This is a genomic window from Novosphingobium sp. BL-S-19 (assembly GCF_055521675.1).
In genome coordinates this window covers 2,048,621-2,105,298 of record NZ_CM145498.1, presented here as the reverse complement: position 1 = coordinate 2,105,298, position 56,678 = coordinate 2,048,621, and the positions used below count along the sequence as shown (strand labels likewise).

The window sequence follows — 56,678 nt, the reverse complement described above, 5'->3', positions numbered from 1 at the left end:
GCCTCTGGTAATTTCGCTGAAATCCGTCGCGTAACAGACTGATTTTCCGTCACAATCGAAGCGGAACGCCGTCGATTCTGCCGGACCATGCGGCATTTGCACGTGATCGACGCGAAATCCTTCGCAAAGACGCAAGGTGTCCAGATTGTCGAGGCTGACGAGCGTCGGATAACCGAACTGTCCGGCAAAGACGTATCCGAAGCGCTGACGCAGGCGGCGCACGGTCTCCGAATTGGCAAACCCCGGGATCGGCCCGGCGCGGCCGTAGCGCAGCGGCCGCATGTCATCGATACCGTGGCAATGGTCCGCATGGTCATGCGTCCAGAACACCGCGTCGATGCGATGGATATCATTGGCAAGAAGCTGGGCGCGGAGATCGGTCGGCGTATCGACAAGAATGCGACTGCCGGCATCGCTTTCCAACAGGATCGAAACGCGTGTGCGGCGGTTCTTTGGCTCGTCGGGATCGCAAAGTCCCCAATCCGCGCCGAATTCACCGCCGAGGCGCGGTACGCCGGTCGACGTGCCGCTGCCGAGGATCACGACCTTCACGCGGCAACCTCTCGATCGGCTTTCCTGAACAGTGCGAAGAAGTTGCGCGACGTAACTTCCCCCAGTTGCTCCACGCTCACACCGCGCAAGTTCGCGACGAAACGCGCGGTATCGGCCGTATAGGCCGGCTCACAGCGCCTGCCGCGATGCGGTACCGGCGCAAGGAACGGAGAATCGGTCTCAACCAGCAGACGATCTTCAGGAATGGTCTTAACTACTTCCTGCAAGTCCAGGGCATTCTTGAACGTGACGATGCCGGAAATCGAGATCGTCAGGCCTAGGCCCAGCACCTTGCGGCCGAAATCGGCGCTGGCGGTGAAGCAGTGGATCAGTGCGGGGAAGCCCCCCTTCCCTGTCTCCTCCTCAAGGATGCGGAACGTATCGTCCTCCGCATCGCGGGTATGGATGATCAACGGCAATCCGGTTTCGCGCGAGACCTGGATGTGCGTCCGGAAGAGCGCCTGTTGCACGTCGCGGTCGGACTTGTCGTAATAGTAGTCGAGCCCGGTCTCGCCGATGCCGATGACCTTGGGATGCCGGGTCGCTTCCAGCAACGCCGCTTCGCCAAGATCGGCATGCTGATCCGCTTCGTGCGGATGAATGCCGACCGAAGCCCAGACGTCCGGAATACGCGCAGCCGTGCCGACCACGCGATCCCATTCGCTCTGCCGCGTCGAGATATTGAGGAAACCCTTGATCCCGGCAGCACGAGCGCGATCGAGCACACCCTGCTGGTCCTCAACAAGGCCTTCGTATTCGAGGTGGCAGTGCGAATCTATAAACATCAAGCAGTTGCTTCCGTATCCTCGGGCAGTTCGAGGCGGGGGAACACGCCCTCCGGCTTGTCGACCTTGAAGCCACTGGCCGTCAGGGCCGCGAACCAGTTCGCATCCCCCAGAACGCTGTAATCGCGCGCATCGGCAGCGACGCCCATCTGGTCGAGCAATTTGTCGATCGCCGTCGGCACAACCGGGCGCACGGCAATGGCAAGATCGCGCACGACGCGGAACAGCGTCATCAGTACGGCTTCCATTCGGGCGGGATCGGTCTTGCGCAGCGTCCACGGCGCCTGTTCGTCAACGTACTGGTTGCAGGCGAACACCGCACGCATCCACGCTTCCAAGCCATCGCTGAATGCCAGATCGGTGAAACCCTTGCGCAGCCCGGCAATCCCCTCGGCAACAGCAGCAAAGAGCGACTTGTCCGCTTCGGATTCCTCGTAACCGGCCTTCAGAACGCCATCCATGTTTTTGAAAATCATGGAAAGACTACGCTGCGCAAGATTGCCGAAGCTGTTCGCCAGTTCGGCGTTGGCCCGCGTGACGATCGCTTCCGGCGACCACGATCCATCCTGTCCAAAAGCGACTTCGCGCAGGAGGAAGTAACGCACGGTATCGACGCCGAAAGTCCCTGCCAGCGCGATCGGATCGGTGACATTGCCGAGCGACTTCGATTCCTTTTGCCCGCGATTGAGCAGGAACCCGTGGCCATAGACCTGCTTGGGCAGCGGCAGGCCCGCGCTCATCAGGAAAGCCGGCCAATAGACGGTGTGGAAGCGGACGATGTCCTTGCCGATCAGATGCAGGTCGGCCGGCCAGTACTTCGCATAATCGCCAGTTTCGTCCGGGAAGCCGAGACCGGTGATATAGTTGGTCAAGGCGTCGACCCAGACGTACATCACATGGCTATCGCTGCCGGGTACCTTGATGCCCCAGTCGAAGCTGGTGCGCGAAACGGAGAGATCGCGCAGGCCGCCTTCGACGAAGCGCTGGATCTCGTTACGGCGCGTTTCCGGGCGAATGAAATCGCCGGAATTGTAGAGGTCGAGCAGCTTGTCCTGATACTTGGACAGCCGGAAGAACCACGATTCCTCCACCGTCCATTCGACCGGGGTGCCCTGCGGCGAGAGCTTGGCGCCCCCTTCCCCCGCTACCAGTTCGGACTCGTCGTAATAGGCTTCGTCGCGGACCGAATACCAACCCTCGTAACGGTCGAGGTAAAGGTCTCCATTGGCCTCCATTCGGCGCCACAGCTCCTGCGTGGCGGCGTGGTGGCGAGGCTCGGTCGTGCGGATGAATACATCGTAATCGATGTTAAGAGCCGCGCACATATCTATGAAATGCTGTGACATTTCAGTCGCAAGCTGCGCCGGCGTAATGCCAAGGTCACGGGCCTTCTGCGCCATCTTCAGGCCGTGCTCGTCGGTTCCGGTCTGGAACCGCACGTCGAAACCTTCCGCCTTGCGGTGGCGGGCGATGACGTCGGCGGCAATGGCCTCATAGGCATGACCGATATGCGGCTTGCCGTTGGGGTAGGAGATGGCGGTGGTGACGTAGTAAGGCTCGGCCATGCGGCGTCGCAATTCCTTGCTGGAGTTTACGGGCGAGCCGCCTCTCTAGGCATCGCCGCGGATGCCAGCAAGCCGCCAATTTCCATTATGAGGAGCCCGGCGTCGAAATTGTAGGTCGGCGCCTGCGCGGAAATCCGCATCAGCGCGCCATGCGCCTCGATCAGCGCGAGCTGGCCTGCGCGGGATGTCGAGACCAGTTCGCCGGCAAGTACGGTACGGGCCAGTTCCAGCGCGGCCAGTTGTCGGTTTCGGGTCGGACGCGCGCCCATCTCTTCTGCCAGGGCCCCGCGCAAGTGATAGCTGCGATCGCCCTCGCGCAGAATTCGCAGCATCAGGTCGTGAATGCCACCAAGGTCGTTTTCTACGAAGCTGAGCGCCATCCCCGGCGAGCCTTGTGCCGCCTGGATCGCCGCCTGACGCGTCAAGACGTCGGATTCCGGCACGTCCCGGCGGATCACCGCGTCCAGTTCCGCTTCATCGAGCGCAGCGAAGCGCAGGACGCGGCAGCGCGAGCGAACCGTTGGCAACAAGCGGCCGGGCTGGTGCGTAACGAGCAGGAAGAATGTGCCGGCGGGCGGCTCCTCCAGCGCTTTCAGCAGCGCATTGACCGCACTTTTTTCCAGTTCATCGGCCGGATCGATGACGATGGCGCGACGGTCACCCAGCGTGGGTTTGGTCGCAAGGCGGCGGATCATCTCGCGCACCTGATCGACTGAGATACTGCGCTTGGCCTGCCAGGGCTTGCCTTCCGCCTTCTTCTTGGCTTCATCCTCGTTGGCGGGAAGCGCTTCGAGAATGTGAATATCGGGATGCGTAGCAAAGTCGGGCCGCGGTTGACCCGGTTGGCGTACCAGTTCGGCGGCCGCAGCGCGCGCAAAAGCCCGCTTGCCTAGGCCCCGCTGGCCGGCAAGCAACCACGCGTGGTGCATCCGCTCGGACGCGATCGCCGCCAGCCATTCCTGCCACGCCTCACGCTGGCCGATGAAAGGCAGGTCCTCGTTCAAGCCGCACCTGCCAGCAGCGGCTCAAGCGCGGCCATGGCCAGCGCCGAGGTTTGCTCCGGCGTGCCGTTGCCATCGATCCGGGCAAAGCGCGTCGGCTCGGCATCCGCGAAGCGCCCGAAAGCCTCAGCAACGCGGGCGTGATAGGCCGCTTCGCGACCACCGATCCGGTCGGTTCCATCAACATCGCGCCGCGCGAGGCGGGCGGCGGACTCTGCAGGAGACACCACGAAAAGCAGGGTCAGGTCGGGCAGTAATCCCTCGCTGCCGATGGCGTGGAGCGTGCGGATGTCGGCATCGGAAAGGCCGCCTCCGCCCCCTTGATAGGCCCGGCTCGAATCGAGAAAGCGATCGCAGATCACCCAGGCCCCACGCTCGATGGCGGGGCGGATCAGCTTTTCGACGTGATCGGAACGCGCGGCAGCGAACAGCAGCGCTTCGGCGCGCGCGCCCCAGCCTTCACCCTCCGCATGGAGGACAAGGTTGCGAATGGCCTCGGCGCCTTGAGTGCCGCCGGGTTCGCGGGTGATCACCACCTCGATCCCGCGAGCGCGCAGCGCCTCTGCCACAAGCCGTGCCTGGGTGGACTTGCCCGCCCCTTCCCCGCCCTCAAGCGCGATGAATTTTCCCTGCATCATGCGAAAAGATTGATAAACCCGTTCCATAGCCTGTCCAGCGGTCCGCCGACAGCGACATCGCGCGCGGCGTAAAGTGGAACGTGGCCGGGGGCGAGGCCGTCGACCTTGATCTCAAGCTGGCCGACCTCGTCACCCTTGCGGATCGGAGCCTGCAATGGCCCCTTGTAGTGAACCGCCAGCGTAACCTTGCGGTTATCGCCCTTGGGCAGCGTCGCATGGACCTCGCGATTAGCAACCAGCGGCACCGAACGGTCAACGCCGCCCTGCACTTGTGCTTCGGCAACGGGTTGCCCCTGATCGAACAGATGGCGCGGCGTCCAGGCGTCAAAGCCCCATTCCAGCAGCGCACGCGCTGCGGCGTCGCGCTGCTTCGGCAGCGGCGATGCCGCCAGCACCATGACCAGTCGGCGCCCATCGCGCTCGGCCGTGCCAAGGAAGTTGTAGCCGGCTTCGCGCGTGTACCCGGTCTTGATGCCATCCGCGCCGGGGACGACGCCGACCGTCGGATCATGGCTGCGCATGGCTACGTCACGCCAGAAGTAGTGCTTCACGCCCGAAAATTCGCGATAAAGCGCGGGATGGCGAGTGATCATGGCGTCCGCCAGGCGGACCAGATCGCTGGCGGTGACGTAAGTGTTGCCTTCGTCCATCCAGCCATTCGGCGTGTTGTAGTGGCTGCGCGTCATGCCCAGACGGCGCGCGGCATCGTTCATCTTTGCGGTCCAGGCCGGAACGCTTCCCGCATATCCCTGCGCCAGCACGATGGCCCCGTCATTCGACGACGCGGTCATGATGCCGTGCAATAGATCGGTCGTGGTCGGCTGATCCTTTTCCGTGAGGTACATCGAGGTACCCTTGGCGAACCATTCCTTCGCGGTTTCCGGACGGACGGAGAAGCGACGGTCCAGCGGCAGGCGGCCGGCATCGATTTCCTCGAACGCGACGAAAGCCGTCATCACCTTTGTCACCGAGGCGGGGAGAAAGGGAACGTCAGGGTGATTCTGGACCAGGACCTGCCCGGAACCGAGGTCCACGAGCAGGCTGACCGGAATGCCCGCAAGCTCCGCAGGCGGCGTCGGAACGGCTGCGTTGGCCGGAACGCCGAGTGCAAGAGCAAGTGCAGGAACGAGAAAACGGGCGGACTTACGGAACGACTTCAAGACGCGACTTCTCCCGGCGACCCCTCGCGAAAGGCGGGAACGGAGGTGGATGCGCCCGAAAGTTTCAGTCGGCGCGCTGGATTCGTGCGTCGCTATACCCTGCGGCGCGGGCCTTCTCCAGCGCTGCGGCAGCTTGTGCACCATTTGCGAAGGGGCCGAGTCGCACGCGCCAGAACTTGCCGGCAGGTGAAACTTGAGCACCGAGTTGCTTGGCCGCTTTTCGGGCGTTTGCCTCCACGCCAAACATGCCGATCTGCACGACCTGCTGGTCCTTCGGCGCCGTTTCCGTCGAATGCTGGGCCGCAGGCGCAGAGGCCTCCGGCTTCCGTACGGCGTCCGCCGTGGGCGCAGGCTTAGGCTTCTGCACTGCCGGAGCGACCGGCCGAGGGGCCGCTTCCAACATCGAGACCGGCTTCGAGGCTGGCGGAACAGCCGAATCGCCTGGCTGCTGGAAAGGCGGCCCCTTGGGCATCGTCGGTGGCGTGGACGGCGGCTGCAGCAGCGGCGATTGTTCGGAAAGCTTGCGCCGCAGAACCTTGAGCAATCCCTCCGGCGTTGCCATGCGTTCCGGTGCATGGTTTCCCGCGCGCAGCAAGGCGCGTTCCACTTCGGGCGGGTTTACGCGGCGCACGCGGATCGCGGCATGAGCGCCGGGTGCAATGCCCAACTGCGCTGCCGCATCGGGGGACAGTTCGGCCAAATCCTCGTTCGCCATGGGTCCGCGCCGCGTGATGCGCACCAGGATTGTGCGGCCGCTATCCAGCGCAGTGATCTCGGCATAACTGGGCAAGGGCAGCGTCTTGTGCGCGGCGGTTACGCCGCCCCCCTCGCCCACCACGCCATAACCCACAGCGTCATAATTCAACTGGTCGGAAGGCGTCCACGTCGTCCCGCCGATGGTAAACGGATCGCCGACGATCACGGGATAGTCGGCAGCCGGGCCGTTGGCGGTGTCTGCTGCGGCAGTTCTGTCCTTTGCAGGAGATGCAGTGGGCAATACGGCAAGGGAAATCAGCACTGCCAAAGGCAGTCCATGGTTAACGGGCAATCTCATCTGCAAGCAATCCCACCGACAACGCGTAGTAGTTGGAGCAGTTGTACTGGAGGATCACACGATAATTCCCGGTTAACAGATAGGCAGGAGTGCCCGGCCCGTCCGGTTGGAAAAGCGATGCCTGCACCTGATCGCCAATTGGACCAAGCGCGTTCACGCCAAGCGCACGCCATTCGGCCACACTCTTCCACTGCGAGTGCCGCGCATGGACTGCCGTGCAGGTTGGCGCCGAAAGCTTGGAGGCATAAGCGTTCGTCGGAAATCCGGCGGGAATAGAGGCGCGGACGCCCCAGGGCTGCCCTGGCCGCCAGCCGGCATCGCGGAAATAGTTGGCGATGGAGGCCAAGGTGTCGGCCGGGCTGGAGAAAATGTCGCGCGTACCGTTGCCGTCACCATCGGCCGCAAGGCGAAGATAGACGCTGGGCAGGAATTGCGGATAGCCAAAGGCACCTGCCCAGCTTCCCTTCAGCTTGTAGGTCGGCACACCCTGATCGACCATTTTCATCAGCGCGATCAGCTCGTTTTCGAAAAGCTGGCGACGCCGGCCTTCCCACGCCAGCGTCGCCAGCGAACGGGCCAGGTCGAAATCGCCAACATAGCTGCCGTAGTTGGTTTCATGCCCCCAGATCGCGAACAGCATCTTCGCCGGCACGCCGTAACGCTTTTCGATGGCCGGCAGTAGCGCCGCATTCTGCGCATAGCGATCGCGGCCCCGGGCAATGATGCTGGGCCCGACATGCTGCGCGATATAGGGCGCGACGGGCGGCGGCGAGCTGCTGCGATTGGGCTGAGCACTGTCCAGCGAGATAACCCGATCGTTCGGCGTCAGGCCGGTCAGTACCCGAGAGATGGTCTGCTGGCTGACGCCTTCGCGTTTAGCCCGCGCGGCGACAGTCTGCAGATACGCATCGAAAGTTTGCCCGGCGACGCTCTGCACAACGGGTTGAGCCGTCAGCGGTGAAAGCGGCAGCAATCCAAGCACCGGTGCAATGGCGGCTGCAAGAAACGGGATGCGCAAGGAACGAAGCTTTGAAGAACCAGTCATCGCCTGCAAATCTCGCACAACGCGCTCCGGATGCAAATGGTTGGGGCACCTGAGCCGTGGACAGCCGCCGCAAACGCGCGGCAACCCACCCCAATCGCCATTTCAATGATCTGTGGTTGGCTGCACGTGGCCCCTTGCAAGCCGCATCGATTTCTCTATGCGCATTGCCCGAACGGACAGGTGGCCGAGTGGTTTAAGGCAGCGGTCTTGAAAACCGCCGTGGGTGCAAGCTCACCGTGGGTTCGAATCCCACCCTGTCCGCCAACGGCCCTTCCCAAGAGATCCCAGGAGTACCGAAAAACCGCTGATTTCTGCGGAAAATTCTGGTATAGTTCCTGAAGATCCCGGTTTGTTTCATCGCACATGCCCGCTGAAATCGGTTGCATCCAATATGGACATGCGAAGTCTGGGCGGGACGGCCAGTTTTCGGCCGCAGATTCGATTGCCCTCCTTTCATTGGCTGGCATATCCTTGGCTGCAGGCCACAAATTCGCCTTGGCAAGCCTGACGCTCAAGAGGGACCGTGTTTCTCGGGGTTCTTCGGTTCTCGCCCGCGCGCGATTGCCACGATCGCAAGGAACGATGCTACCGCCAGACACATCCACGCAAAGACATCCCCTATCCTGGCATAGAGCGTCTCGCCGCCCGGGCCTGCGAGGGGCAATTCACCAACCACCACGGTCAGCCCCTCGCTAACCACCTGCTTCGTTATCAGCCGTCCATAGCGGTCATTGAGTGTGAGCAAACCATCCCGCGCGCTTCGCGCGAGCGGTGTGCCTGTCTCGATGGAGCGCAGGATAGCCGGCCTGGCATGCGCCCAGCCATCGCTGCCGAAATCCCATGCCGGTACCGCAAGCATGACCGGATGGTTGGCCGCTGCATCCTTCCGGATTGTGGCATGAAAATCCATGTCCTTGCAGATTTCCGGCATGATGCCGCCCGGAAGCATGAGGGATCCAGTGCCGGGCGCGAAATATCGGGTCTCCAGGCCGACCACCAGATGCCGCTTGGCGTAAGTCGGATTGGGTGTGGCTGTATCTTTGCCGGTGCCGAGCGCAGTCACGAGATTGCGCCGCGCGCCCGCGAAATCGCCATTGTATCCAACAAGCGCCACCGCGCCGATGGCGCGCGCTGCGGCGTCTACAGGCGCAAGCGCTGCAGTCCCCCATTGCGGCGCCAGGCGAGCACTGTTTTCAGGCAGCAAGACGAGAGCAACGCGCTTTCCGGCAAGCGCCTCGATTCCTTTCGCATATTGAGCAAATATCAGCCGCGTTCGCGCCTCGTCCAGCTGGCCGGTGTCACCGACGAGACTGTTGCCCGCCATCAGTGCCAAGCGTATCGAACCCTCGCTTTGGTTGGTCGTACGCCATGCCCCGAGACCGGCGTTGAGGGCGAAGATCGAGACTGCTGCAATCAGCCAGGAGACACTGCGCTGCCTGGCACTTTCAGCGAGAGCAGCGGCGACCAGTCCGATCAAGAAAGTCACTGCGGCGAAGCCGCCCAAAGCAGCGGACTGCGCCATCATAGGCATATCGACCTGAGAGTTGGCGGGAGACATTACCGCGCCGCCGGCCGGGGCGAACGAGAGCAGGTAATCGGCTGCCGCAAACCCCGTCGCAAAAGCGATCACACCCGCCATTGCCCCAAGCCGCAAGTGGACGCGCCGTGCAATCATCACTGTCAGCCCGTAAATCAACGCAGGGCCGCACAGTATCTGTGCAAGTATCGCTACGGGCATGATCGAGCCGTATGCGCCCAGCAGGTTGCTCGTTCCAAGCGCATAACTGGCAAAGGCCGCCAGGAAAGTCGCACCCGCTTGCCTTCCAGAAAAGGCATACCACAGCACCGGAACTGGAGCGATCCAGGCGAGATACCAATGTTCGCCGAGCCCCAGCGACAGGAAAAATCCCGCCGCAGAAAGTAGCGTTGCAACCAGCCAGACGATCATGCCCTGCCCTCCCGTACCTGACTTTCGATCAGGCGGCGCATCGTGTTTCGGTAGAAGGCCTTAAAGTCCTCGACATTGCCGGAAACTCGCCCTGCCCGATGGAAAGAAATGAGCCCCTGCCCCAGGGCGGCGACCGCAACCATGATCTCACCCGCGCGGTCTGGGCTTGCGAACTCGGCGATCAGACGCATTTGCAGCGATACCGCTGGCGATCCTCCGGCAAGAAAATCATCCGGATATTTGAGCGCCTTGTCGGAATAGACCAGGAAAGCCGCGTCAAACCGTGCAGGCGCATCGAGGGCATAGGCGAGATATGCCTCACCGATTGCATCGAGCCATTCCCGCGCGGGTCGACTACTGATGGCGTCCACTCTCCTTCGCCATTCGGCTACGCCTTCAGCAACCAAAGCGTCGATCAGCGACTGCCGGTTTTCGAAGTGGCGATAGATCGCCATCGGCGTGACACCAACTTCTCCCGCCACCTTGCGCAACGACAGGCCTGCCTCACCAACGGTCTCGAATTGCCGCCAGGCGGCCGAAAGGATGCGCTCTCTCGTCCCCATGTATACACCGTATACCTGCCGGGACATGCAGCGCAATTGGATTGTGTCACCAGATCACATCATCAAGGTAAAGACCGTTGAAGTTTGAGCGAGCTCGGGCTCACGATTGCCGGCAGCAACCGCCCGGGTCCGGAACGGCAGATTTCCGGTTGAAACGCTGAAATCCTGCAGTTGCGCTTTCGGGAGCGCTGCTGAGCGCCGCATATGACCGGGATGTGGGGGCGGATCGGGCATCAAAAAGTGCTACCCGCAGGTATCCTTTGAGGTTGGCTAGGAAAGCGGACAGGCGGCTTCCAGGATCGCCAAAATGCCCGCCGAACGATCGCAATGCGGGCGGTTGTCAACCGGAGGCTTAAGTCGGGTTACAAGGATGAGGTGGGAGACGCCATTCCGGCGATAATGACAATATTTGTCATGAACGCGTTCTGCGGTGAGCCGAAAAGGCACTTTCTAGACAAGCGGCTTCTTCGTCCGCTAAATCGCCCCCAGACAGGGGTGTGACATTCAAATTCAGCGATTGTTGGTGGCAACGGTCTTGGCGGGCCTTGCAACCAGCGTTGGCGCTCAAGTGACAGACAGCCGGAGTGCCTCTGTCGCGGCAGTTGGCGCGCCAAAAACCGCCAGTTCGGGGCTTTCTGCGTCGCAGGTTTTTGCGCTTGCAGAGGAAGCGCTCAGCAAACGCGATTTCGCGACTGCGGAGATGGCTTATCGCGCCCTCAGCCATGATCCGAATCTGGAGATCCGCACGGAGGCGAGATTTCGTCTCGGAATGATGTTGGCTGACCAGCTCAAACGCTATTCAGAAGCCGCCTTCGAGTTTCGCCGGATCCTCGATGACAAGCCCGGCGCCGCACGCGTACGCCTTGAGCTTGCACGAATGCACGCTGCGCTTGGTAATTTCGGAGCCGCGCGGAAGGAGTTGCGCGCCGCCGAGGCAGCCGGTCTTCCGCGCGCCGTGGAACAGCTAGTACGTTTTTATTCGCGCGCGCTGGATGCTCGAAAGCCATTCGGGGGCTCCTTCGAACTAGCGCTTGCTCCGGACAGCAACATCAATCGCGCCACGCGATCAGATACGCTGGGCACGGTTATCGGCGACTTCACGCTCGGCAAAGATGCAAAGGCTAAGTCGGGCTTGGGCATAGACGCGCAAGGCCAGGCCTATTCTCGGATCGGCATCGAGCCAGGCGCTGACCTTCTTGTCAGAGTCTCGGGCAACGCAATGCTATATGGCGATGCCGACTTCAACGATATTACCACCGGGATTGAGGCAGGTCCGCAATACAACTGGAACGGTAACCAGCTGACCTTTTCGGCAGGTCCTGCATGGCGCTGGTATGGACGCCATCTCTACAGCGCAAAGGTTGGCGGCAATGTCACTTGGCAGCGCCCGTCCGGCAAACGCAGCCAAGTCCGCGTCGACGGAGGCATTGCGCACATTACCAACAAGCAAAACGCCCTCCAGACTGCTGACGACTTCACGCTGTCGGCAGCACTCGACCGCGCTTTCGGTGCGAGGTCAGGGGGAGGCCTTCAGATTTTTGGGTTCCGGGAAGCCGCGCGGGACCCCGGCTATTCTTTGGCCAGCGGCGGGACCTCGATCTACTTGTTCCGTGAGCTTGGCCGCACCACGGTGGTCGGCACGCTGGGATATAGCCACCTGGAAGCCGATAGGCGCCTATTCCTGTATCCTGACCGCCGCATTGAAAACCGGTACAGCGCCAGCATTGCGGCCACGCTGAGGAGGTTGCATCTGGGCCGCTTCGCCCCGGTGGTTCGCGTTAAATGGGAGCGAAACCGCTCTTCCATCGAAATTTATGACTACCGCCGCGTGGCCGCTGAATTTGGCATCACGTCGGCGTTTTGAGGGGGCAACTTGTGCGTTCAATCCATTCTTGCAAGCTGATGACGATGACTTCGCTGACGGTGCTCAGCCTGACACTTGCTGCCTGCGGCGGTGGTAGCGGCGTCAATTCCACCCCGTCGCCAACCCCGACTCCTGCGCCGACGCCGACGCCGACGTCAACCCCGACTCCTACGCCAACTCCCACGCCTACGCCTACGCCCACACCGACGCCAACTCCGACTCCGACTCCGACTCCGACAAAGATAATCGGGCAGCCCACCGTCACATCGCAATTCGTGGCGGACGCCAATGTTTTGCAGGCAAAGTACGATGTCGGCCGCATAAAGTCGGCCTCAGGCTCAACCGCCGAAGAGGCAAGCATCGCTTATGACGCCGATACGGGCAGCATGACTATCACTACCGATGGGAATGCGATCACCTTTTTGCCGACGGACTTGCTTGCGCCGGCAAGCAACCTCTCCCGATATGAGAAATCCGACGGCAAAAGCCTTACGCGTCTCGAGATATTGTGGGGAAATCGATCCGAATGGACCACTGCTCCTGAATACGTTGTGTTGGGACAAGTACTCTCGAAGACAAGTGACGTAACGACGGGGCTGGATGATTTCGAGGCAACGGATTTTGTTTTCGGGTTGCCCAGCGAGGCATCGTCCATCCCTCGGACGGGCAGTGCCACATACGCGCTCTCATTTGTCGGCACTCGCACCTCGAAGGCGACCGACACCCTCTTGCAAATGTCCGGTTCGGGAACCGCCTTAGTCGATTTCGCAGGGGGATTGGTCGACATTTCCGGCAAGACCTCATCATACAATTGGCCCAGCGGGGGCATCACAGGTGTTGAAAATCCCGGTGAGGTGAAAGCGCAGGGGAGGATCTCCTCGACTGCAAATCGCTTCACTGGCACGTTCACGGCTACAGCGGGCTCTGCAGACGCATATTCCGGAGATCTCACCGGCTCCTTCTATGGCCCCAAGTCACAAGAAATTGGTGGAACGCTTTACGGCAACTCCAACCCGCTTTTCTTCAGCCTGGCTTTCGCTGGTTACACCGTACCGGCGACAGGGGTGAACGATACCCTTGCCAACCTGAAAGGCACGACACGGTTCCGAACGGTTGTGGCATCGTCTACTGCTGCCCCCATGAGCAATCCGGTTGGCGAGGCGCTCATCTATGATGCCGATAGCCAGACATACACCTACCTGGGTAATGGCCTGGACACGTTCTCGTTTTCGTTCGGCCGTGACAACCGCACGCCCGACAAGGATGCGGGCGACCTGCGCAATTATGGCGCTGCGCTCCGCACTTTTGATGGCAAGGCGCAATACTCGATAGACGTGTTCGATGGCCGGGCAGACGGCATCGAATTCACGTACGCAAGTTTCATGCGCGTTCTTTCCACCCGAACGGATTTGGATGACAATGTTACGGGGAAGGCCGTCAACTATGTTGGCTTCGGCAATTTCACGCCTGCCGACCAAATGCCGCGAACCGGCAGCGCAACTTACACGGGCCTTCTCTATGGTGACGTCTTCGATGGCACCGGGCCGATTGCTTCTTTGACGGGGCAGTCAGAATTGTCCGCTAATTTCGCCACGGGAGCACTGTCATCCACCCTGCTGCCCACCCAAGTTAATGCTGATGGCAGTTCGACTGCACTGGGCAGGTATGATTTCAATGGAACAATCGATGCATATACTGCCGCATTCGTTGCTTCGCGAAATGGGGGTGCCGGCGATTTGACTGGGCGGTTCTATGGAGACAAGGCACAGGAGTATGCAGCGGTATTTAATATCAACGACCCTGCGGTCGGAAAAATGACGGGCATCAGCATCGGGAAACGGCCTTAAAGCCCCAATGTTTTGGCGGCGTGGCAGTGGATACGTCTCTCCATTGCCACGTTGTCACACCCAATATTCGCTGGTGGACACAGGCCTGGATCAATTCGACGCGTTCCTGTTAAGAGATGGGCCCGCAATTCGAAGCGCTCGGACCAGCGAGCCAATCCGCAATTTGCGGCCCACCGTGTTGGCTCCGCCCTACCGACGCTGACTGTCCGGTTTCGGGGTGTCAAACGACGCCGGGAATTGGGCCGGGGGCGACGCCCCGATCTGCCAATCGAAGCCAACGTGCTACGATACAGAAAGTGATTCGGAATTTCTCGCTACCCAGTAAAATGTGGGTTCGATTTCCTGCAACTAGCCCACCGTCGAGTGGGTACAAAGCGGGGTATCGCGAAAGAACGCGATTAAATTTTCTCTTTTAAATCAGGGGTTAATTGGTAATTTTGACGGACGCCCTATCCGCCAAGCGCCCCTCCCAAAAGCCTTCAAAGCGGCGTATTTTCGCCGATTTTTCAGGCATAACCCTCTATATGATCTCTGACAGGGCGAGGGACGAGCCAGCGAAGCCCGCCCCCCCATAACCGGTCAGGCCGCGTCCAGCGCTTGCGAAAGATCGGCGACGATATCGTCCGCATGCTCGATGCCGATAGACAGGCGGATGGTCGCCTCGAGCACCCCGATGCGATCGCGAACATCCAACGGGACCCCGGAATGCGTCGTGGTGGCGGGATGGCTCGCTAGCGACTCCGTACCGCCCAAGCTGACCGCCAGCTTGAATATCTGAAGCGCGTTCAGAAAGCGGAATGCCGCTGGCTGCCCGCCCTGTATATCGAACGAGAATGTGGACCCGGCCCCGCTGCATTGCGCGGCAAAAACCTCCGCAGCTCGCGAACCTTCCGGATAGTAAGGTGGATAAGCCACGCCCATCACCTTGGGGTGCGATTGCAGAAATGCCGCCGCCCTCGCGGCATTCGCATTGGCGCGATCCATCCTCAGCCCCAATGTTTCCAGCGAACGGCTCAACATCCAGCAGCTATGCGGATCCAATTGCGTACCGATGGCACTACGCAGCAAACGCACTTCGCGCATCAGGCTAGCCGATCCGAGTGCCGCCCCTGCGACAAGATCGGAATGACCGCCCACATACTTGGTGAGCGAATAGAGGGAAATATCGGCGCCATGACGCAGCGGGTGCTGGTAGACGGGACCAAGCAGAGTATTGTCGACGACGAGCAGCGGACGGCGCCCTTCTTCATCGGCAAGTTTGTCGCACATGCGCTTCAGAAGCTCGATATCGACCAGGCTGTTGGTCGGGTTTGCGGGCGTTTCGATCAGCACCATCGAAACACGTCCCAACGTGGCAGCGTGGCGTGCCGCGGCCGCAATGGCTTCTTCGTCAAGCCCATCGGCAAACCCCACCGCCTTGATGCCAAGGTTCGCCAGTGTGCGAGCCAGCAGCGTTTCGGTGCCGCCATAGAGCGGCTGGGAATGCAGGATCACATCGCCCGGTCGCACGAAGGCCAGAATGGTCGTCGTGATCGCAGCCATCCCGGAAGAGAAGACCACGCCGGCCTCCGCGCCTTCGTAGACCGAAAGGCGATCTTCCACGATCTCGCTGTTGGGGTGGTTGAACCGAGAATAGACAAGACCCCGCCCCTGCCCCGGCGGCGGATCCTTGCGGCCTGCGACATAGTCGAAGAAATCCCGGCCCTCTTCCGCCGTTGGGAAAACGAAAGTCGACGTCAGGAATACCGGAGGCTTTACCGCACCTTCCGATAGGAGGGGGTCGTAACCGTAATTCAGCATCAGGGTTTCGGGATGCAGCGCGTGTTCACCAATCCTGGTCTTGCTCTCGCGGGGCGCCGTCATTTCAACTCTCCTGGCAGAATGGTTGGCCTGGCTGGACAAGGCCGGTCTTCGGCAGACTAACAGCAGTTGCGAGGTCAATGTTTGCGAAATCTCGCCTCGAATGCCATCGTTATTGGCAGAAAGTAGCTGAAAGTTGATTTTGTGCCGCAGAAAATTGCTGACTCGGCGGACCGCCGAATTCTTCAGGTCCTTCAATGCGAAGGACGAATCTCAAATGCGGAACTGGCTGAGCGGGTGGGACTTTCCGCATCGCCCTGCTTGCGGCGCGTACGCCGGATGGAAGAGGCCGGAATCATTCAGGGCTATACTGCTCGCGTGGATCCGGCCGTGGAAGGCTGGTCGATCCGCGCTCTCGTCCTGATACGCCTGTCACGCCAGCATGAGGATGAAATCCTGATGTTCGAGGACGCGGTACGCGGGTGGGACGAAGTGGCCGAATGCCATCTCGTCACCGGCTCTCCAGACTATGTACTGAAAGTCAGGGCTCGCGGGCTGGAGGACTATGAGCAGTTCGTGAAGCAGAAGATCGCCCGCCTTAAATGTGTCGCGTCGATCGAGACGAGCTTCATCATGAGCACGATCAAATGAGAGCGGCGCGAGAGCGACAAGATCGCCTTGCAGTGTTTGTTCCGGGCCGATCAAGTTTGCTGGCGGTGCCGTGATGAGGCTTGGCTGGTTGTAATCATGTCAAAGCGGTACCGCCATGAGATCCCCGCCGCTGAACCGATCACGGATTTCCAAGGCATTCATTTGGTGAACATCAGCCTGCGTTACCAGCATAAGGGCATCTACGTGACGCCGGTTGGTTACCAGATCACCCAACAGAACATGATGACGCCCGATCCCGCAGGGACGCTATGCGGCACTTCCACCTGTCTCGTCCAAACCGGCGAGGGCCGCGTGCGCGGGATCGAACTGGAGGCCAAGGCCAGCCTACCGTTCGGTCTGGCGGTTATCGGCACGACCACGCGCACATTCACGACTTGCCGCAACGCCGCCCCATCTGCCTTGCCATTGGGCGACATCGGTCCAATACGCCCGCCTAAGTCTTGTCTGCTGAAAAGAGGCTTGGCACCATTTCCGGCTGTCATTCCGCCGGACGGCTAGCGACAGGCTTTCCACCCACCCAAACGCCTTGCCTGGTCGAGATGCAGATGATCGGCGTGGGCTGCATTATAGTCGGGCGAAAGCACCGTAGCGAAAGTGTCGCAGGCCCCGTCGCGCACCACGTGCAGGAAGGCGGCATCGTCCACGCCCCCTTTCCAGTCGCGCTTGACCTCGATGCGGCGTCCGTTTTTCAGCACAAAGGCAGAGACGTCGATGGCATTGCCCGTGGCATGCTCGCTCCATGCCCCCCTGTCGCCATTGCCGATCCGGCGGCAGTTCACGGTTCCCAGATGCTCGATCCGGGCAACGCGGCTGCCAAACATCGCTTTCGCCTGCGGCTGGACGGTATGCCGAAGCCAAAATGCCAAGCCCGCGTCCACTGCACAGGTCGCTTCCACGCGCTGCGGTTTCAGCCTGACGTCGGGCAGCGAGAGAATGCCGCGATCCTCACGCCGGCACGCGCCTGAGCCTTCCGGTGGCAGCGGCGCGTTAGGTAATGAGCTTCGTTCCAGAAAGGCGCGGCATTCGGTGGAATCTGCACGTAGCGCCGCCAGCTTGCGATCTGTTGCCCAGCCCGGCTGCTCATCCAACGTAAGCGGCGCCCAGGGATTGTCGCCCGGATGATCATGCAGCCAGTTCAGACCGGCCAGTACCAGGCAGGAGAATATCAGGAGCGAGACTGTTATGCGGTCTACGGGAAAGGACATGCACCCTCAACGCCGTCCCCGCCGCTTCGCTCCGGCCAAGAGCTAATCGAGCAGCGAGAAGATCGCCCAGGCAAGCCCGGTGGCGCCGAGGAACAGCGGCCAGGACCAATAAAGCTCATGCCCTTCATAAAGGGTGTGAGTGATCGCCAGCATCCCACCGCGCGAGCCTTGGGAACCAATAACCAGCGATACCACCCACGTGAGCAGGAATGCCGGAATCAAGGCTTTGATGATTGCCATGACGGTGCCTGAATTTTTTGCCTATGCCTGGTGCTAGAGGTGCCACCAACTGGTTAATTTGCTCTTACTGCGACACCGCGCCGCCTGTGGATCGTGCTGTGGATAAACTCTTGATAGCTTGTGGAGCTTAAAGGGCCGTTCAAATCCCGCATAAGAAAAAAGGGGGCTGTATGGCCCCCTTTTTCCGTTTTTGCCATGCGTGGCTTGGCTTACACCGGCGGAACCGGCTGCGGCGGCGCATCGGCGTCAACCTCATGAACGTCCACGATACCCTGGCCGATGTGGCTCTTGCGGTAGCCATAGGCGAAGTAGACGATCAGGCCGATGCCACCCCACACGGGGAGCACCATCATCGCTTCGAACGGCAAGTTGAAGAACAGGATCACGCAGCCCAGGATGGCGATCGGCGCGACCAGCCACACCAGCGGCGTGCGGAACGGACGGTGACGCTTCGGATCGCGCACGCGCAGGATCAGCACCGCGATCGACACCATCAGGAACGCGAACAGCGTGCCCGAGTTCGAAATGTCGGCCAGCTGGCCCACCGGCAGCAGCGCCGCGGCAATAGCCACGAACACGCCGGTGATGATCGTCACGATGTGCGGCGTCTTCCACTTGGGGTGGACAGTCGCCAGCTTCTCGGGAAGCAGGCCGTCGCGCGCCATCACGAAGAAGATGCGGGTCTGGCCATAGAGCATCATCAGGATAACCGACGGCAGCGCAAGGTTTGCGGCAAGGCCGATAAGGTCACCCGCAACCGTGTAATTGATCGAGCGCAGAACGTGGGCCAGCGCCTCGTTCGAGCACACCAGCGGCACCTGGTCCTGCTTGGCAAGCGCGGCGCACTGGGCGGCGAATTCGGCCGAACCCGGCTGCACACCAAGAGCGGTGGGCTGCGCGCCCACTGCGCCGATGGCGCCGCCTGCGACCAGCAGATAGAACACGGTGCACAGCGCAAGGCTACCGATCAGGCCGATCGGCACGTTGCGCTGGGGGTTCTTGGTTTCCTCAGCCGCGGTGGAAACCGCGTCGAAGCCCACATAGGCGAAGAAGATCGACGCCGCCGCGCCCACGATGCCAAGGCCGCTGCTGCCTGCCGGGCCGAACCAGCCGTTGGGTGCGAAAGGCGCGAAGTGCTCACCCTTCATCATTGGCAGAGTAAAAATGATGAACATGGTCAGCGCGCTGACCTTGATGGCGACCAGGACGGCGTTGAAAGTGGCGCTTTCCTTGGTGCCGATCACCAGCAGTGCCGTCACCGCCAGCGCCACGAAGATGGCGGGGACGTTAATGATGCCGTGGCTGAAATCGACGCCCGAAAGCGACCATGCCGGGCCTGACGATAGTAAGGCGGGTAACTCGAACCCCGTCAGACTTTTCAAGAGGCCCATGAAGTAGCCCGACCAGCCGACGGAGACGGCCGAGGCGGCAACCGCATATTCCAGGATCAGCGCCCAGCCGACCATCCAGGCCAGAAGTTCGCCGACGACGGCGTAGCTGTAGGTATAGGCGGAGCCCGAAACCGGCACCATCGAGGCCAGTTCCGAATAGCAGAGCGCCGCGACCGCGCAGATGGCGCCGGCAATCACGAAGCTCCACATCATGCCGGGGCCAGCTTTCTGGGCCGCAGCGGCGGTGAGAACGAAAATGCCGGTGCCGATAATTGCGCCGACGCCGAGCAGCGTCAGTTGCACAGGCCCCAACGTCCTGTGGAGAGATTTCTTTTCCGCGGTCGCCAGAATGGCGTCCAGCGGTTTTACGCGTCCGAACATTATTGGACCCCCGAGTTCTTGTATGACGGCGACGCTAGCGTGCTGCGGCCGTATCGCAAGCGTTAAGGCGGTTGGTTCCCCATATTACTGCATCCTGTCGACGTGGGCCGACCGATGTGCCGGCGCATGTATCGCGGTTCCGGGGTTTTCGCACGGGACCGGGGCGGCTAGAAGGCCGGTCATGTCCACGACCTTCCAGCTCGATACCGCGACCAGCCGCGCCAATCCCACCCCGGCGCCGATGAAGCGCCTGACGGTTCCCGCCATCCAGCGCCGCAAGGCCGGCGGCATCACCGCCGATCCGCTGGTCATGCTGACGGCCTATACCGCGCGCCAAGCGCAAATCCTCGACGAGCATTGCGACATGCTGCTGGTCGGAGATTCGCTGGCACAGGTGATCTACGGCCTGCCTTCCACCCTGCCCGTCACGCTCGACATGATGATTGCGCATGGCGCCGCTGTCGTGCGCGGCAGCTATCATTCGCTTGTCGTCGTCGACATGCCGTTCGGCTCTTACGAAGGGAGCCCGCAGCAGGCTTTCGCTTCGGCTGCGCGCATCATGGCCGAGACGGGCTGCGCGGCGGTGAAGCTGGAAGGCGGCGTCGCCATGGCGGAAACGATCGCATTCCTCACCAGCCGGGGCATTCCGGTGATGGCGCATATCGGCCTCACGCCGCAGGCCGTAAATGCGCTGGGCGGCTATGGCGCGCGCGGCCGCAGCCAGGAAGAACATGCCAAGATCGTGTCCGACGGCAAGGCCGTGGCCGAGGCCGGCGCGTTCTCCGTGGTGGTGGAAGGCGTGCTGGAACCCATCGCCGTCTCGCTTACCCATAGCCTTGAAATCCCGGTGATCGGCATCGGCGCCTCCGCGCAGTGCGACGGGCAGGTGCTGGTCGCCGAAGACATGCTGGGCATGTTCGACCGCGTACCCCGTTTCGTGAAGCGCTATGCCGACATGGCCACGCTGGTTTCCGAAGCTGCCGCCAAATACGCCGAAGAAGTTCGCGCGCGCGCCTTCCCAGGCCCGGAACAGACCTATCAGCCAAAGTGACGGGTTTGGAATTACGGGTCGACGATCCGAACGCACCTTACGTTGCCGACTTGCTCACCCATCACCTTGCCGAACTGGCCTCGGTGATGGGCGAACATGCCTTCGCACTCGACGCCAGCGGCCTGTCCGAACCGGAAGTCACCTTCTGGACCGCGTGGCGCGACGAGAAGCTGGCAGGATTCGCGGCGCTCAAGCTGTTGGGTAATGACGCCGGCGAGGTGAAATCGATGCGCGCCGCCCGCGAGGCGCGGGGCACCGGCGTCGGCCGCGCGCTGATCGACCACGTCGTTGCGGAGGCACGCAACCGAGGGCTGCAGCGGCTCTATCTTGAGACCGGCACCGCACCGCTTCACCAACCTGCCATCGACCTCTACCGCAAAAGCGGCTTCATCTCCTGCCCGCCCTTCGCGGACTACGAATCGAGCCCGCACAATCAGTTCATGGTGCTGGACTTGCGTTAAGCGCCCTTGCCTCCCCTGCCTCCGCGCCTAAAAGCGGGTGCCATGAAAATATCCCCCCTTCTGGCGCCCCCCGCCATGGCCATTGCAGCGCTGCTCGCATCCGTGTCCCACCCTGCCATCGCGAAGGAAGCGATTGATCCCGACCGGATGGTCGCCGATGTGAAGACACTCGCCTCCGACACTTTCGAAGGCCGCGCGCCGGGCACCGTGGGCGAAGAGCGCACGATCGGCTATCTGATCGCACGTTTCCAGGACATTGGCCTCCAGCCAGCAGGACCTGACGGGCAATGGGTGCAGAAGGTGCCGCTGCTGCACACCAAGCTGGGCACGCCTAAAACGCTGGCGTTCAGCGGCCCCAAGGGCACGATGCCCGTCACGGTGGCCAAGGACATCTATATCTCCACCATCCGCCCGGACGACAGCGCGCGTATCGCCGGGGCTCCGGTGGTCTTCGTCGGCTACGGCGTAAACGCGCCCGAACGCGGCTGGGACGACTTCAAGGGTATGGGCCTCAAGGGCAAGGTCGTCGTCTTCCTCATCAACGACCCGGATTTCTACGCAAAGAAGGGCGAGCCGGCCGCAGGCAAGTTCGGCGACCGGACGATGACCTACTACGGCCGCTGGACCTACAAGTTCGAGGAAGCCGCACGCCAGGGCGCCATCGGCGCGCTGATCGTCCATGACACTGCCGGTGCCGGCTATGGCTGGAACGTCGTCACCAGCCCGGGCGGCGAGAATTACGACATCGTGCGCCAGCCGGACCACCTCACCAGCCTTGCTCTTCAGGGCTGGCTGTCAGGCGATGCGGCCACGCGGCTGTTCACCTCGGCCGGGCTGGACCTTGCCAAGCTGTCGGTCGCCGCGCGTAGCCCGAACTTCAAGCCCGTGGAACTCAAGGGCGTCACCTTCGATGCCGACGTGCCGGTGAACCACGAAGAAGTCATGAGCCACAACGTGCTGGCACAGATTCCCGGCACCACACGCAAGGACGAAGTGGTGATGTTCGGCGCCCACTGGGACGCTTATGGCAAGGGCGCTCCCGATGCGCAGGGCCGCATCTACCGCGCGGGCGCCAATGACGATGGCATCGGCATCGCCGGCATTCTCGACATTGCTCGCGTCATGAAGGCAGAAGCCGCGCCGCAGCGCACGGTCGTCTTCGCCGCATGGTCGGCCGAGGAGCGCGGGCTTCTGGGCTCGGAATTCTATGCCGCGAACCCGGTGTTCCCGATGGAGAAGACCGTCGCCAACCTCACCATCGATGTGCTCCAGACCGCCGGTGCCGCAAACGACGTGACGCTGATCGGCAAGGGGCAGGACACGCTGGAGGATGACATGGCCCGCGTCGCGGCCACGCAGGGCCGCCGCGTCACGCCGGAAAGCCTGCCCGAGCGTGGGCTGTTCTACCGCGCCGATCACTTCTCCTTCGCCAAGCGCGGCGTACCGGTCATGCTGATGATGGGCATCGCCGGCGCCTCCGACCTCAAGCAGGGCGGCATCAAGGCGGGGCAAGCGTGGATCGATGCCTATACCGGCCAGTGCTACCACCAAGCCTGCGATGCGTGGTCGCCCGACTGGAAGATGGAAGGCGCCGTGCAGGACGTGGAACTGATCCGCACCATCGGTGAGGAACTCGCTAACTCGACCAAGTGGCCGCAGTGGAAGCCGGGTTCCGAATTCAAGGCCGCGCGCGACAAGTCCGAGGGCGCACGCCAGTAACTCAAGTCCAGTGAACGAGCAGGTCGGCGAGCGCGTGGAACACCACCGCTCCGCCGACCAGCCACCCGGCCAACCGAATAGCCTTGGCCGTGCCCTCATCGCGGGGCGGAGGGGATGGAGCCTCCATTCGCGAAGAGGCCGCCCGCAGAAAGCGCGGCGCTTCCTCTGCAAGGCGCGAGAATTCCAGCAGTGCGGTTTCCAGCTTGTCCGGCGCGGCAAGACGCGAAAGCCGCGAGGCGACGAGCTTGCCCCGCATCCGTTCCAAGGCATCCGACAAGTCGAAATCCGGCGCGATCCCGGCAAGCACGCCGTCCATCGTCACCATGGCCTTGAAGATAAGCACAAGATCGGGCGGCAGGACCAGCCCCTCCTGCCGCAGGAGCGGAAAGAAGTCCGCCACCATGGCGTTCAGCACCAAGGCCCCGGTGCCATGCCGCGCGACAAGCCGCTCGGAAGCGCGCAGCAGCTTTTCACGCGGAACATCGCCACCTTCCGACCATGTGGCCAGCATGTCCGCCACACCGCCAGGATCGCCACTGCGCAAGGCGAGCACGAAAGTCAGGAATTCATGCTGTCGGCGGGGACTGACAAAGCCGACCGAGCCCAGATCGAGCAGCGCCAGCCCATCGTTTCCCGCAGTTTCAGGACGCAGGCATAACAGGTTGCCCGGATGCGGATCGGCATGGAACCGCCCATTGACCAGCACCATCTCCAGCACCAGTTCCGCGCCAAGCGAGGCGATACGCGACGGATCGATGCCGGCCGCTCTCAACGCGTCCGGGTCGCGCGGCGGCAACCCGTCGACATAGTCCATGACCAGCACCTGCTCGCCGGTCCACTGCCAATGGATACGCGGCACGGTAACGCGATCCAGCGAAGCAAGGTCGGCCCGCAACAGATCGGCATTGCGCCCCTCATTGGTGAAATCGAGTTCGTCCAGAATTTCGCGGCCAAGCTGCTCGATCATGGCGGCCGGCTTCGTCCTGCGCACCGCGGCACTACGCGCTTCCGCCAGCGCGGCGAGATGCCGCATGAGCCTGAGGTCCGCCTCCATCCGCGCGCGGATGCCCGGGCGGCGGATCTTCACCACCACCTCCCCGCCATCATGCAGGCGCGCACGGTGGACTTGCGCGATGGAGGCGGCGGCAAGCGGTTCGGTATCGAAATAGGCGAACGCGCTTTCCGGCGGCTCACCCAGCGCCGCCTCCACCTCACCGCGCAAATCCTCGAACGGCACACGCGGCGCGTCGCTCTGCAACTGCTCGAAAGCGGCGATCCAGGCGTCGGGCAGCAAGTCGCGCCGAGTGGCCAGTATCTGGCCGAGCTTCACGTAAGTCGGCCCCAGTGCCTCCAGTCCGCGCCGGGTGCGACTGGGCAGATCCCGCGCCTCTGTGCCGGCGCTGTCATCGCCCTCCCCGATCCCCAGCCGCACGGCCAGCGATTCCAGCCCGAAACGCGCGATCACGGCGGAGACTTCCGCCATTCGCCCCCGGTCCCGCGCAGCCACGGCTATCGACTTGAACATGCGTCACTCCTTCAGCGGTGGACAACCGGCCGAACCGGCCCGTGGTTCCGCTAATCCGCCCTTCCCCGGCGTCAGGCCGATTGGACAGTGCACCGCAAGCAACGCTAGGGATCGGGCATGAGCGGCAGTTTAACGGGGGCGCTCAAGCCCATATTCGCAATTGCATTGATCTCGGCGCTGGCAGCCTGCGGCGGCGGCACGAAGTTCCGCGCGGTCAGCGATACGCCCGTGCGCGTCGGCCCGCCCTACAAGGTACGCGGTGTCACTTATACGCCGGCCAACCAGCCCGGCTATGACGTGCTGGGTTATGCGACGTGGTACGGGCAGGAGTCCGGCAATCAGGTTGCCAATGGCGAACGTTTCCGCCCGGACTGGATCACCGCCGCGCACAAGACGCTGCCGCTGCCCAGCTATGTCGAGGTTACCTCGCTAGACACTGGTCGCCGCATCCTGGTCCGCGTAAACGACCGGGGCCCCTATGGTGATAGTGCTCGCGTGATCGATCTGTCGCGCGGAGCCGCCGAGGCGCTGGGCATCCGGGCCAAGGGCAAGGCGGCCGTGCGCGTCCGTATAGTTCAGCCTTCAGAAAAGGACCGCGCCGCCCTGCGCAAGGGCAAGGCGGCGGAAGAACTGCCGCCGGTCACCCCTGCGGCACTGACAAACCTGCAATCCCAGTTCGAGCGCGGCGTGGGCACGCGATAGGAGTCAGGCCGTTTCCAGTTCGGCGTAGGCATCGGCCTCCTTGCCGATCAGAATATCCGCGAGGAACCAGTACGCTTCCCCCCAAGCGGCGAGCACTTCGTCGGTTGCGGCTTCCCCCAGAACGTCACGGATCGCGGGAAGCAACGCTTTGGCCACCAGCGGATAATGTTCGGCCTTCACGCCCGTTTCGACATGGCGCTGCACCATCCGCGCAACCGCGCCGGTCAGATTCTGCAACTTGTCGACATTCTGCGCATAGCCAAGGATCGCGGCTGCCAGCCGGCGGGGCTGTTCGCCCGAAGCTTGCGACGCCTGATCGAACATGGCGCGCACATCTTCGTTCTCGAAAAGTCGCGCGTACATGCGGGTGGTGATCTCCACGCCGTGCTGCTGAAGCGCGGGCGCGGTGGCCTTGATCACGGCGACGGTAGTTTCGCTGAGGGGAGCAGCCATATGCATCTATACTCTCACCTGAAAAGATGTAAATACGAAGCATCATTTATCCGGAGAACGCGATTGCGCCTTACCGCGCACACCGATTACGCCCTGCGCATCCTGCTTCACGCCGCCGTCGATCCGGACCGGCTGTTCTCGATCGCGCAAGTGGCGGAGGCACACGCCATTTCGCGCAACCACGCGATGAAGGTGGTGAACCTGTTGGGCAACGCCGGGCTGCTGGAGACTGTGCGCGGGCGCGGCGGCGGCTTCCGGCTTGGGCGGCCGGCCACTGCGATCACGCTGGGCGAGGTCGTGAGACTCACGGAACCCAATCTGCAGCCCGCCGATTGCGACAATTGCCTGCTGCGGGGCGCCTGCGGCCTTACCGCTCTGCTGCGCAAGGCAATGGGCGCATTTCTGGCAGAACTCGACGCGCATACGCTGGCCGATGCGGCGAACGGAACGCGCCTTCCGCTTCCTCTTCCGGCCTTCGCCTGATAGTCCCGAAACTGGACGAAAGTCGGGAACCAACGCCGACAGTCCGCGTTTGCCGCCTTGAGAGGAGATGGATCATGAACATCGGCGCAGAACTTCCTTATCGCCGCAGCCGCTTTGCGCGCCGCACCGGATCGCTGATCTTCGATCGCCAGCTTGAAGATCGCGTGCGCCAGCACGAGGAAGGCCGGGATCACCCTATGCAGATTTGGTCGAACGGTCGCTTCCGGTCGAACTGACCGGGCCGGAATCCCCCCGCCGGCGATAGAGCCTCTTCAAGAGGCTTCCCGCGACCGTCGAGGCGCCGGGGCGCAAGCATGTTGCGTCCCGGCGTCATGATTCTTGGTGATCAGCAAAGCTGGAAACCGTGTTTGCGCAACCCGTCACGATTGGCCGCCTGTGTGCTTGCCAGTGGCGATTTTCTGCGCTTCAACCCCGGCCGTCCACCAACTGCGGCGCCCGTTCCGGCGCACCGGGCGGGGCCGTTCAAGCGGCTCTGCGGTCCGGTTTCCGACCCCTTATTTCCGGGTTGCCGCCGCCAGGAGAAATGACCGATGAAGACCCGGCTCATGGCCGCCGCTGCCCCGATTGTACTCGGCGCCGGCCTGCTTGGAGGCATGCCCATGACTGCATTTGCCAAGGAACCTCCGAAGGCCGCAGCTCCGGCCTATACCGGCCCCTTCGCACAGCCCAGCACCCTGCCCTACAGCGCGCCGGACTTCTCGAAGTACAAGGATAGCGACTGGCAGCCCGCCATCGAAGCCGCCATTGCCATCAAGCGCGCCGAGATCAAGGCGATCGCCACCAACAAGGCCAAGCCGACTTTCGAGAACACGCTGGTCGCCATGGAACGCGCGGGCAGCATGTACGACCGCGTGGACAATGTGTTCAGCCAGCTGACCTCTGCCAACACCAACGACACGCTGGACGCAGCGGACACCGCGCTCAGCCCGCAGATTTCCGCGCTCAACGATGACATCTATCTCGACGATGCGCTCTTCGCCCGCGTGAAGGCCGTGCATGACAGCGCCGAGGGCAAGGCGTTGACCGGCGAGGACGCGATGTTGCTTTCGACCACGTACGAGAAGTTCGTCAATCGCGGTGCGCTGCTCTCGGCCGCGCAGAAGGTGGAACTGAAGAAGCTGAACCTTGAGATCGCGACGCTGGAGACCAAATTCTCGCAGACGCTGACCGCCGGCACCGCGGCGCATGCAGTCGTGTTCGACAATGCCGCCGCACTGAAGGGCATGAGCGATGCCGCCATCGCCGAAGCCGCAAAGCGGGCCACCGAACAGGGCAAGCCGGGCAAGTACCTGATCCCGCTGCTCAACTTCACGCAGCAGCCGGTGCTGACGCAGCTGACCAACCGCGACAGCCGCAAGAAGGTGTTCGAAGCCAGCATCAACCGCACCAGTTCGGGCGACCAGTACGACACCACCGGCATCGTCAGCCAGATCGCCGTGGCGCGCGCCAAGAAGGCGCAACTGCTGGGCAAGCCGGATTTCGCCACGCTCAACATGTACAACCAGATGGTCACCTCGCCCAAGCAGGCGATGGACTTCATGAAGGGCTTCGTCCCCGCTCTGCGCGCCACGCAAGACCGTGAGGCCGGCCTGCTGACCGAAGCCGCCAAGGCGGATGGCGTGACCGACGCTCTTCAGCCCTGGGACTGGAGCTACTACGCGGAGAAGGTCCGCAAGGCTAAGTTCGACCTCGACGAAGCGACTATCAAGCCGTACTTCGAAGTGTGGAACGTGCTGGAAAACGGCGTTTTCTATGCCGCCACGCAGACCTACGGCATCACCTTCAAGCGCCGCACCGACCTTTCGGGCTATCACCCGTCGATGCGCGTCTATGAAGTGTTCGACAAGGATGGCTCGTCGCTGGCGCTGTTCTACTACGATCCCTTCGCCCGCCCCAACAAGAAGGGCGGCGCATGGATGAACAACTTCGTAGACCAGTCCTACATCAACGGCACCAAGCCGGTGATCGTCAATACGCTCAACATCGATCCGCCCGCCGATGGCCAGCCCCCGCTTGCCACATGGGACAATGTGACGACGATGTTCCACGAATTCGGCCACGCGCTGCACGGCTTCTTCGCCAGCCAGAAGTACACCTCGCTCTCGGGCACCAACACCGCGCGCGACTTCGTGGAGTTCCCTAGCCAGTTCAACGAGAACTTCGCCACCGTTCCGCAAGTGCTGAACAACTTCGCCAAGCACTACCAGACCGGCGCGCCGCTGCTGGCGGGCCTGCTCGACAAGATCCAGGCGGCAGGCAAGTTCAACCAGGGGCTTGGCCTGGGCGAGACGCTGACCTCGGCCATGCTCGACATGCGCTGGCACACGCTGAGCCCCGAGCAAGCCGCACAGCCGCCGATGGCTTTCGAAGCCAAGGCGCTCGCAGAGACCGGCCTGCGCACGGACCTGATCCCGCCGCGCTACAAGACGCCGTACTTCCGCCATATCTGGGACAACGGCTACGCAGCCGGCTACTACGCCTATATCTGGACCGAAGTGCTGGCGCACGATGGCTGGGCCTGGGTGGAAAAGAATGGCGGCATGACGCGCGCGAATGGCGATCACATTCGTGCCAGCTTCCTGGGACAGGGCCATTCCAAGGACTTCGCACAGATGTACCGCGATTTCACCGGGCATGATCCCAGCGTGGAACCAATGCTGGAAGCACGCGGGCTGACGCAGGGCTCCAAGTAAGGGCACCACACAAGGACAAAGGAAAACGGGCAGGCGCGACCTGCCCGTTTTTCGTTGCACCGCTCATTTATTCGACCGGAATGGCGCGTTCGCCACTCCTTCATCCTTTCCGCCGATATCGTGCCGCTTCGGGACGCCACCGAGACCGCCCATGCGGAACACCGCCCGATGCGTTAGGCGCAAAAGGCGCGCCACTTTGAACTTTGGGACTGCTTGTGACGGATATCGCCCCCATCCCTAAACTACGCGGAATGGAGTCGCTCCCGCGCGACTTCGCCGTGCGTGGCGGGTGGAGGCATCGGCGCAAGCGGGCGCAGAAGCGGTGGGCTCTGTCGATTTGCGCACTGGCAGCGATGGCCCTTCCCGCCTTCGCCGAGCCGGGTACCTGGGCCCGATTTTCCATCGGCGATGCGCCAAGCGGAAACGAATCCGTGCTGCCGATGCCGTTCGAACAGAAGGGCGAAAGCTTTCCGGGGTCCGCCTATTACTACTTGCAAGCGGAACCCGCCGTTCAGACGACCACCACCGACAACGCCTTCAGCGATCCATCAGGCCCGATTGCGCGGCCGTTCCGCTTCGAAGGTACGGCGCTGGACCGCGCGCGTGCACAGCAGTGCATGACCATGGCGATCTATTACGAAGCCGCAACTGAACCGGACGCCGGACAGCGCGCCGTGGCGCAAGTGGTGCTCAACCGCGTGGCGCATCCGGCCTATCCCAAGACGGTCTGCGGGGTCGTGTTCGAAGGATCCGAAAGGCCTACGGGCTGTCAGTTCACGTTTGCCTGCGACGGATCGCTGGCCCGCGCGCCGCAGCGTTTCTTCTGGGACCGCGCCGCCGCCGTCGCCCGTTCGGCGTTAGCCGGTGATGTCTATGCGCCGGTGGGCTTGGCCACGCATTATCACACGATCCAGATCAATCCCTACTGGGCACCAAGCCTTCATTACCTCACGACGATCGGCGCACATCGCTTCTACAGCTTCAACGGCGCGGCAGGTGCCCCCGGATCGTTCCGCTTCGCCTATCTGGGCGGCGAACCCTTGGCGGCACCGCGTCCTCGCGATCTTTCGGCCGCGACTGCCTTGGCCGATGCCGCGCTGGATCCTGTTGCCTTGCAACGCGCTTTCGCCGCCCCTGTCGCTGTTCCCGCAGTGCATCCGGCCACGACGAATGCCGACGGCACGCCAGCACCACGCTATTCCGAAGAGGTGCGCGCGCGCGGAGGCGACAACCTTTACCGCGCGCAGAATTTGCCCGAGGCACAAGGCATTCGCCCCGAATATGCCAATTCCGGCAAATGGATAGCTGCACCTGGTACCTGAAAAGGACGAGCTGAAGACGACGATAACGCTCTGGCAACCATAGCCCCTCACGAAGACTTAGCGCCCAGCGTGGCAGAAAGGGCCTGCGACAACGACAAAAGGGCCCGCGACAATGACCATCCGCTTTTCCGCCGCACGGGGCGGGACGACACCGGCGGTCATGCGCATGCGCTGTTCGTGGACTCCGCTTGATGCCGTCAATGACAACGGCTCTGTACGGCGCACCTCTCCCGTGCTGCCCTCCGCTGCCAATCAGAACGGCCACGATCAACGGATGTTGACCGAGGCATTGCGCCACTTTGCCGTCTACGGGCTATCTGCCGCCCGCCACGCCCGCTCGAATGCAGAAGCGGCACGTCTCGCCGGAGATGACAAGGCCTGCCATTGGTGGATTGCGGTATGTCGCCAGCTTGATCGCCGCATGGCGGAAGCGTTCGAAAGGCGCATTGCGCGCAGCGGTTGAGCCATCGGCGGGGGCTCGCACATATTCCCCTTCCATATTGCCCACACCCACAGAGCGTTTGCTTCGGCGGCGCTCTTTACTCGTTCCCGCAGCATTGTTCGCGACCACGCGCCTTGTCGACGCGCCGACTCGCTTTCAAAGTTCTTGCCAGCGTAATCCCGGTGCGGGAGACTCGCCATGCCGCAGCCAGCTTGAGAGCTTGCGAATAGCGCGGTCGCGATTGCGCCGAATGGCTGGGTTCGCGCGCCCCCCTGCGCCGAATCCCGCACTTTCATTCGATCTATTGCAATTGCGAACTATTATCATTAATTTCTGCGCCCAGCTGCCTTTTGGCGGCCGTTTCCCGGTTGCATTGTCGGATTGAGGGGCGTACGGCGCCCTTCGTCAACACTGGCACCTGCCTTTAGCGGGACACAGCAGGAGCCATTTCGTCCGAAGCGCCCGCCTTGTGGGAAGGACAAGCAGCAACATGGCTCGTAAGAAGATTGCCCTTATCGGCGCCGGCAACATCGGCGGCACTCTCGCGCACCTCGCGGCACAGAAGGAACTGGGCGACATCGTCCTGTTCGACGTCGCTGAAGGCCTGCCGCAGGGCAAGGCGCTCGATCTGTCGCAGTGCGGCCCGGTCGAAGGCTTCGACGCCAAGATCACCGGCACCAACGACTACGCCGACATCGCCGGCGCAGACGTCATCATCGTCACCGCCGGTGTCGCCCGCAAGCCCGGCATGAGCCGTGACGACCTGCTCGGCATCAACCTGAAGGTGATGAAGTCGGTCGGCGAAGGCATCGCCGCCAACGCACCCGATGCTTTCGTGATCTGCATCACCAACCCGCTCGACGCGATGGTCTGGGCGCTGCGCGAATTCTCGGGCCTGCCCCACAACAAGGTCGTCGGCATGGCCGGCGTGCTGGACTCGGCCCGCTTCTCGACCTTCCTGGCCTGGGAATTCGGCGTTTCGGTCCGCGACGTGACCTCGTTCGTGCTCGGCGGCCACGGTGACACCATGGTGCCGGTGGTCGAATATTCGACCGTCAAGGGCATCCCGGTTCCCGACCTCATCAAGATGGGCAAGTCCACGCAGGAGCGTATCGACGCCATCGTCAAGCGCACCGCCAATGGCGGCGGCGAAGTGGTGGGCCTGCTCAAGACCGGCTCGGCCTTCTACGCACCGGCCGCTTCGGCGATCGCCATGGCTGAATCGTACCTGGGCGACCAGAAGCGCGTGCTGCCCTGCGCCGCGCACCTCGAAGGCCAGTATGGCGTCGACAACCTTTACGTCGGCGTGCCCGTCGTGATCGGCGCCGGCGGCGTCGAGCAGGTGATCGAGATCGAACTGAACGAGCAGGCCAAGGCCGGCCTTCAGGTTTCGATCGACGCGGTCAAGGAACTGCTGGTCGCCTGCAAGGCGATCGACGGCTCGCTGGCCTGATCTGACTGAACCGGCCCCGCCCGCCCCCGACGATACGTTTCGAGGGGGTTGGCGGGGTTTCGGCTCATAGGGTCGTTGATTTTACGACTTGCACGGTTGCACTTCGCGGAATTTGCGCCATGGCGCTTCCCAAGCCGTAACACGGCCTACCCCAGGAACAGGAATTAGGATTTCCCTATGTCCATTCTCGTCGACAAGAACACCAAGGTCATTACCCAGGGTATGACCGGCAAGACTGGCAGCTTCCACACCGAAGCCGCGCTGGCCTACGGCACCAAGATGGTTGCCGGCGTCACCCCCGGTAAGGGCGGCACCGACCACATCGGCCTGCCCCAGTACGACACCGTCGCCGAAGCCAAAGCGGCTACCGGCGCGACTGCCTCGTGCATCTACGTTCCGCCCGCCGGCTGCGCCGACGCCATTCTCGAAGCGATCGACGCCGAGATGGAACTGATCGTCGCCATCACCGAAGGCGTTCCGGTTCTGGACATGGTCCGCGTGAAGCGCGCCCTCTCGGGCTCGAAGTCGCGCCTGATCGGTCCGAACTGCCCCGGCGTCCTGACCCCCGGCGAGTGCAAGATCGGCATCATGCCCGGCAGCATCTTCTCCAAGGGTTCGGTGGGCGTTGTTTCGCGCTCGGGCACGCTTACCTATGAAGCTGTGTTCCAGACCACCAACGCCGGCCTCGGCCAGACCACGGCCGTTGGCATCGGCGGTGACCCGGTTAACGGCACCAACTTCATCGACGTCCTGGAACTGTTCCTGGCCGACGAGGCTACCAAGTCGATCATCATGATCGGCGAAATCGGCGGCAGCGCCGAAGAAGAAGCGGCTCAGTTCCTGAAGGACGAAGCCAAGCGTGGCCGCAAGAAGCCGATGGTTGGCTTCATCGCCGGCCGCACGGCGCCTCCGGGCCGCCGCATGGGCCACGCCGGTGCGATCGTCTCGGGCGGTCAGGGCGGCGCCGAGGACAAGATCGCGGCGATGGAAGAAGCGGGCATCCGCGTCTCCCCCTCGCCCTCGCTGCTTGGCGAGACGCTGGTCGAGGTTCTCAAGGAACTGGCGTAACCAGTTTTGCCCGTGGCGACGGTTCGCCGTCGCCACGGGTCTATAAATAACCGGTGCGATCTGACGCCGGACGATTTGCGAAGACACGGGACCTCCCCCATTTCCCGGCTTCGCGCAGACTATGCTCGGTAGCGCCGGGAATCCCCTCCCGACGCCACATGAAGGTGATTCCCATGGGCGACGAGAGTTTCGACTTCACCCCCGGCTCGGCTGACAATGGCCCCCTCGACGGCCCGCAGGCCGGACCCAGCTGGCAGCGCAAGAACTGGCCCCTTGTCGGTGCCGAGTTCGAGGACGACCTTACGCAGGGCCTCGACCCCGCAGCGCTGAAGGTCCAGATCGAGAAGGCGGCCGCCAAGGGTGGTCCGAAGATCGACCAGTCCCGCATAGACGAAGCGGCGGCCGATGCCATCCGTGCCATGATGTTGATCCGCACATATCGCGTGCGCGGTCACCTGGCTGCCGAACTCGACCCGCTTGGCCTGAACCAGCGCCAGCTCCCCGCTGACCTGACCCCCGAATATCACGGCTTCGTGGGCGCTGCGCAGGACCGTCCGGTCTACGTCGGCGGCGCGCTGGGCCTTGAGTGGACGACCGTTCGCGAGATCGTGCAGATCCTGCGCGCCAACTATTGCGGCAAGGTCGGCCTCGAATACATGCATATCTCCGATGTCGAGGAACGCCGCTTCCTCCAGGAGCGCATGGAAGGCGCCGACAAGGAGATCGAGTTCACCGTCGAAGGCAAGAAGGCGATCCTTCAGGCCGTCGTCCGCGGTGAGCAGTACGAAAAGTTCCTCGGCAAGAAGTACGTCGGCACGAAGCGGTTCGGCCTCGACGGCGGCGAAGCCATGATCCCGGCGCTGGAAGCCGTGATCAAGTACGGCGGCACGCTGGGCGTGAAGGAAATCGTGTACGGCATGGCCCACCGCGGCCGCCTGAACGTCCTCGCGAACGTCCTTGCCAAGCCCTACAAGGTGATCTTCCACGAATTCTCGGGCGGCACCGCCAACCCGGAAGACGTCGGCGGCTCGGGCGACGTGAAGTACCACCTCGGCACTTCGGCCGACCGTGAGTTCGACGGCATCAAGGTCCACATGAGCCTGATGCCCAACCCGTCGCACCTCGAAACCGTCGATCCGGTCGTGCTCGGCAAGGTTCGCGCCTACCAGACCATCGCCGACGATATCGGCGACGACGTCGGCCCGGGTGCAAAGCACAAGCAGGTGCTGCCGGTCCTCATCCACGGTGACGCGGCCTTCGCCGGCCAGGGCATCATCTGGGAGTGCTTCGGCCTCTCGGGCGTGAAGGGCTACAACACCGGCGGTTGCATCCACTTCATCATCAACAACCAGATCGGCTTCACCACGAGCCCGCAGTTCGCGCGCAACTCACCGTACCCGTCTGACGTGGCGAAGGGCGTTCAGGCCCCGATCCTGCACGTCAACGGCGACGATCCGGCTGCCGTGACTTTCGCGTGCAAGCTGGCGATCGACTATCGCCAGACCTTCGGCCGCGACATCGTGATCGACATGTGGTGCTATCGCCGCTTCGGCCACAACGAAGGCGACGAGCCTGGTTTCACGCAGCCGCTGATGTACGCGCAGATCCGCCAGCACCCGCCGGTCAGCCAGATCTATGCCGAACGTCTGAAGAAGGAAGGCGTCATCGACGACGCGTTCCTGCCGCAGACCGAAGCCGCGTTCACGCAGCATCTGGAAGAGCAGTTCGAAGCCGCGAAGACCTACAAGGCCAACCAGGCCGACTGGTTCGCCGGTCAGTGGAGCGGCTTCCACAAGCCTGCCGATCCCGAAACCGCGCGTCGCAACGTCGAAACCGGCATCGAGAACAAGCTGTTCGACAGCCTCGGCCGCGTGCTGACCACCGTTCCTGAGGACCTCACCGTCCACAAGACGCTGGCCCGCGTAATCGCTGCCAAGGAAGAGATGTTCAAGTCCGGCGACGGCTTCGACTGGGCCACGGCGGAAGCACTGGCTTTCGGCAGCCTCGTCACCGAAGGCTACAGCGTGCGCCTGTCCGGTCAGGACTGCGAACGCGGCACCTTCTCGCAGCGTCACGCCGTCTGGGTCGACCAGAAGGACGAACACAAGTACACCCCGATCAAGACCCTGCCCCACGGCAGCTTCGAGGTGCTGAACTCGACGCTTTCGGAATATGGCGTGCTCGGCTTCGAGTACGGCTACGCCAGCGCCGATCCGAAGACCCTGGTGCTGTGGGAAGCGCAGTTCGGCGACTTCGCCAACGGCGCGCAGATCATCATCGACCAGTACGTCGCCTCGGCCGAGTCCAAGTGGCTGCGCGCCAACGGCCTCGTCATGCTGCTACCCCATGGCTACGAAGGCCAGGGTCCGGAGCACTCGTCGGCCCGTCTGGAGCGTTACCTGCAGCTCTGCGCACAGGACAACATCCAGGTCTGCAACATCACGACGCCCGCGAACTACTTCCACGTTCTGCGCCGTCAGATGCACCGTCCGTTCCGCAAGCCACTGGTCATCATGACGCCGAAGTCGCTTCTGCGTCATCCGCTGGCGAAGTCGGCCGCTTCGGAATTCCTCGGTGACGGCCACTTCCGCCGCCTTCTCTCGGACCCCAACGGTTCGAGCGACGAGGCGACGAAGAAGGTCATCCTGTGCTCGGGCAAGGTCTTCTATGACATCCTCGAAGCACGCGATGCCGCCGAGATCGACGACACCCAGATCATCCGTCTTGAGCAGCTCTACCCCTTCCCGGGCGAACCGCTGACCAAGCGCCTGTCGCGCATGCCGAATCTCGAAGAGATCGTCTGGTGCCAGGAAGAACCGCAGAACAACGGTTCCTGGTTCTTCGTCGAATCGCAGATCGAAGCTGCCGCCAAGGAAGCCGGTGTCGCCCAGCCGCGTCCCCGCTACGCCGGCCGCAACGCCTCGGCCTCGCCGGCCACCGGTCTCGCCAAGCGCCACGTCGCCGAACAGGCTGCGCTGGTTGCCGATGCGCTGCACCTCTCCGTCCGTTCCGAACTCCGCCGCAAGCAGAAGGCTTGAGATAAATCATGACCACCGAAGTCAAGGTCCCCGTCCTTGGGGAATCCGTCGCCGAGGCCACCATCGGCCAGTGGCTGAAGCAGCCCGGCGAAGCGGTTGCCGCTGACGAGCCCATCGCCAGCCTGGAGACCGACAAGGTCGCCATCGACGTCATGGCGCCGCACGCCGGCGTCATGGGCCAGCAGCTTGCCAAGGAAGGCGACACCGTCGTCGTCGGCGCGCTGATCGCCACGATTGAAGCCGGTTCGGGCGCTGCCGCTCCCGCCGCCGCAGCGGCCCCCGCCGCTTCGGCCCCGGCCCCTGCCCCGGCTGCTGCTGCCGTTGCACCCGCCCCGGCTGCCGCCGCGGACGACGCTTCGGCCGGTTCCTCAGTGCTGTCGCCGGCCGTGCGCCGCGCGATCCTGGAACACGGCATCGATCCCGCTACCATCAAGGGCACCGGCAAGGACGGCCGTATCACCAAGGACGACGTCCTTGAAGCGGCCAAGAACAAGCCGGCTTCGGCCCCTGTTGCTGCTTCGGCTGCCGCTGCTCCGGCGGCGCGCAACGAAGAGCGCGTCAAGATGACGCGTCTGCGCCAGACCATCGCCAAGCGTCTGAAGTCCGCGCAGGACAACGCCGCGCTTCTCACCACCTTCAACGACGTCGACATGTCGGCCGTCATCGAAGCGCGCGAGAAGTACAAGGACGTGTTCCAGAAGAAGCATGGCATCAAGCTGGGCTTCATGTCGTTCTTCGCCAAGGCTTCGGTCCTCGCGCTCAAGGACATCCCGGCCGTCAACGCGCAGATTGACGGTGACGAGATCGTCTACCACGACTACGTCGACATCTCGATCGCCGTCTCGGCCCCGAACGGCCTTGTCGTTCCGGTCGTGAAGGATTGCGATAAGCTGGGCTTCGCCGGCATCGAGAAGGCCATTGCCGACTTCGGCAAGAAGGCCAAGGAAGGCACGCTGACCATGGCCGACATGGCCGGCGGTACCTTCACCATCTCGAACGGCGGCGTGTTCGGCGGTCTGATGTCGACCCCGATCATCAACCCACCGCAGTCGGCCGTGCTCGGCCTACACCGTATCGAGGACCGCCCGGTCGTGCGCAACGGCGAGATCGTGATCCGCCCGATGATGTACATCGCGCTGTCTTACGATCACCGCATCATCGACGGTCGCGAAGCGGTTACCGCGCTGAAGACCATCAAGGAAGCGATCGAGGATCCCACGCGTCTCCTCATCGACCTCTGAGGTTGCCTCGCCGCTCCGCCAGCCTTCACGGGCATTGTCTTCACGGCAGGCGGAGCGGCAAGCCCCAAACACCCTTCGACAAGCTCAGGGTGAGCGGGTTTAATTGACTTGAATACCATTTCCCGCTCAGGCTGAGCTTGTCGAAGCCCCTAGCGCGACGGAGGCCTAAACAATGGCTGATTACGATTACGACGTCCTTGTCATCGGTGCCGGCCCTGGCGGCTATGTCGCCGCGATCCGCGCCGCGCAGCTCGGTCTGAAAACCGCCTGCGCCGAAGGCCGCGAGACGCTGGGCGGTACTTGCCTCAACGTCGGCTGCATCCCCTCGAAGGCGCTGCTCCACGCTTCGGAATACTTCGAAGCGGCCAAGGAAGGCGGCTCGATGGCCAAGATGGGCATCAAGGTCACCCCGGAACTGGACCTCGACACCATGCAGGGCCAGCGCCTCGACGCGGTCAAGGGCCTGACCGGCGGCATCGAATTCCTCTTCAAGAAGAACAAGATCGACTGGCTGAAGGGTTACGCCCAGTTCAAGGACGCGCACAGCGTTGAGGTTGCCGGCAAGACCGTCACCGCCAAGAACATCGTGATCGCCACCGGCTCTTCGGTCACCCCGCTCCCGGGCGTGGAAATCGACAACGCCGGCGGCGTGGTCGTGGACTCGACCGGCGCGCTGGAACTGGCCTCGGTTCCCAAGAAGATGGTCGTCATCGGCGGCGGCGTGATCGGCCTTGAACTCGGCTCGGTCTGGCGCCGTCTCGGCGCGGAAGTCACGGTCGTAGAATTCCTCGACCAACTGCTGCCCGGCATGGACCTCGACGTCCGCAAGGAAGCGGCCAAGATCTTCAAGAAGCAGGGCATGACGCTCAAGCTTTCGACCAAGGTCACCGGCGTGGCCGTTGAAGGCAAGGCTGCCAAGGTCACTGTCGAGCCCGCCGCCGGCGGCGCTGCCGAAGTGATCGATGCAGACGTCGTGCTTGTTGCCATCGGCCGCAAGCCGAACACCGACGGCCTTGGCCTCGGCAACATCGGCCTCGAACTCAACCAGCGCGGCCAGATCGAAACCGACCACGACTTCGCGACCAAGGTCGACGGCGTCTGGGCCATCGGCGACGTGATCCCCGGCCCGATGCTCGCCCACAAGGCCGAAGACGAAGGTATCGCCGTTGCCGAGAACATCGCGGGCCTGACCGGCATCGTGAACCACGACGTGATCCCGGGCGTGGTCTACACGCAGCCGGAAATCGCCGGCGTCGGCCTGACCGAAGAGGCCGCCAAGGCTCGCGGAGCGGTGAAGGTTGGCAAGTTCCCGATGCTCGCCAACTCGCGCGCGAAGACCAACCATGAGCCCGACGGCTTCGTGAAGGTAATCGCGGACGCCGAAACCGACCGCGTACTCGGCGTATGGTGCATCGCCTCGGTGGCGGGCACGATGATCGCCCAGGCTGCGCAAGCTATGGAATTCGGCGCGACGTCGGAAGACATCGCCTACACCTGCCACGCGCACCCGACCCACTCGGAAGCGATCAAGGAAGCGGCCATGGCCGTGCAGGGCAAGCCGATCCACATCTGATTCGGCCCGCCTTTGAAGGCATAGAAAAGGCCGGTGGTGCTGAACGCGCCACCGGCCTTTTTCTTTGACAGTCTGCCCCAATCAACTTTGTAAGTCGTACTGCTTCAGCAGATCGTAAAGCGTCGGCCGGCTGATACCCAGCATCTTGGCGGTGCTGGAAATATTGCCCTCGCTGCGGGCCAGCGCATGGCGGATCACCTTACGGTCGGCCTGCTCGCGCGCGGTCTTGAGATTGAGGGCGTTGGCCACCTGCTCGTCGGGTTCGGCAAGGTCCAGATCGATGGCGGAGACAAGCTTTTCGTCCGCCATGATGACCGCGCGCTTCACCCGGTTCTCCAGTTCGCGCACATTGCCCGGCCATTGCCAGGCATCGATGGCGGCCAGCGCATCGGCGGAAAAGCCCCGCACCCGCGGGTTCATTTCCTTGGCGTAGCGATTGAGGAAAGCCTTCGCGAGCAGGGTCGCATCGCCCGGCCGCTCGGCAAGGCTGGGGATCTTCACGACGATTTCGGCAAGCCGGTAGAACAAGTCCTCGCGGAAACGCCCGTCCGCGATCATCGCTTCCAAATCCTGATGCGTGGCGCAGACGATGCGCGTATCGACCGGGATCGACTCCCGCGAGCCCACGCGTTCGATCACCCGCTCCTGAAGGAAGCGCAGCAGCTTGACCTGAAGCTGAAGCGGAATGTCACCCACTTCGTCGAGGAACAGCGTACCGCCGCCGGCCTGCTCGATCTTGCCCGGCGTGGTTTTCACAGCCCCGGTGAAGGCGCCCTTCTCGTGGCCGAACAACTCGCTTTCCAGCAGGTTCTCGGGGATCGCGGCGCAGTTGATCGCCACGAATTCGCCCTTGGCCCGCCCGCTCGCCTCATGCAGCCCGCGCGCCAGCAGTTCCTTGCCGGTGCCGGATGCGCCCAGCAGCATCACCGAGACATTGGTGTTGGCCACACGCTCGATCGTCCGCGCCACGCGCACCATCTCCGGCGCGGCGGTAATCATCCGACCCAAAACCTTGTCGTCCTTCTCCACCTTGGAGGCCAGACGGCGGTTCTCATCCTCAAGCCGGTGAAGCTGGAGCGCACGGCGCACGATCAGCCCCAGCGCATCGATATCGACCGGCTTCTTGTAGAAGTCGTAAGCCCCGCGCGCGATCGCCTGAAGCGCGGATTCGCGGGCGCCATGACCGGATGCGACGATCACCTTGGTATCGGGCTTCAGCGCCATGATCTCGTCGAGCACGGCAAAACCCTCGGTCACGCCATCGGGATCGGGCGGCAGGCCCAGATCGAGCGTCACCACGTCGGGCATTTCCGAGCGCAACAGAGCCATGGCCTGAGCGCGGTCACCCGCGATCAAGACCTCGAAATCCTCGTAAGCCCACTTGAGCTGGGCCTGAAGCCCGGCATCGTCCTCTACGACCAGCAACTTCGGAAGCGTCTCGGTCATCTCAGGCTACTTTCTGATCCTTGGCGGCAAGTGTCTGGTAAAAATCGGTGGCGGCGGCGAGCGGGATACGCACGACGAAACGCGATCCCAGTCCTTCGCGCGATTCCACTTCCATCCGGCCACGCATCGCCCGCACCAGTTCGCGCGCCTCGAACGCACCGATGCCGAAGCCGCCGCTCTTGGTCGAGACGAAGGGTTTGAACAGCCGGTTGCGGACGAATTCGGCAGACATGCCGCAGCCGGAATCGAGCACTTCGAACCGGGCATTGAGACCGTCGCTCACCAGCGAGAGAAACACCGGGCTATCCGCCTCGCTCGCATCGAGCGCGTTCTGGAGGAGATGGACCAGGACCTGCTCCAACGAGTGGCGATTGGCAGTGACCATGACATCCAGCGTCTCTGCCAGGACCACCTGCGGATTACCCTGAAAGCGTGCGATCACCGAACGCGCGATTTCACCCGCCCCCACAGGTTCCAGCTTGTCCACCACACCATTTCCATAGCGGGAGAGGCGGGCAAGCAACGCGTTGAGTTTGTCGGAGGAATTGCGCAAGGTCACCAACATATCGGCTCGGAATTCCGGCTTATCGGCATGCAGTTCAGCGTTGCGGGCAAGCAGGCTGAACTGGCTGGCAAGGTTTTTGATATCGTGCATCACGAAAGCGATGCGGCGATGGAAATCCTCAAACCGGCTTGATTCCGCCAATGCTTCCTGGCTGGAATTCTCAGCCAGATAGCTGGCAAGCTGCTGGCCGATAACGCGCAGCAGGTCGAAATCCTCCCAGTCGAACTTGCGGGCCAGTTGCGGCCGAGCCAGCACCACCATGCCCACCAGTCGCTCGTAGTGGACGAGTGGCACCAGTGCCCAGGCACGCTGTTCAGCCAGAAGCCACGCTGGAACTTCCACCTCGTATCCCGCCGCCATGACGCCGGTGCGCTGCTCATCCAGATCGGCGATGAAGGCGTGATTTTCGAACGGCACCAGCGCCCGCAGCGGATAGGCAATTGCCGGCACATCGATGTCGCGCCAGTTCCAACGCGCCGCAAGCGTAAGCTCCCCCTGATCGCCAGGAGTCAGCAACAGCCCCGCCGCGCTGCCGGTAACGTCCGCCACGGCCTGAACCACGCGCTCGCCCAAAGGCAGCGCCTGTTCGCCGCCGCTGCCAATGGTACGCGTGAAACGCAGCCATTCCTCGCGGTAGTCGTAACGATGCTGGAAGAAGTGCTTGGCCATCGTCACTTTCAGCCATCCCCGCACCCGCCGGGAGGGGAGCACGACGAGTGCGAAGGCGCTGGCCATTGTCAGGAAGGCCAATTCGATCAGGCGCGCGAAGTCTCCGCCGGCATAGGCCAACCACTGCCCTACCGCCACCATCGCGGCGAGGTAGATGCCGATCACCAGCAGCGAGAACGTCTGAAATGTCACCGCGCGCGACGGGCGCAGGCGCAGTTCATCCCGATTTCGCGCCGCTCCGATGGCGAGGCAGGCCGCCAGTGCCAAAGTTGCCAGTCCGCGCATGGCTGCAATTTCAACGGGCCATGCATTTCCAAGGTAGGCGACCGTGTAGAGGTTGAGATCGAATGCCCATAGCACGGCCAATCCCGCCGCCGGCCACCGCAACGCGCCGCGCGCTTCCCGCGCCGCACCGGCGTAGAGGTTATGCGCAAGAACCAGCCCGCCGATCGCGACCAGCAAGCGGAACATCACGGTAAAGTCGAATGCGTCCCGCAAGACCCGCGGCTCGAAAGCGAGCCGCAACAGAGCGACATCCGTTCCCAACTGAAGCAACTCGACGAAGACCAGCGCGTAGATAACGGGGCGAATGGGCGCGAGCGTTGCATGGCGCCCATCACTGGCGAACAGCGTGTAGACCGCCACCAGCCAGCCGAGGTTGCGGGCGCTTTCGGCAAAGGAAATCGTCAGCATGTTTCCGCTGGCCGCAGCGGCCACCGCCCAGCCCGCAGTCAGCAGCAACGCCGCCAGGATCGGAATACCGGCCTTGCCGAAGCGCGCCCTGCGCGGCAGAAGCCACAACCCCAGGCTGGCGATGCCGATTGCCCCAGCAAGGTTGAGCGCAGACCCGATACCGGCCCAGAATGCGCCTGCGTGCCCCATGGTCATCGCGCGCCCTCGCTCCAAAGCACCACCCGCAGGGTCTGCAGAATGATAAGCAGATCGAGGAAGGGCGTGTAATTCTTGGCGTAATAGAGGTCGTATTCCAGCTTGTGCCGGGAATCCTCGATAGAGGCGCCGTAAGGATAGTTGATCTGCGCCCAGCCGGTGATGCCCGGCTTCACCATGTGCCGTTCAGCGTAATAGCGAAGCTGCTCTTCCAGGTCGGCAACGAATTGCGGGCGTTCCGGACGCGGGCCGACGAAGCTCATCTCGCCCTTCAGCACGCTCCAGGCCTGGGGCAGTTCATCGATCCTCACCTTGCGAATGAACCGGCCCACACGCGTAACGCGCGGATCATCCCGTTCCGCCCATTGCGCACCCGCTGCCTCCGCATCCGTCCGCATGGACCGCAGCTTCACGACGTTGAACGGCTGGCCATAAAGGCCCACGCGTGACTGGCGGTAGAAGGCGGGCCCTCGGCTATCGATTTTTACGAGCAGCGCGAAAAGCAGGATCACGGGCGCCGTCAACATCAGCAACAGCGCACTTGCGCATATGTCGAACAGGCGCTTCGCCGCGCTGGAAACCATGCGGCCGGACGAAAATCCGTCGGAGAAGATCAACCAGCTGGGGTTCACGGTGTCCAGATCGACGCGCCCGGTCTCGCGCTCAAGGAAACTGGAAAATTCGTTGACGTGGACGCCGGTGGTTTTGATCCGCAAGAGGTCCTTCAGCGGCAGCGCGTTACGGCGCTCTTCCAGCGCAAGCACCACTTCGCTGACGCCCAGATTGTTCACGAAGCGCGTAAGATCGTGGATCGCAGCGCGGGTGATGGCTTCTTCGACGACCGGATCGCCTTCGCTCATCGCGATATAGCCAACGATGGCAAAGCCGCTTTCCGGCCGCTCTGCCAAATCCCGCAAGCGCTGCGCACGATGGCCCGCACCCAGCACAAGAACCCGGCGGCGGAAAGCGGATGTTCCGAGGAATGCGCCCAGCAGCAGCCGATTGGCCATCAGCAGAACGATGGCAAATGCCATCGAATAGGCGAGCGTCGAACGCCAGAAATGCTGGCCGGCAACAAGGAAATCCACGAAGGACAGGGCAATGATGCCCAGCGACACCGCCACCAGCAGACGCGCGGCGGCGAAACGCATGGAGCGCAGCGCGTCCGCCCCGTAGACGCCTACAGCGATCATCGCGAGAACGATCACGCCGGCAAATGCGGCATGGACGCCAAGACGTCCGGCCAGATCGCCCGCCTCCATCCCGATCTGTTCCGCCCGCAACCGCCAGGAAATCTCGTTCGCAGTGGCCAGCAGCACGACGTCGACCAGCCAGAGCAGCACCACCGCGTGGGGGATGTAATGTTTAAAAAGGCGGATCATCTTCGCGGGGGAGCCATCTTCCGGGCCGGATGCGGCCTTGACGCCAAATTAGGCAGAATGGGTAAACTGTCGGTAAATCTGACAATGGCGTTTACCGCAAAAATGCCAAATTTTCAGCCAAACTCTCGCATAAACAGTCGGATCTGTCGGACGGATTTACAGCATCCTGATACCTAGGACGCGCTATTTGCGCGCCATCAGTCGCATCGCAGTCAACGTGGTTGCCTCACTGCCTGATGAGATGACCTTTTCCGCTACCGGCGCCCAGAACGGGCTATGCAACGAAGGCAGCGGCGCACCGCCCGATTTTGCTGCGGCCAGCTTCGCAGGATCGACGCCGCCCACCCAGAAGATCACGGACTGGATGTGCTTGTCGTCCGCGCGCCGGAATTCGCCGAAATCCTCGCCCCCCATAACCGAAGGCGTCACCACGACGTTCGCATCACCCATCTTCGCCTTGAGATCGGCGACAGCCGCCTGCGTGAACTCAGGCGAATTCCAGGTCGCACGGGTATGCGGCTCCTTCACCGTGATCACCGGCATGAGATCGTCCGACAGGCCGGACGCAATCGCTTCCCCGCGCGCGATACGGCGGATGCCGTCCAGAAGATGCGCGCGCGTCTCATCCGAATAGCTGCGCACCGTCAGTTGCAGCTTCGCATCGTCGGAAATGACATTGTGCTTCGCGCCGGAATGGAACGACCCGACGGTCACCACCACCGGATCGAGCGGATTGGTTTCCCGGCTAGCCAGCGTCTGCAGTTTCATCACGATGGCGCTGGCAAGGACGATGGGGTCCTTGGTCGTCTGCGGATAGGCGCCGTGGCCGCCGATACCCTTCACGTCGATATCGACGCTGTCCACGTTGGCCAGTGCCCAGCCCACGGCCGCGCCCACTTGCCCGGCCGGCAGATCTGCCGAATCGTGGAAAGCCAAAGTGTAGTCCGGCTTCGGGAAACGTGAGTAGAGCCCGTCCTTGAGCATCGCCAACGCCCCTTCCCCGGTCTCTTCCGCCGGCTGCCCGATCATCACCAGCGTGCCGGACCATTCGGACTTGTGCGCCGCCATCAGGCGCGCGGTCTCTATCCACGCCGTCATATGCGTATCGTGGCCACATGCGTGCATGATGCCGCTCTCGACCCCGGCGGTGGACGTTCCGCGCCGGGTAGAGGCAAATGACAGGCCCGTCTGCTCGACCACGGGCAAGCCATCCATGTCAGCGCGGATCAAGACGGTCGGCCCTTCGCCGTTCTTCAGAATGGCGACCACGCCGGTTCCGCCGACCTTCTCGGTAACGGTGAAACCGGCCGCGCGCGCCGCCTTGGCCAGGATCGCAGCGCTGCGCACTTCCTGCATGCTCAGTTCAGGATTGGCGTGAAGATCGCGGTAGACGGTCATCAACCCCGGCAGATCGCGGGAGATGGTGGCGGAAATTTCCTCCTGCGGCGCAGCGGCCAGCGCAGGTGAAGAGATAGGGGCGATCAGGCCGAGAGCGGCGGCAAGGACGGCGGCGTTCATGGCAGGAAGCCTATGGCGCATCGTGCCGCATAACAAGTTCGATTCCCCGATCGTTCAGCGACTTCGTGCCAATATCTCAAGGCCCCAGCAGGCCATGCTCCTCCAGCGGGCCGGTCACGAAGTCGGGCATGTGCAGTTCGCGCACCAGCTGCCGACGGTCACGCGCGACCTTGGGATAATCCCGCGCAGCCTTCTCCAGCACTTTGGCCGCTTCATCCTTTTGCCCGTTCAGCGCATAGGCGGATGCCAGGAGATAACGCGGGATCAGACCACGATCTTCGGCATTGAGCCTGGCGAAGTGCACCGCCTGCGCTCCATCCTCACGGTAAAGGGCATCGATCACCAGTCCGGACCAGTACCACGCCGGGTGGCCGGGATTGAGCCGGATGGCCTTTTCGGCCAGCGCAGGCGCCACATCGTGCTCTCCCAGCACGCCCAGAAGGCGACTTGCCTCTGCGAGGGTTTCTGAATTGTTGGGGCTGATCTCCAGCGCCTTGCCGATCGCGTCGCGCGCGGCGTCGAAATCGCCCGCGTGAAAGCGAGCAATCGCCAGATACTGATAGGCCATCGCGTTCGTGGCGTTGGCTGCGACCGCCCGGTTTGCGGCGTCCAATGCGGCGGGTGAATTGCCGGTGCCTTGGGCTACAGCCTCATAAGTATGCAGCCAGGACAGCAGAGCCCAACCGTCGGAATAGTTCGGTTTGTCCTGGACTGCACGTTCCAGACAGGCCCTTACAGGCGCGAGCGTGCCGGGTTCCTTGTTTCGCATGAATTCGAACGCGCGCAATTCGCAGAAATAGTGCTCCATCGAGAGGTTACGGTGGTTCTCAAGGTTCTGCCGCATGGTCTCGTGGATCACACCGTATGGTTGGCCGAGGCGCGACGCCACGCCCAGTGCGATGTCGGATTGCAACTGCAGAACATGGAGAGGGTCATAGGAGAGCAGTTCACTATTCTCCGACCACACCACCACGCCGCCGGGAATCCGCACAAGGCTGGAATTGACGCGGAACTTGTCGCCAGATGCGACTATGGAGCCTTGCAACACGAATGTACTACCGCGCGGTGCCGCTCTGGCCTGCCGGTCTACCGCAGGCGAAATCGGCCCGTCGTCCAGAGCGACCACTGCCAGATTGGGAAGCTGCGACAGGTAATTGACCAGGTTGTACTGAATGCCGTCGCGCACTTGCGCGATCTGCGGCGTCGCCCCGCTGAGGGCATAGGGCATGACGAAAACGGTCGGTCCCTGCGGCATCTCGCCGGCGCGGGCTATGGCCGTATCGCGTTCGTCACCCGGCCAGTAGACGATCAGCAAGGCTGCCGCGAGCGCCAGAACGGCGAGCAGAACCCAGGCGCGGCGGCGAAGATTGAGCGCGCTGGTGGAATGGACCATGTCCTCGCGGATCGGCGCTTGTTTTGTGGCAGGGGCGGCCCCAGACGTTGCCGCTGCCGGAACGACAGGCGCGAGCGGCTGTTCAGCAGCCCCTTCTCCCTGCGTCGGCGTCGGCACCTGCGCGCCCGCAACTTCCGGCGCAGCCGTCAGCTCTGGCGCGGCCGGCGCTACGCGGACCGGAGCATCTTCCAGCGACGGGACGTAGGATCCGCGCGGAATGACGATGCGGACCGGGTCGTCCAGTCCTTCACCTGCATAGTGTTCGACCAGCGCCTTGCGCAGGCGCGTCATCTGCACGCGCACGATCGAATCCGAAGAAGCATCGAAATCCTCATCCCGTCCGAAGACATCGAGGGCTATCGCATAGCCTTTCAGGCGATCGGCATGGCCTGCGACAGTCTGCTGAACAAGATGAGTAAGAAGTTCCGCAAGGCGCGGCGAAGAACGGAAAGTAGCGGAATCCACAACACGCGAAAGGGCGTCCTGGAATTCGGTGGCACTACGTTCCATGTCATCCCCTTTCCGAACAAAATAGTCCGTACAGAGAGACTTGGCAAACATGCTCGCCGCCCGTTGCCTGCAATCGGGCGCGGTTTTTGCGTTCCGCCCGCATCTCATGCGAGCAATCGACGCCGGCATGCTCCCCCCGGAGCATGCCGGCGTGACGAGGTGGAGCGGCAACTCTCACCCGTTTTGCGACCCGAAGAGGCCCAAGCCGCCCTCGGGGGACGGCATGGCCGGGCTTGCGGGAAATGCCGGAAACCGATCGGCGGCAGTAGGGGAAGCCGCACGCGCCCGGTCCATCTCGGCACTCGTGAAACGGGCCGGATTCCAGCAGTTCTCGACGCGGATGCCTATCGTTGGCCCCGGAGGAAGACAGCCTGAGCCGGCAAGGTCCACGACAGGAAACATCGACGCATCGAGCGACGAACCTGCAATGCCGCAAATTGGGGAAGGATGGCAGTGTTTAACCGTTACACTGCGCGCAAGGCCATGCGAAACGCCATTATAACAATAGCTTGGCGAATTGCCCGTCACATGCCGATTGCGGGCGGGCAGCTAAAAGATAGCTGCCCTTGCCATGATTCGCGTGGTGCCCCTGGCCCGACTCGAACGGGCACGTATTGCTACAAACGATTTTGAGTCGTTCGCGTCTACCATTCCGCCACAGGGGCACGCTTCACGCGTGATTGCCGCCGCATGGAAGCGGACGGCTCCGGCGCGCCACGCTTAGCCGCGCCGGACGTCGTACTCAAGTCACTTAAGTGCGGTTACCAGCAACTTATGCAGACGGGAGTGGAGAACATCGTTGCCAGCAAGGATTTCGGTGTCGCAGATCGGCTGCGAACGGCCCTTCCAGTCCGACACGAAGCCACCGGCCTCACGCACCAGCAGACAGCCCGCCGCCGTATCCCACGGCTTGAGATCGGCTTCCCAGAAGCCTTCATAGCGACCGGCGGCAACCCATGCCAGATCCAGCGCGGCCGAGCCGAAACGGCGGATGCCTGCAACCTGCGGCGCCAGCGCGTGATAGATACGGGTCCACTGGCCGGCGTCGCCATGACCGGCGAAAGGAATGCCGGTGGCAATCACGCTCTCGTCCATATGGCGGCGCGACGAAACGCGCAGGCGCTTGTCGTGCAGCCAGGCGCCGCGGCTCTTTTCGGCCCAGTACGATTCGTCGGTAACCGGGTTGTAGATCAGGCCGGCGGTCACTTCGCCCCAGCCCTTACCGTCCAGACGCGGTTCCTGCACCGCGATGGAGATCGCGAAGTGCGGGATGCCGTGCAGGAAGTTGGTCGTGCCGTCCAGCGGATCGACGATGAAGCGCGGCTTGTCGGGCTCGCCCAGGATTTCGCCCGCTTCCTCGAACAGGAAGCCCCAATCGGGGCGAGCGGCGCGCAGTTCGTCCCAGATCGTGCGTTCGGACGCCTGATCGGCCTTCGAAACGAAGTCAGCCGGGCCCTTGCGCGAGACCTGAAGGTGCTCGATTTCGCCGAAGTCGCGACGCAGCCGGCTACCCGCCTTACGGGCCGCCTTTTCCATCACGCGAATGAGACCGGAGATGGCCATAATACCTTAGTCCTTCGTGGGCCGGATCTACCGGCCGATGTTTACTGGCTTGGGGCGGCCCCGCAGATGCGGGCCCGCCATTCTGATCAGCGGCCCTGCGGCTGCTGACCGGGAGCGCCTGCCGGCTTCTGATCGCTGTGATCGCAGATCGCGACCATGGCGCGCAACATTTCGTCAGGCTTGTCGCGGTGTATCTTGTCGGGATTTTGAGCGATGACCTTGTCCATCGCACCGCTGATCCGCGACAGGGAATTGTTGTAGAGGCAGCCCACCAAAACGCCTTTGACCGGTTCCTCGACCTTGTCGGACTGGAGACCGGAGATCAGCACCTTCAGGTAGAGCAGCGCGTGCTGCACCTCTGGCGGGGGCGCGGCGTGGCTCGCTGCTCCCGCCGGTGCGGCAGGCTTGGCGGCCGGCTTCGCAGCCGGCTTGGCTGCAGCCAGCGCCGGCACCGAGCCGAACGCCAGCGAGCCCATGGCCAGCGCGGAAACGACCGCCCGGCGCATCAGTCAGCCTTGCGCACGTAAGCGCGCTCGTAGACGTCGACGACGATGCGGGTGCCGCTTTCGATGTGCGGCGGAACCATCACGCGCACGCCGTTGTCGAGCACGGCAGGCTTGTAGCTGGACGAAGCGGTCTGGCCCTTCACCACGGCGTCAGCCTCGACGATGGTGGCTTCGACCTGCTCGGGAAGCTCAACCGAGATCGGGCGTTCTTCCCACATTTCGAGCAGGACCTGCATACCGTCCTGCAGGAAGGCTGCGGCGTCGCCCAGAAGATCGGCCGGAAGCTGGATCTGTTCGTAGGTTTCGATGTCCATGAACACCAGCTGGTCGCTTTCGGCGTAAAGGAACTGGAAGTCCTTGGTGTCGAGGCGAACCTTCTCGACCGTGTCGGCGCTGCGAAAGCGCACGTTGGTCTTGCGGCCATCGATCAGGTTCTTCATCTCGACCTGCATGAAGGCGCCGCCCTTGCCCGGCTGGGTGTGCTGCGTCTTGGCAACTTTCCAGATGCCCTTTTCGTATTCGAGAATATTGCCGGGACGAATGTCGACGCCGCTGATCTTCATGAGAGAGCCTTCGATGGGAAAGAGCCGCTGGGCGGCGAAGCAGCCGCCCTTAGCTTAGGACACCGACTGTGGCAATTGCTTCGCGCCGATGCTAGCGCTTTGGTCATGAATCGCGCTCGCCTTGCCTTATTGCCCGTATTGTCCATCGCCTTGGTTGCGCTGGCATCTCCGCTCGCGGCTAGGCCCGCTCCGCCGCCGGTTCCCGGCGGCACGCTCGGCACGCTCTCTCTGGGCCGATATTCCTGTGAAAAGGACGGCGATGCAGGCGGTGCCGTCGGCATCCCGGTACCGACGCTCGATTTCCAGGTGGTCAATTTCTCCAGCTACAAGGGCGTGGACGGCGTTCGCGGCAGCTATCTGCTGACCGGCGATTCCGTCGTGATGACCGGAGGGGGGCTTAAGGGCCTGCGCCTGCACCGCATCTCCCCCGGCTTCGTGCGCATCGTGGGTGCGGACGGCAACGATACGGAAACACGCTGCGTACTGACATCGCGCAAACCGCGACTGCGCGACGACTCTTCCGTGGATACCGAAGATTGATTTCGCTTCCCGCCCAGCATCACGGCTGATCGCTCTGGCGGTTTGCCCTGCCCTTCGTTCCCCACTAGCGCAATGCCCTCAATGGGAATGCGGAGAGCTGGGCAATGGACCTGGGACTTGCAGGGAAGCTGGCGATCGTTTCGGGGGCCACCGCCAACATCGGGCGCGCCATCGCCCTTGAGCTGGCGGGCGAAGGCGCGAAGACGCTGCTGGTCGGCCGCGACGAGGAAGCCGGTGCAAGACTGGTCGACGATTGCCTGAAAGCCGGAGCCCCGGCGGCGCTGTTCGTTGCAGCAGACCTCACGGATCCAGCCAGCCCCGCCCGCGTGCTGGCGGCTGCCGAAACGCTTGGCCCGGTCGACGTGCTGGTCAACAATGTGGGCGGCAATGTCTCGCAGGGCTTCTTTGCCGACTCCGATCCTGCCACATGGATGGCCGACATCGATCTCAACTTCGGCACCGTACTGCGCATGACCCATGCGGTGCTGCGGGGAATGATCGAACGAAAGGCCGGCGCGATCGTCAATATCGGATCTACGGCAGCGCTGGTCGGCGATTACCAGCTGGCGGTCTATTCTGCCGCGAAAGGCGCGGTGCACAGCTTCACAACCGTGCTGGCAAAGGAATTGGGCCAGCACGGCATCCGCGTGAACGCCGTGGCCCCGTACGCCACGATCTCCCGCGATCCCGCCGACTTCAGCAAAGGCAGCAGGTTCCACCCCAAATCCGGCCTGTTCAGTCAAGGTACCGCCAGCGTGGCCGAAGAAGACCGGGCGATCCGCCAGCGCCGTACTTTCGTCGGCCGGCCCTTTGCGAACCCGGCCGAGATGGCAGGCATGGTCGCCTTCCTTGCCAGCCAGCGCGCCAGCTTCATCACCGGGCAAGTCTACCCCGTGGATGGCGGTGCCCTGCTCTAGAACGCCACAAAACGGGAGGGAGAAGACATGGCTGATGACAATGCGCTGCGCCAATTGCTGGACAAGGATGCCATCCGCGATCTCGTGCTGCTCTATTCGCGCGCGATAGACCGGCAGGACATCGCCCTGCTCCGCGACCTCTATACGCAGGACGCGACGGACACGCATGGCGACAGTTTCGACGGATCGGCAGCAGACTACTGCAAATTCATCGAGGGCTCGTTTCCCCACATGCCCTATTCCGGCCATCACGTGTGCAATCACCTGATCGCGGTGGATGGAGACAATGCCTGCGGCGAAGTCTACGCGCTTGCCTGGCACCTGATCCCGTCCCGCGAGGGTACACGGGAAGAAGACTTCATGGCGGTTCGCTATATCGACAATTACCGCCGCTGTGCCGACGGCAAGTGGCGCTTTGCAAAACGTGTCGTCACTTACGACTTCAAGCTGCGCCGGCCGTTCGACGGCGGCGGCATTCTGGGTCAGGGCGCGGCAGACCCCAGCTATGCCGTCTGCAACCATCCGCTCTTCGCGCGCGGTGAGCGGGCCGGCTGATTGCCGACCCGCTCCGGGTCATCCAATATTGCCTTAGGCGGACGGCGCGTAGCCTCCGTTAAGCGGATAGGTCTGCCCCGTGATCCATTCCGCCGCATCGGAGCAGAGGAACGTGACCAGCGCGGCCACGTCGGTCGATTTGCCGCAGCGACGGATCGAATAGCGTGACATCAGCCCCTTCATGTGATCGCCCTGCATGATCTGTTCTCGCTGCGCGTCATCCATGTCGGGCAGCAGGGCAGAGAGCGATACGCAGTTGGCAGTGACGTTGTAGCGCCCGAGTTCTTTGGCGATCGAGCGCATGAAGCCCTGCGCGCCGGCCTTCGACGATGCATAGACCGCCAGCTTCGCCTCACCCACGCGGCCCGAATCCGAAACGATGGTGACGATGCGACCGCGCTTTGCCTCGACCATGTTGGGAATGAAGGCGAAACAGCAGTTGTAGACGCCGTAGAGATTGGTGCCGAGATAGCGCTGCCAGTTCGCAGGATCTTCCTCCCAGAAGTTCTGCGAAGGTCGGATCGAGGCGCCGGGTCCCGCCATGCCGGCATTGTTCACCAGCACCGTGGCCGCGCCCAGTTCCGCCGTAATCGCGGCATTGGCAGCCTTTGCTGCTTCAAGATCGGTAACGTCGAACGGAACCGCCAGTGCCGGCACGCCCAAGGCACGCACTTCGGCAGCCACCGCCTCGGCCCGTTCGGGCACGAAATCGTTGACCGCGATGCCCCCGGCATTGTGCCGCGCCAGTTCCAGCGCCGTCGCCCGGCCGGCATTCTGGCCTGCGCCAGTGACCAGCGCCACTTGACCATCCAGATCGATCAGATCTCTTCCCTTCATCCTTGCTCTCACTCGTCCATGTTCTGTGTCGGCAGGGATTTTTGCATGGCCTACTCCGTGCCGCGACAGCGCCGAGCCGGATATCGCGAGCGCGTTTACGCCATCGCGCGGGGAGTGATCGGGGAGCGCAGATCAAAGGTAACTGGCGCGCTGACACGCGACACGAAAGAGCCGCCAAAAGCCAAGGCTCCAACCAAAAACCAGCATATCACAACAAACCTCGTCGTCCCCGCGAAGGCGGGGACCCCGCTTCCTTTCTGCAATGTCGCAAAGGACAAGCGGCCCGCCTTACGCAGCATTGACGAGTAAGATGTCAGGCAGCCCCCCAGAGCGCCTCTGCCGCAGCCAGCCCTTGTGCTCCGCGCCCGCCGAGTTCGGCCGTCAGCAGCTTCAGCCGGTAAGTCCACAAGTGTAGCGGATGCTCCAGCGTCATGCCCATGCCGCCAAGGAACTGGTGGTAATCGTAACAAACCCGCTTGGCCGCCTCCTGCGCATAGAGCAGCGCCATGGCCGCATCGGCCCGATCCCCGCTCGCCGCCGCCCGCATGGCCAACCAGTAGGCGGTGTTCGTCACCACTTGCGCCTCGGCAAGGCGGTGCCGCATCGCCTGAAACGTCGCGAGCGGACGGCCGAACTGCTTGCGCTCGGACACGTAGGTCACAACGCTCGCCAGCGCCGCGCCCAACAGCCCCGCCGCTTCGGCCGCCATCGCGACGCGCCATGCGCGAGTGACTTCGGCCGGATCGACATCGTGCACGGTCATCGCTTCGGGCAAGCCGGTCAGGAACGCCACCGGATAGGCATAGAGCGTATCCTCCTGCGCCGGTGCGATCAGGTCCTCACTCGCGGTGAAGCTGCGCACGCCGGAGGGCCCGACGACGACCACCGTCGCACCAGGACGCAGGAAGCGCAGCGGCGCCGAAGTGCGCCCTTCCTCCACCAGACAGAGCGGGCGTGGCAGTTCGGGATCGATCAGCGGACGCACCAGCGCGGAGGCCGCCGCCTCCACCGCGAAGGGCAGGCGGGCCAGTTTCTCCACCACCAACGCGGCAGTTACGGGGCCCAGTTCCTCGACCGCCATGACATCGAGGAAACCGTTCTCCACCAAGGCGGCGTCGAGTTCTTCGCTTTCCAGCGCCAGCCCCGCATCGTGCAGCGGAGCGGAAGCGAAGGGCCGCGCAAGGGCTTCGACGAAATCGAGGACCTGCGTCTGGTCTTCATTGAGGGCAAGCTGCATCAGCGCGGCTCCCGCGGCAGTTCCAGCACTTCGCTGGCGATGATGTTGAGCTGGATCTCCGCCGATCCGGCGGCGACCCCGGCGACGATGCCGCGCTGGTGGTGCATCTTGAGATAGGGCGAAGCACCCGCGAGCGCTTCGGGCAGGAACTCCACCACGAATTCGCAGACGGCCCGCTCGGCCATGACGGTGACATAGCGGGCGGAACTGGACTCCGCGCCGATCGCCAGCCCGTCCACGCGTTTTTGCACGACGGCATAGTTGGCCGTGCCTGCCGCCTCGCAAAGCGCCGCGCAGCGCGCCGCTTCGATGCGAACATACTCGCGGGTGAAATCGCCGCGCTCCTTCAGCATCAAGACCGCCCGGTCCAGCGCGGCACGGGCCAGCGTGAAGCGGGGAATGCCCAGCCGTTCATTGCGCAGCGAATAGGCGATGATTTCCCAGGCCTGCCCTTCCTCACCGAAACGCGCGGTTTCAGGCACGGTCACATCGTCGAAGAAGACCTCGTGAATGTCACCCTCACCGATCAGCGAGGGGATCTGGCGCACGGTGATGCCCGGCGTGTCCATCGGCACGAGGACGATGGTGATGCCCTTCTTGCGATCGTCGCTGGTGCGGGTGAGCAGGAAGCAGGTGTCGGCAAGACCCGCGTAGGAGGTCCAGATCTTCTGTCCGTTGATGACGTAATTGCCGTCCGTCAGCACCGCGCGGGTGCGCAGGCTGGCAAGGTCCGATCCGGCATCGGGCTCCGAAAAGCCCTGGCACCACAGCGATTCCCCGCGCGTGATCGGCTCCAGGTAGCGCGTCTTCTGCTCAGGCGTGCCGTACTTTTCCAGCGTCGGGCCGATCCAGTTGACGTTCATGTACTGGCCGCCCCGCGGCTCGCCGGCGATCCACATCTCTTCGGAAAGGATCTGCTGCTCCCACGGACCTAGCCCTTCGCCGCCCATCTCTTTCGGCCAGTGCGGAAACAGCAGGCCGACTTCGGCCAGCTTCACGCAGAACGTGCGCGCAAAGGCCGTCAGCGCAGGCGAGGCGGGGCCGTGTTCGGAGAACTTTTCCCAGTCATCCGGCAGGTTAGCGTGCAGGAAGTCCCGGATCTTGTGCCGGAACGCGTCCTGTTCCTCGGTCCATTCGAACTGCATGGCATCCTTCGTCTTTGCTTTCCTCCGGCGTTACCCAGCGCACCCCCGGCTCACAAGCGCAGGGCCAACGCCCCGGCGAAAACCGCCGTTTGGCAGCAATCGCCTGGTGGTTCGTCCGGATTGACGGGCGGAGAGGAATTGCCGCACCCTCGACGCCAAGGGGCTTGCTCGAATGGGGGATGAATAATGCCTGCCATCTACAGAACCGCCCTGCTCGCCCTTATCCTTGCCACTCCTGTCGCGGCGCAGGCACCGAAGCCCGCACTGACACCCGCCCAGTTCGATCAACTGATGCGCACGGCCGGTTATGTGAAGGCCGGCAATTCCTGGAAAGGCTGCGACGGCGCAACCACGGTCACGCGCCAGAACGTGGAGTTCAAAGACCTTAACGGAGACGGCCGCCCCGAAGCCCTGATCACGGCGGACGGCACCGAATGCTTCGGCATGGCCGGCACAGGCTTCCAACTACTGCGCCAGACGCCAGCCGGTTGGCAGGTCATGGCCAACGAGACTGGCATCGCCACGTTCCAGACGACGCGCGGCGTGGATGGCTACCCCGATATCGAGATCGGCGGCCCCGGCTTCTGCTTCCCCATCGCCCGCTGGAGCGGCAGCGAATACAAGACGATCCGCTTCGCCTACGAGGGCAAGGCGTGCAAACCTCCGCGCTGATTATTGGCGAACGGCCCCAATTGCGGCGGGCGAAACATAGCGCGTGGTCGAAATGCCGCCGTCCACGGCGATGGTCTGTCCGTTGACGAACCCGGCCTCATCCGAAGCGAGGAAAGCCGCCATGTTGCCGATGTCCGCTGCCGAGCAATCGCGCTGGAGCGGCGTCAGTTCATGGTTGGTGCGACGGAAGAAGTCGAGGTCCCAGAACGCCGTCGTCATCTCGGTGCGCACCACGGTCGGCGCTATGTAGTTGGAGCGGATGCCGCACGGGCCATATTCGGCGGCCATCGTCTGCATCAGGCCGATCTGACCGGCCTTCACTGTGGAATAGGCCCCGCCGCCCGGCGTGCCGTAAAGCCCCCAGGTCGATCCGATGAACAGGATCGAGCTCCCCTCACCCATCACCCTCAACGCCTCTCGGCAGAGCCGGAACGGAGCCCGCAGGGATATGCCCAGCACTTCGTCCAGCATGGCATCGGTGGTCTGGTCCACCGGGCCGAAGTTGAACGAACCGGCATTGTTCACCAACACGTCCAGCCGCCCGAACTTCTCCACCGCGACATCGACGATGGCGCGCGGGGCTTCGTCGGCCGTGGCGTCGATGGCGATGAAGTCGAACTCCACCGAACCCGCCAGCGCGTCCTTGAGCGCCTGAAGCTTCTCTGTATTGCGCCCGGTGCCGAGGACCTTGACGCCCTTGGCCCCCAGAGCGCGCACGATCGCCTCACCGATGCCGCCTGCCGCTCCGGTGACGACTGCTACCTTGCCTTGCATCTATCCTGCTCCGCTTGTGCCGCCACCGCTTGAAGAAAAGCG

Annotated in this window: 50 protein-coding genes, 2 tRNA genes and 1 pseudogene (1 of these 53 cut by a window edge); 24 read left to right on the top strand and 29 right to left on the bottom strand. The window is 63.0% G+C overall.

What is annotated here, in order from left to right; genetic code table 11:
- The 8 genes from ACZ1JV_RS18055 to ACZ1JV_RS18020 form a co-directional block, all read right to left on the bottom strand.
- Positions 1 to 552, bottom strand: the 5' portion of a protein-coding gene (locus ACZ1JV_RS18055; protein ID WP_465149909.1) for an MBL fold metallo-hydrolase. It extends 228 nt beyond the left edge of the window; only the first 552 of its 780 coding nucleotides appear in the window; its start codon is at positions 550 to 552; its stop codon lies off the left edge, out of view.
- Positions 549 to 1,337: a TatD family hydrolase gene (locus ACZ1JV_RS18050; RefSeq protein WP_465152603.1), complete on the bottom strand. Its 789-nt coding sequence runs from the start codon at positions 1,335 to 1,337 to the stop codon at positions 549 to 551. The genes ACZ1JV_RS18055 and ACZ1JV_RS18050 overlap by 4 nt, the downstream gene beginning before the upstream one ends.
- Positions 1,337 to 2,902 (bottom strand): methionine--tRNA ligase, encoded by a 1,566-nt coding sequence (metG, locus tag ACZ1JV_RS18045; protein WP_465149908.1) that lies wholly within the window; start codon positions 2,900 to 2,902, stop codon positions 1,337 to 1,339. The genes ACZ1JV_RS18050 and metG overlap by 1 nt, the downstream gene beginning before the upstream one ends.
- 26 nt (positions 2,903 to 2,928) lie before the next feature.
- On the bottom strand, positions 2,929 to 3,906 hold the full coding sequence (locus tag ACZ1JV_RS18040) for an AAA family ATPase (RefSeq protein ID WP_465149907.1): 978 nt from the start codon (positions 3,904 to 3,906) through the stop codon (positions 2,929 to 2,931).
- A complete protein-coding gene (gene tmk / locus ACZ1JV_RS18035) occupies positions 3,903 to 4,541 on the bottom strand; it encodes a dTMP kinase (protein ID WP_465149906.1) in 639 nt (212 codons plus the stop codon). The genes ACZ1JV_RS18040 and tmk overlap by 4 nt, the downstream gene beginning before the upstream one ends.
- Positions 4,538 to 5,701, bottom strand: a complete 1,164-nt coding sequence (locus ACZ1JV_RS18030) for a D-alanyl-D-alanine carboxypeptidase family protein (protein ID WP_465149905.1) — start codon at positions 5,699 to 5,701, stop codon at positions 4,538 to 4,540. Before ACZ1JV_RS18030 ends, tmk begins: the two co-directional genes overlap by 4 nt.
- 64 nt (positions 5,702 to 5,765) lie before the next feature.
- On the bottom strand, positions 5,766 to 6,755 hold the full coding sequence (locus ACZ1JV_RS18025) for an SPOR domain-containing protein (protein WP_465149904.1): 990 nt from the start codon (positions 6,753 to 6,755) through the stop codon (positions 5,766 to 5,768).
- Complete coding sequence (locus tag ACZ1JV_RS18020; RefSeq protein ID WP_465152602.1) at positions 6,739 to 7,800, bottom strand: lytic murein transglycosylase; 1,062 nt, start codon at positions 7,798 to 7,800, stop codon at positions 6,739 to 6,741. The genes ACZ1JV_RS18025 and ACZ1JV_RS18020 overlap by 17 nt, the downstream gene beginning before the upstream one ends.
- Before the next feature lie 174 nt (positions 7,801 to 7,974).
- Here ACZ1JV_RS18020 and ACZ1JV_RS18015 point away from each other — a divergent pair.
- A tRNA-Ser gene (locus tag ACZ1JV_RS18015) sits at positions 7,975 to 8,064 on the top strand.
- Between the two features lie 247 nt (positions 8,065 to 8,311).
- Here the strand turns inward: ACZ1JV_RS18015 and ACZ1JV_RS18010 are convergent.
- Positions 8,312 to 9,748, bottom strand: a complete 1,437-nt coding sequence (locus ACZ1JV_RS18010) for a hypothetical protein (protein WP_465149903.1) — start codon at positions 9,746 to 9,748, stop codon at positions 8,312 to 8,314.
- Positions 9,745 to 10,311, bottom strand: a complete 567-nt coding sequence (locus ACZ1JV_RS18005) for a TetR/AcrR family transcriptional regulator (RefSeq protein WP_465149902.1) — start codon at positions 10,309 to 10,311, stop codon at positions 9,745 to 9,747. The genes ACZ1JV_RS18010 and ACZ1JV_RS18005 overlap by 4 nt, the downstream gene beginning before the upstream one ends.
- 535 nt (positions 10,312 to 10,846) lie before the next feature.
- Between ACZ1JV_RS18005 and ACZ1JV_RS18000 the strand changes: the two genes are divergently transcribed.
- Together ACZ1JV_RS18000 and ACZ1JV_RS17995 are read left to right on the top strand one after the other, a co-directional pair.
- Positions 10,847 to 12,175 carry a surface lipoprotein assembly modifier gene (locus tag ACZ1JV_RS18000; protein WP_465149901.1) on the top strand — a complete coding sequence of 443 codons (1,329 nt, stop codon included), beginning with the start codon at positions 10,847 to 10,849 and terminating at the stop codon, positions 12,173 to 12,175.
- A gap of 275 nt (positions 12,176 to 12,450) precedes the next feature.
- Positions 12,451 to 14,022, top strand: a complete 1,572-nt coding sequence (locus ACZ1JV_RS17995; protein ID WP_465149900.1) for a transferrin-binding protein-like solute binding protein — start codon at positions 12,451 to 12,453, stop codon at positions 14,020 to 14,022.
- Positions 14,023 to 14,601: 579 nt separating this feature from the next.
- Here ACZ1JV_RS17995 and ACZ1JV_RS17990 read toward each other — a convergent pair.
- Positions 14,602 to 15,885, bottom strand: coding sequence for a cystathionine gamma-synthase family protein (locus ACZ1JV_RS17990; protein ID WP_465149899.1), 1,284 nt, complete (start codon positions 15,883 to 15,885; stop codon positions 14,602 to 14,604).
- Between the two features lie 141 nt (positions 15,886 to 16,026).
- Between ACZ1JV_RS17990 and ACZ1JV_RS17985 the strand changes: the two are divergent.
- The 3 genes and pseudogenes from ACZ1JV_RS17985 to ACZ1JV_RS17975 all read left to right on the top strand — a co-directional run.
- Positions 16,027 to 16,125 (top strand): annotated as a pseudogene (locus ACZ1JV_RS17985) (winged helix-turn-helix transcriptional regulator); the annotation flags it as partial.
- Positions 16,126 to 16,161: 36 nt separating this feature from the next.
- A complete protein-coding gene (locus ACZ1JV_RS17980; RefSeq protein WP_465138531.1) occupies positions 16,162 to 16,473 on the top strand; it encodes an Lrp/AsnC family transcriptional regulator in 312 nt (103 codons plus the stop codon).
- Positions 16,474 to 16,569: 96 nt separating this feature from the next.
- The gene (locus ACZ1JV_RS17975; RefSeq protein ID WP_465149898.1) at positions 16,570 to 16,992 is read left to right on the top strand and encodes a TonB-dependent receptor domain-containing protein; all 423 of its coding nucleotides are present in this window, start codon (positions 16,570 to 16,572) and stop codon (positions 16,990 to 16,992) included.
- Here the strand turns inward: ACZ1JV_RS17975 and ACZ1JV_RS17970 are convergent.
- The 3 genes from ACZ1JV_RS17970 to ACZ1JV_RS17960 all read right to left on the bottom strand — a co-directional run bounded on the left by ACZ1JV_RS17970 (position 16,989) and on the right by ACZ1JV_RS17960 (position 19,711).
- A complete protein-coding gene (locus ACZ1JV_RS17970) occupies positions 16,989 to 17,582 on the bottom strand; it encodes an extensin-like domain-containing protein (protein WP_465149897.1) in 594 nt (197 codons plus the stop codon). The two genes, ACZ1JV_RS17975 and ACZ1JV_RS17970, sit on opposite strands and share 4 nt — an antisense overlap.
- A 159-nt stretch (positions 17,583 to 17,741) precedes the next feature.
- Entirely contained in the window at positions 17,742 to 17,939 is a 198-nt protein-coding gene (locus tag ACZ1JV_RS17965; protein WP_465138456.1) for a hypothetical protein, read from the bottom strand.
- Between the two features lie 209 nt (positions 17,940 to 18,148).
- Positions 18,149 to 19,711, bottom strand: a complete 1,563-nt coding sequence (locus ACZ1JV_RS17960) for an amino acid permease (protein ID WP_465138455.1) — start codon at positions 19,709 to 19,711, stop codon at positions 18,149 to 18,151.
- A 181-nt stretch (positions 19,712 to 19,892) separates the two neighbouring features.
- Here ACZ1JV_RS17960 and panB point away from each other — a divergent pair, with 181 nt between their 5' ends.
- From panB to ACZ1JV_RS17945, 3 genes are read left to right on the top strand one after another with little or no spacing between them, the layout of a single operon-like run.
- Complete coding sequence (gene panB, locus ACZ1JV_RS17955) at positions 19,893 to 20,762, top strand: 3-methyl-2-oxobutanoate hydroxymethyltransferase (RefSeq protein WP_465149896.1); 870 nt, start codon at positions 19,893 to 19,895, stop codon at positions 20,760 to 20,762.
- Positions 20,759 to 21,223 carry a GNAT family N-acetyltransferase gene (locus ACZ1JV_RS17950; RefSeq protein ID WP_465149895.1) on the top strand — a complete coding sequence of 155 codons (465 nt, stop codon included), beginning with the start codon at positions 20,759 to 20,761 and terminating at the stop codon, positions 21,221 to 21,223. The genes panB and ACZ1JV_RS17950 overlap by 4 nt, the downstream gene beginning before the upstream one ends.
- Before the next feature lie 42 nt (positions 21,224 to 21,265).
- Positions 21,266 to 22,942, top strand: a complete 1,677-nt coding sequence (locus ACZ1JV_RS17945; protein WP_465149894.1) for a M28 family metallopeptidase — start codon at positions 21,266 to 21,268, stop codon at positions 22,940 to 22,942.
- Between the two features lies 1 nt (position 22,943).
- On the opposite strand, the gene ACZ1JV_RS17940 is transcribed toward ACZ1JV_RS17945, so the two are convergent.
- Positions 22,944 to 24,467, bottom strand: a complete 1,524-nt coding sequence (locus ACZ1JV_RS17940) for an ABC1 kinase family protein (RefSeq protein WP_465149893.1) — start codon at positions 24,465 to 24,467, stop codon at positions 22,944 to 22,946.
- Between the two features lie 117 nt (positions 24,468 to 24,584).
- On the opposite strand from ACZ1JV_RS17940, the gene ACZ1JV_RS17935 reads away from it, so the two are divergent.
- The gene (locus ACZ1JV_RS17935; RefSeq protein WP_465149892.1) at positions 24,585 to 25,169 is read left to right on the top strand and encodes a septal ring lytic transglycosylase RlpA family protein; all 585 of its coding nucleotides are present in this window, start codon (positions 24,585 to 24,587) and stop codon (positions 25,167 to 25,169) included.
- A gap of 3 nt (positions 25,170 to 25,172) precedes the next feature.
- Here ACZ1JV_RS17935 and ACZ1JV_RS17930 read toward each other — a convergent pair whose 3' ends face one another.
- Positions 25,173 to 25,622, bottom strand: a complete 450-nt coding sequence (locus ACZ1JV_RS17930) for a globin domain-containing protein (protein WP_465149891.1) — start codon at positions 25,620 to 25,622, stop codon at positions 25,173 to 25,175.
- A 63-nt stretch (positions 25,623 to 25,685) separates the two neighbouring features.
- Here ACZ1JV_RS17930 and ACZ1JV_RS17925 point away from each other — a divergent pair, with 63 nt between their 5' ends.
- The 10 genes from ACZ1JV_RS17925 to lpdA all read left to right on the top strand — a co-directional run bounded on the left by ACZ1JV_RS17925 (position 25,686) and on the right by lpdA (position 38,956).
- Positions 25,686 to 26,105: an Rrf2 family transcriptional regulator gene (locus ACZ1JV_RS17925; RefSeq protein WP_465138448.1), complete on the top strand. Its 420-nt coding sequence runs from the start codon at positions 25,686 to 25,688 to the stop codon at positions 26,103 to 26,105.
- Positions 26,106 to 26,179: 74 nt separating this feature from the next.
- Positions 26,180 to 26,341 carry a hypothetical protein gene (locus tag ACZ1JV_RS17920; protein ID WP_465138447.1) on the top strand — a complete coding sequence of 54 codons (162 nt, stop codon included), beginning with the start codon at positions 26,180 to 26,182 and terminating at the stop codon, positions 26,339 to 26,341.
- Between the two features lie 315 nt (positions 26,342 to 26,656).
- Positions 26,657 to 28,819, top strand: coding sequence for a M3 family metallopeptidase (locus tag ACZ1JV_RS17915; protein ID WP_465149890.1), 2,163 nt, complete (start codon positions 26,657 to 26,659; stop codon positions 28,817 to 28,819).
- 353 nt (positions 28,820 to 29,172) lie between these two features.
- The gene (locus ACZ1JV_RS17910; protein WP_465149889.1) at positions 29,173 to 30,141 is read left to right on the top strand and encodes a cell wall hydrolase; all 969 of its coding nucleotides are present in this window, start codon (positions 29,173 to 29,175) and stop codon (positions 30,139 to 30,141) included.
- Positions 30,142 to 30,253: 112 nt separating this feature from the next.
- Complete coding sequence (locus tag ACZ1JV_RS17905; protein ID WP_465149888.1) at positions 30,254 to 30,604, top strand: hypothetical protein; 351 nt, start codon at positions 30,254 to 30,256, stop codon at positions 30,602 to 30,604.
- Between the two features lie 469 nt (positions 30,605 to 31,073).
- A complete protein-coding gene (gene mdh, locus ACZ1JV_RS17900) occupies positions 31,074 to 32,036 on the top strand; it encodes a malate dehydrogenase (protein WP_465149887.1) in 963 nt (320 codons plus the stop codon).
- 177 nt (positions 32,037 to 32,213) lie between these two features.
- A complete protein-coding gene (sucD, locus tag ACZ1JV_RS17895) occupies positions 32,214 to 33,104 on the top strand; it encodes a succinate--CoA ligase subunit alpha (protein ID WP_465149886.1) in 891 nt (296 codons plus the stop codon).
- Between the two features lie 173 nt (positions 33,105 to 33,277).
- Entirely contained in the window at positions 33,278 to 36,142 is a 2,865-nt protein-coding gene (locus ACZ1JV_RS17890; protein ID WP_465152601.1) for a 2-oxoglutarate dehydrogenase E1 component, read from the top strand.
- 8 nt (positions 36,143 to 36,150) lie between these two features.
- Positions 36,151 to 37,383 (top strand): 2-oxoglutarate dehydrogenase complex dihydrolipoyllysine-residue succinyltransferase, encoded by a 1,233-nt coding sequence (gene odhB / locus ACZ1JV_RS17885; protein WP_465149885.1) that lies wholly within the window; start codon positions 36,151 to 36,153, stop codon positions 37,381 to 37,383.
- 172 nt (positions 37,384 to 37,555) lie between these two features.
- The gene (gene lpdA / locus ACZ1JV_RS17880; protein WP_465138441.1) at positions 37,556 to 38,956 is read left to right on the top strand and encodes a dihydrolipoyl dehydrogenase; all 1,401 of its coding nucleotides are present in this window, start codon (positions 37,556 to 37,558) and stop codon (positions 38,954 to 38,956) included.
- Between the two features lie 81 nt (positions 38,957 to 39,037).
- On the opposite strand, the gene prsR is transcribed toward lpdA, so the two are convergent.
- From prsR to efp, 9 genes are all read right to left on the bottom strand, one after another.
- On the bottom strand, positions 39,038 to 40,402 hold the full coding sequence (prsR, locus tag ACZ1JV_RS17875) for a PEP-CTERM-box response regulator transcription factor (RefSeq protein ID WP_465149884.1): 1,365 nt from the start codon (positions 40,400 to 40,402) through the stop codon (positions 39,038 to 39,040).
- A gap of 1 nt (position 40,403) precedes the next feature.
- A complete protein-coding gene (gene prsK, locus ACZ1JV_RS17870; RefSeq protein WP_465149883.1) occupies positions 40,404 to 42,524 on the bottom strand; it encodes an XrtA/PEP-CTERM system histidine kinase PrsK in 2,121 nt (706 codons plus the stop codon).
- A complete protein-coding gene (locus ACZ1JV_RS17865; protein WP_465149882.1) occupies positions 42,521 to 43,906 on the bottom strand; it encodes a TIGR03013 family XrtA/PEP-CTERM system glycosyltransferase in 1,386 nt (461 codons plus the stop codon). Before ACZ1JV_RS17865 ends, prsK begins: the two co-directional genes overlap by 4 nt.
- Before the next feature lie 183 nt (positions 43,907 to 44,089).
- Positions 44,090 to 45,424: an amidohydrolase gene (locus ACZ1JV_RS17860; RefSeq protein ID WP_465149881.1), complete on the bottom strand. Its 1,335-nt coding sequence runs from the start codon at positions 45,422 to 45,424 to the stop codon at positions 44,090 to 44,092.
- A gap of 76 nt (positions 45,425 to 45,500) precedes the next feature.
- Entirely contained in the window at positions 45,501 to 47,327 is a 1,827-nt protein-coding gene (locus ACZ1JV_RS17855; protein ID WP_465138436.1) for a tetratricopeptide repeat protein, read from the bottom strand.
- A gap of 581 nt (positions 47,328 to 47,908) precedes the next feature.
- Positions 47,909 to 47,992, bottom strand: a tRNA-Leu gene (locus ACZ1JV_RS17850).
- Between the two features lie 82 nt (positions 47,993 to 48,074).
- Positions 48,075 to 48,893: an inositol monophosphatase family protein gene (locus ACZ1JV_RS17845; protein WP_465138529.1), complete on the bottom strand. Its 819-nt coding sequence runs from the start codon at positions 48,891 to 48,893 to the stop codon at positions 48,075 to 48,077.
- 83 nt (positions 48,894 to 48,976) lie between these two features.
- A complete protein-coding gene (locus ACZ1JV_RS17840; RefSeq protein WP_465149880.1) occupies positions 48,977 to 49,396 on the bottom strand; it encodes a hypothetical protein in 420 nt (139 codons plus the stop codon).
- Positions 49,396 to 49,959: an elongation factor P gene (gene efp, locus ACZ1JV_RS17835; protein WP_465149879.1), complete on the bottom strand. Its 564-nt coding sequence runs from the start codon at positions 49,957 to 49,959 to the stop codon at positions 49,396 to 49,398. The genes ACZ1JV_RS17840 and efp overlap by 1 nt, the downstream gene beginning before the upstream one ends.
- A gap of 105 nt (positions 49,960 to 50,064) precedes the next feature.
- On the opposite strand from efp, the gene ACZ1JV_RS17830 reads away from it, so the two are divergent.
- From ACZ1JV_RS17830 to ACZ1JV_RS17820, 3 genes are all read left to right on the top strand, one after another.
- Positions 50,065 to 50,499 (top strand): hypothetical protein, encoded by a 435-nt coding sequence (locus ACZ1JV_RS17830; RefSeq protein ID WP_465138434.1) that lies wholly within the window; start codon positions 50,065 to 50,067, stop codon positions 50,497 to 50,499.
- Between the two features lie 104 nt (positions 50,500 to 50,603).
- Entirely contained in the window at positions 50,604 to 51,416 is an 813-nt protein-coding gene (locus ACZ1JV_RS17825) for an SDR family NAD(P)-dependent oxidoreductase (protein ID WP_465149878.1), read from the top strand.
- A 27-nt stretch (positions 51,417 to 51,443) separates the two neighbouring features.
- On the top strand, positions 51,444 to 51,971 hold the full coding sequence (locus ACZ1JV_RS17820) for a nuclear transport factor 2 family protein (protein WP_465149877.1): 528 nt from the start codon (positions 51,444 to 51,446) through the stop codon (positions 51,969 to 51,971).
- A 33-nt stretch (positions 51,972 to 52,004) separates the two neighbouring features.
- Here the strand turns inward: ACZ1JV_RS17820 and ACZ1JV_RS17815 are convergent, their stop codons facing one another.
- The 3 genes from ACZ1JV_RS17815 to ACZ1JV_RS17805 form a co-directional block, all read right to left on the bottom strand.
- Positions 52,005 to 52,808 carry an SDR family NAD(P)-dependent oxidoreductase gene (locus tag ACZ1JV_RS17815; RefSeq protein WP_465149876.1) on the bottom strand — a complete coding sequence of 268 codons (804 nt, stop codon included), beginning with the start codon at positions 52,806 to 52,808 and terminating at the stop codon, positions 52,005 to 52,007.
- A 313-nt stretch (positions 52,809 to 53,121) separates the two neighbouring features.
- Complete coding sequence (locus ACZ1JV_RS17810; RefSeq protein ID WP_465149875.1) at positions 53,122 to 54,045, bottom strand: acyl-CoA dehydrogenase family protein; 924 nt, start codon at positions 54,043 to 54,045, stop codon at positions 53,122 to 53,124.
- Positions 54,045 to 55,190, bottom strand: a complete 1,146-nt coding sequence (locus ACZ1JV_RS17805) for an acyl-CoA dehydrogenase family protein (RefSeq protein WP_465149874.1) — start codon at positions 55,188 to 55,190, stop codon at positions 54,045 to 54,047. Before ACZ1JV_RS17805 ends, ACZ1JV_RS17810 begins: the two co-directional genes overlap by 1 nt.
- Positions 55,191 to 55,376: 186 nt before the next feature.
- On the opposite strand from ACZ1JV_RS17805, the gene ACZ1JV_RS17800 reads away from it, so the two are divergent.
- On the top strand, positions 55,377 to 55,862 hold the full coding sequence (locus ACZ1JV_RS17800) for an FG-GAP repeat domain-containing protein (RefSeq protein WP_465149873.1): 486 nt from the start codon (positions 55,377 to 55,379) through the stop codon (positions 55,860 to 55,862).
- Here the strand turns inward: ACZ1JV_RS17800 and ACZ1JV_RS17795 are convergent, their stop codons facing one another.
- Positions 55,863 to 56,636 (bottom strand): SDR family NAD(P)-dependent oxidoreductase, encoded by a 774-nt coding sequence (locus tag ACZ1JV_RS17795; protein WP_465138427.1) that lies wholly within the window; start codon positions 56,634 to 56,636, stop codon positions 55,863 to 55,865.
- Positions 56,637 to 56,678 lie beyond the last annotated feature (42 nt).

What these genes read in the sequence shown, in the direction of transcription:
- prsR (WP_465149884.1), bottom strand. Translation starts at nt 40,402, where the DNA reads ATGACCGAGACGCTTCCGAAGTTGCTGGTCGTAGAGGACGATGCCGGG.
- ACZ1JV_RS18005 (WP_465149902.1), bottom strand. Translation starts at nt 10,311, where the DNA reads ATGGGGACGAGAGAGCGCATCCTTTCGGCCGCCTGGCGGCAATTCGAG.
- mdh (WP_465149887.1), top strand. Translation starts at nt 31,074, where the DNA reads ATGGCTCGTAAGAAGATTGCCCTTATCGGCGCCGGCAACATCGGCGGC.
- ACZ1JV_RS17825 (WP_465149878.1), top strand. Translation starts at nt 50,604, where the DNA reads ATGGACCTGGGACTTGCAGGGAAGCTGGCGATCGTTTCGGGGGCCACC.
- ACZ1JV_RS17890 (WP_465152601.1), top strand. Translation starts at nt 33,278, where the DNA reads ATGGGCGACGAGAGTTTCGACTTCACCCCCGGCTCGGCTGACAATGGC.
- ACZ1JV_RS17930 (WP_465149891.1), bottom strand. Translation starts at nt 25,622, where the DNA reads ATGGCTGCTCCCCTCAGCGAAACTACCGTCGCCGTGATCAAGGCCACC.
- sucD (WP_465149886.1), top strand. Translation starts at nt 32,214, where the DNA reads ATGTCCATTCTCGTCGACAAGAACACCAAGGTCATTACCCAGGGTATG.
- ACZ1JV_RS17915 (WP_465149890.1), top strand. Translation starts at nt 26,657, where the DNA reads ATGAAGACCCGGCTCATGGCCGCCGCTGCCCCGATTGTACTCGGCGCC.
- tmk (WP_465149906.1), bottom strand. Translation starts at nt 4,541, where the DNA reads ATGATGCAGGGAAAATTCATCGCGCTTGAGGGCGGGGAAGGGGCGGGC.
- ACZ1JV_RS17920 (WP_465138447.1), top strand. Translation starts at nt 26,180, where the DNA reads ATGAACATCGGCGCAGAACTTCCTTATCGCCGCAGCCGCTTTGCGCGC.
- ACZ1JV_RS17910 (WP_465149889.1), top strand. Translation starts at nt 29,173, where the DNA reads ATGGCCCTTCCCGCCTTCGCCGAGCCGGGTACCTGGGCCCGATTTTCC.
- ACZ1JV_RS17805 (WP_465149874.1), bottom strand. Translation starts at nt 55,190, where the DNA reads ATGCAGTTCGAATGGACCGAGGAACAGGACGCGTTCCGGCACAAGATC.
- ACZ1JV_RS17945 (WP_465149894.1), top strand. Translation starts at nt 21,266, where the DNA reads ATGAAAATATCCCCCCTTCTGGCGCCCCCCGCCATGGCCATTGCAGCG.
- ACZ1JV_RS17865 (WP_465149882.1), bottom strand. Translation starts at nt 43,906, where the DNA reads ATGATCCGCCTTTTTAAACATTACATCCCCCACGCGGTGGTGCTGCTC.
- ACZ1JV_RS18020 (WP_465152602.1), bottom strand. Translation starts at nt 7,800, where the DNA reads ATGACTGGTTCTTCAAAGCTTCGTTCCTTGCGCATCCCGTTTCTTGCA.
- lpdA (WP_465138441.1), top strand. Translation starts at nt 37,556, where the DNA reads ATGGCTGATTACGATTACGACGTCCTTGTCATCGGTGCCGGCCCTGGC.
- ACZ1JV_RS17965 (WP_465138456.1), bottom strand. Translation starts at nt 17,939, where the DNA reads ATGGCAATCATCAAAGCCTTGATTCCGGCATTCCTGCTCACGTGGGTG.
- ACZ1JV_RS17975 (WP_465149898.1), top strand. Translation starts at nt 16,570, where the DNA reads ATGTCAAAGCGGTACCGCCATGAGATCCCCGCCGCTGAACCGATCACG.
- ACZ1JV_RS17860 (WP_465149881.1), bottom strand. Translation starts at nt 45,424, where the DNA reads ATGAACGCCGCCGTCCTTGCCGCCGCTCTCGGCCTGATCGCCCCTATC.
- ACZ1JV_RS17855 (WP_465138436.1), bottom strand. Translation starts at nt 47,327, where the DNA reads ATGGAACGTAGTGCCACCGAATTCCAGGACGCCCTTTCGCGTGTTGTG.
- ACZ1JV_RS17830 (WP_465138434.1), top strand. Translation starts at nt 50,065, where the DNA reads ATGAATCGCGCTCGCCTTGCCTTATTGCCCGTATTGTCCATCGCCTTG.
- ACZ1JV_RS17800 (WP_465149873.1), top strand. Translation starts at nt 55,377, where the DNA reads ATGCCTGCCATCTACAGAACCGCCCTGCTCGCCCTTATCCTTGCCACT.
- ACZ1JV_RS17810 (WP_465149875.1), bottom strand. Translation starts at nt 54,045, where the DNA reads ATGCAGCTTGCCCTCAATGAAGACCAGACGCAGGTCCTCGATTTCGTC.
- prsK (WP_465149883.1), bottom strand. Translation starts at nt 42,524, where the DNA reads ATGACCATGGGGCACGCAGGCGCATTCTGGGCCGGTATCGGGTCTGCG.
- metG (WP_465149908.1), bottom strand. Translation starts at nt 2,902, where the DNA reads ATGGCCGAGCCTTACTACGTCACCACCGCCATCTCCTACCCCAACGGC.
- ACZ1JV_RS17940 (WP_465149893.1), bottom strand. Translation starts at nt 24,467, where the DNA reads ATGTTCAAGTCGATAGCCGTGGCTGCGCGGGACCGGGGGCGAATGGCG.
- ACZ1JV_RS17980 (WP_465138531.1), top strand. Translation starts at nt 16,162, where the DNA reads ATGGAAGAGGCCGGAATCATTCAGGGCTATACTGCTCGCGTGGATCCG.
- ACZ1JV_RS17795 (WP_465138427.1), bottom strand. Translation starts at nt 56,636, where the DNA reads ATGCAAGGCAAGGTAGCAGTCGTCACCGGAGCGGCAGGCGGCATCGGT.
- odhB (WP_465149885.1), top strand. Translation starts at nt 36,151, where the DNA reads ATGACCACCGAAGTCAAGGTCCCCGTCCTTGGGGAATCCGTCGCCGAG.
- ACZ1JV_RS18010 (WP_465149903.1), bottom strand. Translation starts at nt 9,748, where the DNA reads ATGATCGTCTGGCTGGTTGCAACGCTACTTTCTGCGGCGGGATTTTTC.
- ACZ1JV_RS17820 (WP_465149877.1), top strand. Translation starts at nt 51,444, where the DNA reads ATGGCTGATGACAATGCGCTGCGCCAATTGCTGGACAAGGATGCCATC.
- ACZ1JV_RS18025 (WP_465149904.1), bottom strand. Translation starts at nt 6,755, where the DNA reads ATGAGATTGCCCGTTAACCATGGACTGCCTTTGGCAGTGCTGATTTCC.
- ACZ1JV_RS17960 (WP_465138455.1), bottom strand. Translation starts at nt 19,711, where the DNA reads ATGTTCGGACGCGTAAAACCGCTGGACGCCATTCTGGCGACCGCGGAA.
- ACZ1JV_RS17815 (WP_465149876.1), bottom strand. Translation starts at nt 52,808, where the DNA reads ATGAAGGGAAGAGATCTGATCGATCTGGATGGTCAAGTGGCGCTGGTC.
- ACZ1JV_RS17840 (WP_465149880.1), bottom strand. Translation starts at nt 49,396, where the DNA reads ATGCGCCGGGCGGTCGTTTCCGCGCTGGCCATGGGCTCGCTGGCGTTC.
- ACZ1JV_RS17990 (WP_465149899.1), bottom strand. Translation starts at nt 15,885, where the DNA reads ATGACGGCGCCCCGCGAGAGCAAGACCAGGATTGGTGAACACGCGCTG.
- panB (WP_465149896.1), top strand. Translation starts at nt 19,893, where the DNA reads ATGTCCACGACCTTCCAGCTCGATACCGCGACCAGCCGCGCCAATCCC.
- ACZ1JV_RS17935 (WP_465149892.1), top strand. Translation starts at nt 24,585, where the DNA reads ATGAGCGGCAGTTTAACGGGGGCGCTCAAGCCCATATTCGCAATTGCA.
- ACZ1JV_RS18050 (WP_465152603.1), bottom strand. Translation starts at nt 1,337, where the DNA reads ATGTTTATAGATTCGCACTGCCACCTCGAATACGAAGGCCTTGTTGAG.
- efp (WP_465149879.1), bottom strand. Translation starts at nt 49,959, where the DNA reads ATGAAGATCAGCGGCGTCGACATTCGTCCCGGCAATATTCTCGAATAC.
- ACZ1JV_RS17905 (WP_465149888.1), top strand. Translation starts at nt 30,254, where the DNA reads ATGACCATCCGCTTTTCCGCCGCACGGGGCGGGACGACACCGGCGGTC.